At 59.9% G+C, this 57,671-nt stretch carries 43 protein-coding genes, 3 pseudogenes and 1 riboswitch (2 of these 47 cut by a window edge); of the genes and pseudogenes, 31 read left to right on the top strand and 15 right to left on the bottom strand.

What is annotated here, in order from left to right; translation table 11 throughout:
* The 8 genes from glnE to D3M70_RS22405 form a co-directional block, all read left to right on the top strand.
* Positions 1–2,092 carry the 3' portion of a bifunctional [glutamate--ammonia ligase]-adenylyl-L-tyrosine phosphorylase/[glutamate--ammonia-ligase] adenylyltransferase gene (gene glnE, locus D3M70_RS22440; protein ID WP_120127826.1) on the top strand. It extends 860 nt beyond the left edge of the window, so 2,092 of the gene's 2,952 nt are visible here — the last part of the coding sequence; the start codon falls outside the window, past its left edge; its stop codon occupies positions 2,090–2,092.
* A gap of 246 nt (positions 2,093–2,338) precedes the next feature.
* Positions 2,339–3,373, top strand: a complete 1,035-nt coding sequence (gene waaF, locus D3M70_RS22435) for a lipopolysaccharide heptosyltransferase II (protein ID WP_120127825.1) — start codon at positions 2,339–2,341, stop codon at positions 3,371–3,373.
* Between the two features lies 1 nt (position 3,374).
* Positions 3,375–4,442: a lipopolysaccharide heptosyltransferase I gene (gene waaC, locus D3M70_RS22430; RefSeq protein WP_120127824.1), complete on the top strand. Its 1,068-nt coding sequence runs from the start codon at positions 3,375–3,377 to the stop codon at positions 4,440–4,442.
* Positions 4,442–5,566, top strand: a complete 1,125-nt coding sequence (locus D3M70_RS22425; RefSeq protein ID WP_120127823.1) for a glycosyltransferase family 4 protein — start codon at positions 4,442–4,444, stop codon at positions 5,564–5,566. The genes waaC and D3M70_RS22425 overlap by 1 nt, the downstream gene beginning before the upstream one ends.
* A complete protein-coding gene (gene rfaP, locus D3M70_RS22420) occupies positions 5,563–6,369 on the top strand; it encodes a lipopolysaccharide core heptose(I) kinase RfaP (RefSeq protein ID WP_120127822.1) in 807 nt (268 codons plus the stop codon). Before D3M70_RS22425 ends, rfaP begins: the two co-directional genes overlap by 4 nt.
* Positions 6,369–7,103, top strand: coding sequence for a lipopolysaccharide kinase InaA family protein (locus tag D3M70_RS22415; protein WP_120127821.1), 735 nt, complete (start codon positions 6,369–6,371; stop codon positions 7,101–7,103). Before rfaP ends, D3M70_RS22415 begins: the two co-directional genes overlap by 1 nt.
* Positions 7,100–7,855, top strand: a complete 756-nt coding sequence (locus D3M70_RS22410) for a lipopolysaccharide kinase InaA family protein (RefSeq protein WP_120127820.1) — start codon at positions 7,100–7,102, stop codon at positions 7,853–7,855. The genes D3M70_RS22415 and D3M70_RS22410 overlap by 4 nt, the downstream gene beginning before the upstream one ends.
* 126 nt (positions 7,856–7,981) lie before the next feature.
* The gene (locus D3M70_RS22405) at positions 7,982–9,421 is read left to right on the top strand and encodes a lipopolysaccharide kinase InaA family protein (RefSeq protein WP_120127819.1); all 1,440 of its coding nucleotides are present in this window, start codon (positions 7,982–7,984) and stop codon (positions 9,419–9,421) included.
* 56 nt (positions 9,422–9,477) lie between these two features.
* Here D3M70_RS22405 and D3M70_RS33575 read toward each other — a convergent pair.
* Both D3M70_RS33575 and D3M70_RS22400 read right to left on the bottom strand, forming a co-directional pair.
* Positions 9,478–10,763: pseudogene (locus D3M70_RS33575) on the bottom strand (membrane-targeted effector domain-containing toxin); the annotation flags it as partial.
* 1 nt (position 10,764) lies between these two features.
* Positions 10,765–15,564 (bottom strand): membrane-targeted effector domain-containing toxin (locus D3M70_RS22400; RefSeq protein WP_256659954.1); only part of this gene is annotated, 4,800 nt, incomplete at its 3' end.
* A 336-nt stretch (positions 15,565–15,900) separates the two neighbouring features.
* On the opposite strand from D3M70_RS22400, the gene D3M70_RS22395 reads away from it, so the two are divergent.
* From D3M70_RS22395 to D3M70_RS22370, 6 genes are all read left to right on the top strand, one after another.
* On the top strand, positions 15,901–17,658 hold the full coding sequence (locus D3M70_RS22395) for a carbamoyltransferase (protein WP_120127817.1): 1,758 nt from the start codon (positions 15,901–15,903) through the stop codon (positions 17,656–17,658).
* On the top strand, positions 17,642–18,772 hold the full coding sequence (locus D3M70_RS22390) for a glycosyltransferase (protein ID WP_120127816.1): 1,131 nt from the start codon (positions 17,642–17,644) through the stop codon (positions 18,770–18,772). The genes D3M70_RS22395 and D3M70_RS22390 overlap by 17 nt, the downstream gene beginning before the upstream one ends.
* Entirely contained in the window at positions 18,772–19,668 is an 897-nt protein-coding gene (locus D3M70_RS22385) for an antimicrobial resistance protein Mig-14 (RefSeq protein ID WP_120127815.1), read from the top strand. Before D3M70_RS22390 ends, D3M70_RS22385 begins: the two co-directional genes overlap by 1 nt.
* Complete coding sequence (locus tag D3M70_RS22380) at positions 19,665–21,074, top strand: PIG-L deacetylase family protein (protein ID WP_165869881.1); 1,410 nt, start codon at positions 19,665–19,667, stop codon at positions 21,072–21,074. Before D3M70_RS22385 ends, D3M70_RS22380 begins: the two co-directional genes overlap by 4 nt.
* A 59-nt stretch (positions 21,075–21,133) precedes the next feature.
* Positions 21,134–22,090: a glycosyltransferase gene (locus D3M70_RS22375; RefSeq protein ID WP_120127813.1), complete on the top strand. Its 957-nt coding sequence runs from the start codon at positions 21,134–21,136 to the stop codon at positions 22,088–22,090.
* 246 nt (positions 22,091–22,336) lie between these two features.
* Entirely contained in the window at positions 22,337–23,434 is a 1,098-nt protein-coding gene (locus tag D3M70_RS22370; RefSeq protein ID WP_120127812.1) for a glycosyltransferase, read from the top strand.
* A 14-nt stretch (positions 23,435–23,448) separates the two neighbouring features.
* On the opposite strand, the gene D3M70_RS22365 is transcribed toward D3M70_RS22370, so the two are convergent.
* Positions 23,449–24,054 (bottom strand): toluene tolerance protein, encoded by a 606-nt coding sequence (locus D3M70_RS22365; protein WP_120127811.1) that lies wholly within the window; start codon positions 24,052–24,054, stop codon positions 23,449–23,451.
* Between the two features lie 111 nt (positions 24,055–24,165).
* Between D3M70_RS22365 and D3M70_RS33990 the strand changes: the two are divergent.
* The 3 genes and pseudogenes from D3M70_RS33990 to hldE form a co-directional block, all read left to right on the top strand.
* Positions 24,166–25,092 (top strand): annotated as a pseudogene (locus tag D3M70_RS33990) (O-antigen ligase family protein); the annotation flags it as partial.
* 264 nt (positions 25,093–25,356) lie between these two features.
* Entirely contained in the window at positions 25,357–27,165 is a 1,809-nt protein-coding gene (msbA, locus tag D3M70_RS33565; protein WP_256659977.1) for a lipid A export permease/ATP-binding protein MsbA, read from the top strand.
* A gap of 226 nt (positions 27,166–27,391) precedes the next feature.
* Positions 27,392–28,813, top strand: a complete 1,422-nt coding sequence (gene hldE, locus D3M70_RS22355; RefSeq protein WP_120127809.1) for a bifunctional D-glycero-beta-D-manno-heptose-7-phosphate kinase/D-glycero-beta-D-manno-heptose 1-phosphate adenylyltransferase HldE — start codon at positions 27,392–27,394, stop codon at positions 28,811–28,813.
* A gap of 82 nt (positions 28,814–28,895) precedes the next feature.
* On the opposite strand, the gene D3M70_RS22350 is transcribed toward hldE, so the two are convergent.
* From D3M70_RS22350 to D3M70_RS22335, 5 genes and pseudogenes are all read right to left on the bottom strand, one after another.
* Entirely contained in the window at positions 28,896–29,867 is a 972-nt protein-coding gene (locus D3M70_RS22350) for a metal ABC transporter ATPase (RefSeq protein WP_120127808.1), read from the bottom strand.
* A gap of 36 nt (positions 29,868–29,903) precedes the next feature.
* A pseudogene (locus D3M70_RS22345) lies at positions 29,904–30,443 on the bottom strand (aldo/keto reductase); the annotation flags it as partial.
* A gap of 1 nt (position 30,444) precedes the next feature.
* On the bottom strand, positions 30,445–30,668 hold a 224-nt coding region (locus tag D3M70_RS33560; protein ID WP_256659976.1), incomplete at its 3' end, for an aldo/keto reductase.
* Positions 30,665–31,840, bottom strand: a complete 1,176-nt coding sequence (locus D3M70_RS22340; RefSeq protein ID WP_120127806.1) for an FAD-binding oxidoreductase — start codon at positions 31,838–31,840, stop codon at positions 30,665–30,667. The genes D3M70_RS22340 and D3M70_RS33560, both read right to left, overlap by 4 nt.
* Positions 31,841–31,892: 52 nt before the next feature.
* The gene (locus D3M70_RS22335; protein WP_081563833.1) at positions 31,893–32,225 is read right to left on the bottom strand and encodes a multidrug efflux SMR transporter; all 333 of its coding nucleotides are present in this window, start codon (positions 32,223–32,225) and stop codon (positions 31,893–31,895) included.
* A gap of 93 nt (positions 32,226–32,318) precedes the next feature.
* Here D3M70_RS22335 and D3M70_RS22330 point away from each other — a divergent pair, with 93 nt between their 5' ends.
* Both D3M70_RS22330 and waaA read left to right on the top strand, forming a co-directional pair.
* The gene (locus tag D3M70_RS22330; RefSeq protein WP_120127805.1) at positions 32,319–33,203 is read left to right on the top strand and encodes a LysR family transcriptional regulator; all 885 of its coding nucleotides are present in this window, start codon (positions 32,319–32,321) and stop codon (positions 33,201–33,203) included.
* A 14-nt stretch (positions 33,204–33,217) separates the two neighbouring features.
* Positions 33,218–34,498 (top strand): lipid IV(A) 3-deoxy-D-manno-octulosonic acid transferase, encoded by a 1,281-nt coding sequence (waaA, locus tag D3M70_RS22325; protein ID WP_120127804.1) that lies wholly within the window; start codon positions 33,218–33,220, stop codon positions 34,496–34,498.
* Positions 34,499–34,710: 212 nt separating this feature from the next.
* Here waaA and D3M70_RS22320 read toward each other — a convergent pair whose 3' ends face one another.
* The gene (locus D3M70_RS22320; protein WP_120127803.1) at positions 34,711–36,150 is read right to left on the bottom strand and encodes a TolC family outer membrane protein; all 1,440 of its coding nucleotides are present in this window, start codon (positions 36,148–36,150) and stop codon (positions 34,711–34,713) included.
* A 179-nt stretch (positions 36,151–36,329) separates the two neighbouring features.
* Positions 36,330–36,434: riboswitch (TPP riboswitch) on the top strand.
* A gap of 168 nt (positions 36,435–36,602) precedes the next feature.
* On the opposite strand from D3M70_RS22320, the gene thiC reads away from it, so the two are divergent.
* Positions 36,603–38,489, top strand: coding sequence for a phosphomethylpyrimidine synthase ThiC (thiC, locus tag D3M70_RS22315; protein ID WP_120127802.1), 1,887 nt, complete (start codon positions 36,603–36,605; stop codon positions 38,487–38,489).
* Positions 38,490–38,662: 173 nt separating this feature from the next.
* Positions 38,663–39,952 (top strand): putative hydroxymethylpyrimidine transporter CytX, encoded by a 1,290-nt coding sequence (gene cytX / locus D3M70_RS22310; RefSeq protein ID WP_120127801.1) that lies wholly within the window; start codon positions 38,663–38,665, stop codon positions 39,950–39,952.
* Here the strand turns inward: cytX and D3M70_RS22305 are convergent.
* Complete coding sequence (locus tag D3M70_RS22305) at positions 39,921–40,667, bottom strand: RsiV family protein (RefSeq protein ID WP_120127800.1); 747 nt, start codon at positions 40,665–40,667, stop codon at positions 39,921–39,923. The genes cytX and D3M70_RS22305 overlap by 32 nt on opposite strands.
* A 222-nt stretch (positions 40,668–40,889) precedes the next feature.
* Between D3M70_RS22305 and D3M70_RS22300 the strand changes: the two genes are divergently transcribed.
* From D3M70_RS22300 to D3M70_RS22260, 9 genes are all read left to right on the top strand, one after another.
* On the top strand, positions 40,890–41,507 hold the full coding sequence (locus D3M70_RS22300) for an NUDIX domain-containing protein (RefSeq protein WP_120127799.1): 618 nt from the start codon (positions 40,890–40,892) through the stop codon (positions 41,505–41,507).
* Positions 41,498–41,950, top strand: coding sequence for a DUF1249 domain-containing protein (locus D3M70_RS22295; RefSeq protein WP_081563841.1), 453 nt, complete (start codon positions 41,498–41,500; stop codon positions 41,948–41,950). The genes D3M70_RS22300 and D3M70_RS22295 overlap by 10 nt, the downstream gene beginning before the upstream one ends.
* A gap of 255 nt (positions 41,951–42,205) precedes the next feature.
* Entirely contained in the window at positions 42,206–43,015 is an 810-nt protein-coding gene (cpdA, locus tag D3M70_RS22290) for a 3',5'-cyclic-AMP phosphodiesterase (protein ID WP_120127798.1), read from the top strand.
* A 192-nt stretch (positions 43,016–43,207) separates the two neighbouring features.
* Entirely contained in the window at positions 43,208–43,774 is a 567-nt protein-coding gene (locus D3M70_RS22285; protein ID WP_256659975.1) for a YqiA/YcfP family alpha/beta fold hydrolase, read from the top strand.
* Positions 43,775–43,863: 89 nt separating this feature from the next.
* Positions 43,864–45,768 carry a DNA topoisomerase IV subunit B gene (parE, locus tag D3M70_RS22280; protein WP_120127796.1) on the top strand — a complete coding sequence of 635 codons (1,905 nt, stop codon included), beginning with the start codon at positions 43,864–43,866 and terminating at the stop codon, positions 45,766–45,768.
* Positions 45,765–46,745 (top strand): esterase-like activity of phytase family protein, encoded by a 981-nt coding sequence (locus D3M70_RS22275; RefSeq protein WP_120127795.1) that lies wholly within the window; start codon positions 45,765–45,767, stop codon positions 46,743–46,745. Before parE ends, D3M70_RS22275 begins: the two co-directional genes overlap by 4 nt.
* Positions 46,746–46,780: 35 nt before the next feature.
* Positions 46,781–47,263 (top strand): TIGR02281 family clan AA aspartic protease, encoded by a 483-nt coding sequence (locus tag D3M70_RS22270; protein WP_177418469.1) that lies wholly within the window; start codon positions 46,781–46,783, stop codon positions 47,261–47,263.
* A gap of 10 nt (positions 47,264–47,273) precedes the next feature.
* The gene (parC, locus tag D3M70_RS22265; protein WP_120127793.1) at positions 47,274–49,532 is read left to right on the top strand and encodes a DNA topoisomerase IV subunit A; all 2,259 of its coding nucleotides are present in this window, start codon (positions 47,274–47,276) and stop codon (positions 49,530–49,532) included.
* 181 nt (positions 49,533–49,713) lie between these two features.
* On the top strand, positions 49,714–50,421 hold the full coding sequence (locus D3M70_RS22260; RefSeq protein ID WP_120127792.1) for a membrane integrity-associated transporter subunit PqiC: 708 nt from the start codon (positions 49,714–49,716) through the stop codon (positions 50,419–50,421).
* Between the two features lie 330 nt (positions 50,422–50,751).
* Here D3M70_RS22260 and D3M70_RS22255 read toward each other — a convergent pair whose 3' ends face one another.
* Positions 50,752–52,278: a HAMP domain-containing protein gene (locus D3M70_RS22255; RefSeq protein ID WP_120127791.1), complete on the bottom strand. Its 1,527-nt coding sequence runs from the start codon at positions 52,276–52,278 to the stop codon at positions 50,752–50,754.
* Positions 52,279–52,408: 130 nt separating this feature from the next.
* Here D3M70_RS22255 and serB point away from each other — a divergent pair, with 130 nt between their 5' ends.
* Complete coding sequence (gene serB / locus D3M70_RS22250; RefSeq protein ID WP_165869865.1) at positions 52,409–53,626, top strand: phosphoserine phosphatase SerB; 1,218 nt, start codon at positions 52,409–52,411, stop codon at positions 53,624–53,626.
* Here serB and D3M70_RS22245 read toward each other — a convergent pair.
* The 4 genes from D3M70_RS22245 to D3M70_RS22230 all read right to left on the bottom strand — a co-directional run.
* Positions 53,623–55,410 carry a molecular chaperone gene (locus tag D3M70_RS22245; protein ID WP_120127789.1) on the bottom strand — a complete coding sequence of 596 codons (1,788 nt, stop codon included), beginning with the start codon at positions 55,408–55,410 and terminating at the stop codon, positions 53,623–53,625. The genes serB and D3M70_RS22245 overlap by 4 nt on opposite strands.
* Before the next feature lie 281 nt (positions 55,411–55,691).
* Positions 55,692–56,561, bottom strand: coding sequence for an archaetidylserine decarboxylase (gene asd / locus D3M70_RS22240; protein WP_165869880.1), 870 nt, complete (start codon positions 56,559–56,561; stop codon positions 55,692–55,694).
* Between the two features lie 64 nt (positions 56,562–56,625).
* Positions 56,626–57,441 (bottom strand): thiosulfate sulfurtransferase, encoded by an 816-nt coding sequence (gene rhdA, locus D3M70_RS22235; protein WP_120127787.1) that lies wholly within the window; start codon positions 57,439–57,441, stop codon positions 56,626–56,628.
* A 46-nt stretch (positions 57,442–57,487) separates the two neighbouring features.
* Positions 57,488–57,671 carry the 3' portion of an HDOD domain-containing protein gene (locus D3M70_RS22230; RefSeq protein WP_120127786.1) on the bottom strand. It continues 1,352 nt past the right edge of the window, so only the last 184 of its 1,536 coding nucleotides appear in the window; its start codon lies off the right edge, out of view — the gene reads right to left on this strand; it ends in the stop codon at positions 57,488–57,490.

Below are 57,671 nucleotides of genomic sequence, written 5' to 3'. Positions count from 1 at the left end.
TGATCAGGTGAAGGGCAACGAGTTGCTGGAAATGCTCCGGCCGTTCGTTTATCGCCGCTATCTGGATTTCTCCGCCATCGAAGCACTGCGAACCATGAAGCAGCTGATTCAGCAGGAGGTCCGGCGTAAGGGGATGGCGGCGAACATCAAGCTGGGCTCGGGGGGGATTCGCGAGGTCGAGTTCATCGCTCAGGCGTTTCAGTTGATTCACGGCGGACGCGACCTGAGCTTGCAGCAGCGCTCCTTGCTCAAGGTACTTCGCACGCTGGAAGGTCAGGGTTATCTGCCAACCGCTGTGATCGATGAGTTGCGCGAAGGGTACGAATTCCTGCGCTACACCGAGCACGCCATTCAAGCCATCGCCGACCGTCAGACCCAAATGCTTCCCGAAGATGAACGCGATCAAGCGCGTATCGCGTTGATCATGGGTTTTGCCGACTGGAGCAGCTTCCACGAGAAGCTGATGTACTGGCGTGGCCGGGTTGAGTGGCACTTCCGTCAGGTGATTGCTGATCCGGATGAAGAGGAAGGATTGCAGGACGGTGGCGAAGAGATCGTCGGCGGAGAATGGCTCCCGCTGTGGGAAGAGTCGCAAAACGAAGAGAGCGCCTGTCTGCAATTGCAGGAAGGTGGCTTCGCCGACGCACAGAAAGCGCTGAAACATCTGAGCAACCTGCGTAACAGCTCGCAGCTGCGCTCAATGCAGCGTCTGGGGCGCGAGCGACTCGATGCGTTCATTCCCCGGCTGTTGGCACAGGCTGTAGAACATGACAATCCGGATCTGGTGCTCGAACGCGTGCTGCCATTGGTTGAAGCCGTGGCCCGGCGCTCGGCTTATCTGGTACTGCTCACGGAAAACCCCGGAGCGTTGCGGCGATTGCTGACCTTGTGTGCGGCCAGTCCGTGGATCGCCGAGCAGATCGCCCGTTTCCCGCTGCTGCTCGATGAGTTGCTCAATGAAGGACGCCTGTTCAATCCGCCGCAGGCGTTGGAATTGGGCGCCGAATTGCGTGAGCGCCTGACACGCATTCCTGAAGATGATCTTGAGCAGCAAATGGAGGCGCTGCGACACTTCAAGCTGGCGCACCGGTTGCGCGTGGCTGCGTCGGAAATCACCGGTAGCTTGCCATTGATGAAAGTCAGCGATTACCTGACCTGGCTGGCCGAGGCGATTCTGGAGCAGGTGCTGGCGCTGGCGTGGCGGCACACGGTCGCCCGTCATGGAGCGCCGCGTCGTCCGGATGGCACCCTGTGCGATCCCGGTTTCGTGATCGTCGGTTACGGAAAAGTCGGTGGCATCGAACTGGGGCACGGTTCGGACCTGGATCTGGTGTTCATTCACGATGGCGATCCGCAAGCAGAAACTGACGGCGCCAAGCCCATCGACGGCGCGCAGTTTTTTACGCGCCTTGGTCAGCGGATCATTCACCTGATCACCACGCAGACCAACTCTGGCCAGTTATATGAAGTGGACATGCGCCTGCGACCGTCCGGCGCGTCGGGTCTGCTGGTCAGTTCGCTGGGGGCATTTTCCCGCTATCAAGAGAATGAAGCCTGGACCTGGGAGCATCAGGCTCTGGTGCGTGCGCGAGTGCTGGTGGGCAGCGCCGATGTCGGTAAGGGATTCGAGGCGGTGCGCGCTTCAGTGCTGGGCCGCGAGCGCGATCTGGACACGCTGCGCCAGGAGGTCAGCGAGATGCGCGCCAAGATGCGTGACAACCTGGGAACCAAGGGTACGGCGGCGGGGAAGGGCGCGAATGCCTTCGAGGCCGCGTCCTCGTTCGACCTCAAGCAGGACGCCGGTGGTATCGTCGATATCGAATTTATGGTGCAATACGCGGCCTTGGCGTGGTCCAGAGAACATCCCGCGCTGCTTCGTTACACCGATAACATCCGTATTCTCGAGGGGCTGGAAGAGGCAGGGCTCCTACCCGCCGCCGACGCCAGTCTGTTGCGTGAGGTGTATAAAGCCTACCGCTCAGCCGCTCACCGACAAGCGTTGCAGAAGGATGCGGGCGTTGTCAGTGGCGATCAGTTCGTCAGTGAGCGGCGCGAAGTGATGCGGATCTGGACGCAGTTGGGGTTGAGTTGAGGCATCTGATTTTTTGTAGATGTCTACGGCCTCTTCGCGGGCAAGCGCGCTCCTACAGTTGAGCGCGAACTCCTGTAGGAGCGCGCTTGCCCGCGAAGGGGTCAGAAAAGCACTACACGTTCTGGACTTCGGTGGATGCCTGGCCGGACCTATATAAAGCTATGACAGGGAGGCGTCAGGCTGTGTGGAAGCGTCACGCAGTCTGATGGGCCTCCCTGCTCGTTTCTGGTCGTTTTTGGATTGAGCATGAGAATTCTGATCGTTGGGCCCAGCTGGGTCGGTGACATGGTGATGGCGCAGACGCTGTTCCAGTGCCTGAAACAGCGCCACCCGCAATGCGAGATCGATGTGCTGGCGCCCGAGTGGAGCCGGCCAATCCTCGAGCGCATGCCAGAGGTGCGCAAGGCCTTGAGCTTTCCGCTGGGCCACGGCGCACTGGAACTGGCGACCCGCCGTCGTATCGGCAAATCCCTGAAAGGACAGTACGACCAGGCGATTCTGCTGCCCAACTCCTTGAAGTCGGCGCTGGTACCCTTTTTCGCCGGCATCCCCAAACGTACAGGCTGGCGTGGCGAGTTTCGCTACGGCCTGCTCAACGACGTACGCACGCTCGACAAACAGCACTATCCGCTGATGATCGAACGTTTCATGGCCCTGGCCTACGACAAAGGCGTTGAAATCCCGCGTCCGTACCCCAAACCCAGCCTTCGGATCGAAACCGCTAGCCGTGACGCCGCGCTCGCCAAGTTCGGCTTGAGCCTGGACCGTCCCGTATTGGCGCTATGTCCGGGTGCCGAGTTCGGCGAGTCCAAACGCTGGCCTTCGGAGCACTACGCCAAGGTTGCAGAGGCGAAGATCCGCGAAGGCTGGCAGGTCTGGCTGTTCGGCTCGAAGAACGATCATCCGGTAGGTGAAAGCATTCGCGAGCGGTTGATTCCGGGCCTGCGCGAAGAGTCCGTAAATCTAAGTGGCGGCACGTCCCTGGCCGAGGCCATCGACTTGTTGTCCTGTGCCGACGCGGTGGTCTCCAATGACTCCGGCCTGATGCACGTTGCCGCAGCGCTCAATCGCCCGCTGGTGGCGGTGTATGGTTCTACCTCGCCGGGCTTTACGCCTCCCCTGGCCGATCATGTCGAAATCGTCCAGCTCGGCATCGAGTGCAGCCCGTGTTTTGATCGCACCTGCCGTTTCGGTCACTACAATTGCCTGCGTCTGCTGGAGCCCGATTCGGTCATTCAGGCCCTGAGCCAGTTGAGCGGCTCCCCGGTAGAGGTTGCCTGACTTGCGGGTGCTGCTGATCAAGACCTCGTCGCTGGGTGACGTCATTCATACCCTGCCTGCACTGACAGACGCGATGCGCGCATTGCCAGGCATCCAGTTCGACTGGGTCGTGGAAGAAGGCTTCGCCGAGATTCCGACTTGGCACCCCGCGGTGGCCGGGGTGATTCCGGTGGCGATTCGTCGCTGGCGCAAGAACCTTTGGCAGACCTTCAAGAATGGCGAATGGCGCCGCTTCAAACAGCGTCTGCGCGACACGCAGTACGATCTGGTGATCGACGCCCAGGGTCTGCTGAAAAGCGCCTGGCTGACGCGCTACGTCAAAGCGCCCATCGTCGGTCTGGACAAGCATTCCGCTCGCGAGCCCCTGGCCGCACGTTTTTATGATCGTGCGTTCCCTGTTGCCCGTGGTCAGCACGCGGTCGAGCGCTTGCGCCAGTTGTTCGCTCAGACGCTGGGCTATGAAGTTCCTGCGGGACTTGGCGACTACGGGCTCGACCGCAGCCGCTTGCTTGATGCAGGCACCCATGAATCCCCCTTCGTGCTGTTTCTGCACGGCACGACCTGGGCCACCAAACACTGGCCGGAGCTGTACTGGCGCCAGTTGGCCGAGCGCATGATCGGGCAGGGGCTGGAGGTGCATCTGCCGTGGGGCAATCCGGCAGAGAAAGCGCGCGCCGAACGCATTGCCGCAGGGCTTGATAAAGTGCTCGTGCTGCCCAAACTCAATCTCAAGGGCGTCGCCAAAGTGTTGGCCAACGCGCAGGGTTGCGTGGCGGTGGATACCGGGCTGGGGCACTTGGCCGCCGCGCTGGACGTCCCGACCCTGTCACTGTTCGGCCCGACCAATCCGGGCCTGACCGGTGCCTATGGCAAGTCGCAGGTTCATCTGGCGGGCGATTACCCGGCCTGTGCGCCGTGCCTGCAAAAGAAATGCACCTATCAACCGACGCCCGAAGACAGGCGTCGGTTCGATATCGAACGCGAGTGGCCACTGTGCTTCACTCGCCTGAATCCCGAGCGAGTAGCGAGCCAGTTGGGTTCGCTGTTGCTGGCAAAGGAACATTCGTGATGCAACTGGCCTTCGTGCTTTATAAATACTTCCCCTTCGGTGGCCTGCAGCGTGACTTCATGCGCATTGCCCTGGAGTGTCAGCAGCGTGGGCATTCGATCCGCGTGTACACCCTTATCTGGGAAGGCGACGTGCCGCCAGGCTTCGAAGTGCTGGTAGCGCCGGTCAAGGCGATCTTCAACCATCGGCGCAACGAGAAACTCACCGACTGGATGAACGCCGACCTGGCCAAGCGCCCTGTGGATCGTCTGATCGGCTTCAACAAGATGCCGGGTCTGGATGTCTACTACGCCGCCGATGGCTGTTACGAAGACAAGGCGCAGAACCTGCGCCACGGGCTGTACAAATACTGGGGCCGCTATCGCCACTTCGCCGACTACGAGCGGGCGGTGTTCGCCAAAGACGCCAAGACTGAAGTGCTGATGATTTCCGAAGTGCAGCAACCGCTGTTCATCAAGCATTACGACACCCCGCTGGAACGTTTTCATCTGCTGCCGCCGGGGATTTCCCAAGACCGTCGCGCGCCGGATAACGCGTCCGAGATTCGCGCTGAATTCCGCCGTGAGTTCAAGTTGAGTGATGACGACCTGTTGCTGGTGCAGATCGGTTCCGGGTTCAAGACCAAGGGCGTCGATCGCAGCCTGAAAGCGCTGGCGGCGTTGCCCTCGGAGCTGAAAAAGCGCACACGGCTGTTTGTCATCGGCCAGGACGACCCCAAGGTTTTCCAGATGCAAAGCACCGCGCTTGGCCTGAGCGACAACGTCACTTTCATGAAAGGGCGCAGCGACATTCCGCGTTTCCTGTTGGGGGCCGATCTATTGATTCATCCGGCCTACAACGAGAACACAGGCACTGTGTTGCTTGAAGCGCTGGTTGCAGGGTTGCCGGTGCTGGTCAGTGCAGTGTGCGGCTATGCGCATTACATCGCCGAGGCCGACAGCGGTCTGGTGCTCGACGAGCCGTTCGAGCAGAACCAGCTCAATCAATACCTGGCCCGCATGCTCAAGGACGATGCCGCGCGCGGTTCCTGGGCTCGCAACGGGCTGGCATTCGCCGACACGGCTGATCTTTACAGCATGCCGCAGCACGCTGCGGATGTGATTCTGGCGGAGCACCACGGATGAAACTGATCCTTGCTGAACCCTTCAAGACCCTGTGGGCCGGACGCGATGCGTTTGAGGCTGTCGAGGCGCTGGACGGGCAGGTCTATCGGGAATTGGAAAACCGTCGCACCTTGCGCACCGAGGTCGACGGGCGCGGTTACTTCGTCAAGATCCACCGTGGCATCGGTTGGGGCGAAGTCGCCAAGAACCTGCTGACGGCCAAACTGCCAGTGCTGGGCGCCAGGCAGGAGTGGGACGCGATCAATCGTCTTCACGAAGTCGGCGTGCCTACCATGACCGCCGTGGCCTATGGCGAGCGAGGAAACAATCCGGCCGCGCAGCATTCGTTCATCATCACCGAAGAGCTGGCGCCGACAGAAAGCCTGGAAGACGTCAGCATCAACTGGGTAAAACAGCCGCCCGAGTCGCGCATGAAACGGGCTTACATCGCCGAAGTGGCGCGTCTCGTGGGGATGATGCACCGCGCTGGCGTCAATCACCGCGACTGCTACATTTGCCATTTTCTGCTGCACACCGACAAGCCGGTGACGCCCGACGATTTCAAGCTCTCGGTCATCGACTTGCACCGCGCACAGACCCGCCCCGCGATTACCATGCGCTGGCGCAACAAGGACCTGGCTGCGCTGTACTTCTCAGCCATGGACATCGGGCTGACGCGTCGCGACAAACTGCGCTTTCTCAAAGGCTATTTTCAGCAGCCGCTGCGCCAGATTCTGGCCGAAGAAGCCGCGCTGCTGAGCTGGCTGGAAGGCAAGGCCGACAAGCTCTATCAGCGCAAACTGCGTTACGGGGATGCGCTCTGATGGCGGGTTGGAAACTTGAGCCTGAGTACGCTGCGCTGGGTGAAGATTTCGGTTCGCTGGATGCGGTTTTCGCTTTGCAGGGCGAGCGCCTGACCCGTGATCCGTTGTCGGAAGTGATCCGGGTCGAGCGTGACGGCGTGAACTACTACGTCAAACGTTACGTGGCGGCGGGTAAGGGGCTGCGGCGCTACCTGGGCCGTCCTCGGGTCAAGTCCGAATGGCAGAACCTCAAGCGTTTCGCCAAATGGGGAATCCCGACCGCCGAGTTGGTGGCCTGGGGGCTGGAACGCAATGGCGCGTCTTATGATCGTGGCGCGCTGATCACCCGGGAGCTGCCCCGCACCGAGGATCTCTCGGAGCTGGCCAGAACCAACGATCCGCGTCTGGGCGATCGTTCCTGGGTCGACCGCATCAGCCAGCAGGTGGCGCGTTACACGCGTACGATGCATGACCACCACTTCACCCATAACGACCTGAAGTGGCGCAACCTGCTGGTAGACGATCAATCGACGGTGTTTCTGATCGACTGTCCCAACGGTGCGTTCTGGGTCAGCTTCATGCTGCGCTATCGCATCACCAAGGACCTGGCGTGTCTGGACAAGGTTGCCAAATATCACCTGTCCGCCACCCAGCGCCTGCGCTTCTATCTGCAATACCGTGGGCGCCAGCGCCTGAATGACTCAGACAAGAAGCGCATTCGACATATCGTCAGCTTTTTCGAGGGACGCGAATGAGTGTTTTCATTGCCGATGCAGACCGCGCCTTGCTCGAGCGCCACGGGCTGGCTGATTTCGATTCATTGTGGGAAGTCGAGCTCGACGCGGTCGACGAGCCCAACACCGGCCGTGGTGGCTGGAGCAGCGTATTTCGTCTGGAGCTCGAAGGCTCGGGTTACTACCTCAAGCGCCAGAGCAACTACCTGACCCGGACCTTGCACCACCCGCTGGGCGAGCCTTCGTTTTCTCGCGAATTTCGCAACATCAGCCTGTATCAGAAGCTCGGCATTCCGGCGCTGCATGCGGTGTTCTATGGCGAAAAGAAAGTCGAAGGCGAGCGTCGTGCGATCCTGATGACCCGCGCGCTCGATGGCTGGACCGATCTGGACACGTTGCTGACCGAGTGGTCGCAGTTGTCCGCGACGGAGCGTCTTGCGATTCTGCAGGCCTGCGGTGAACTGGCGCGCACGCTGCACAAGGCCGGTCAGGTGCACGGTTGCTTTTATCCCAAGCACATTTTTCTCAAGCCTCGAGGTGGCGCCTATCTGGCGCAACTGATCGATCTGGAAAAAACCCGCAAGTCGATCTTCGGTCGGCGTGACCGCGTCAAGGACCTGGAGCCGCTACTGCGCCGGGCGCCGGTCTGGAACGAGGCGGAAATTCGCGAGATGCTCTCGGCCTACGTACAGGCCCCTGGCGACAGCGGGCTGGTGGATGCCTGGTGGCAGCGGCTGGCAAAGCGCGGTAGTCATAAACGTAGTAGCCGGTAAGTTTCCTGCTCGGGCACAGGACGCAGTCGATCTTTTCTGGCCGCAGGCGCGCCCTGCGGGCAGAAGCGAGATCGTATGAGTCCGGGCGATCCGCGTTTAAGTCAAGATTGATAAAAGAGGGCGCCGATGCGTTTGTCTGAACTGAAAAACGCCGGTCGTACACCAGCGCTGCCCATGAGCATTACGCTGGCGGATGCGGCGGGTTCTGCCGAGTTGCAACTGCTCAGCCTATTGCGGGTTTTACCGGGGCAGCGCTATGTGGGCGCCGGGATCTGGCGCGGGCGTCCGGTCCTTGCCAAATTGCTGGTAGGGCACAAGGCCCCTCGCCACTTTCAGCGTGAGCGCGCCGGTGTGCAGCTGCTGGCCGAGCAGGGTCTGACGACCCCACTGTTACTGGCTGAAGGGCTGCAGGATGGCGAGGGCGGCTGGCTGCTGTTCGAGTTCCTGGACCAGGCCCGCAGTCTGGGCGATGAGTGGAAGTCGGTCGAGCACCTGCCACCGCTGGCGGATGAGCAATCCGTTGTTCTGGGCGAAGCGCTTGCCGCTGTGGGTCAGATGCACGCCAAAGGTATCTGGCAGGAAGACCTGCATCTGGACAATCTGCTGCGTCAGGACGGCAAACTGTATTTGATCGACGGCGACGGGATACGCGTCGAGCAGGCGGGCAAGCCGCTGTCTCGCCAGAAGGTCCTGGAAAACCTTGGCGTGTTCTTCGCTCAGTTGCCCAAATCCCTTGAGCCTTTCACGGAAGAGTTGCTGGTCTATTACCTGTTGAGCAACGGCGAGCACGGTCTGCCTGTCGAGGCGCTGCAAAAGCAGATCGACAAGGTGAGCAATTGGCGCCTGAAGGACTACCTGATCAAGGTCGGACGTGATTGCAGCCTGTTCAGCGTATCGGACGGGCCATTCAGCCTGCGTGCGATTCGGCGTGAAGAGGAAGCCGCGATGCTTGCGGTGCTGGCGAACGCCGACTCGTTGATCGACAGCGGCCACCTGTACAAGACTGGCGGAGCGGCGAGCGTGGCGAAAGCAGACGTCGCGGGCCGCGAACTGGTGATCAAACGTTACAACATCAAGAACTTTACCCACTGGCTAAAGCGTTTCTGGCGCCCAAGCCGTGCATGGCATTCATGGCGCGAAGGCAACCGGTTGATGTTCCTCGGCATCGCCACGCCCAGGCCGCTGGCCGTATTGGAACAGCGTTTTTTCTGGCTGCGCCGCAAAGCGTACCTGGTCACTGAGTACCTGCCGGGACCTGACATCATCGAGCGTTTTGCGCCGTACGTAGCGTCCGGGGATGCACCGCAAAGCGAGTTGCAAGCGCTGGATACGCTGTTTGCCCAGTTGCTGCGCGAGCGCATCAGTCATGGCGACCTGAAAGGGCACAACGTGTTCTGGCAGCAGGATCGCTGGGCGCTGATCGATCTCGACGCGATGTGTCAGCACACCTCGCCAGGCGCGTTCGCCACAGCCTTCGCCAAGGATCGCGCGCGCTTCATGCGCAATTGGCCGCAAGACAGTGCGCTGCACCAGTTGCTGGAGCAGCGCTTGCCCAAAGCCCCCTAGGGTTATCCGTTGCAAAGGGCAGCCGGGGTGCGGCTGCTCTTTGCGGGATGTCGCGTTTATGCCACGCGCGTGAGATTGATTTCTTCGAGTGCCTCTACCAGCGCATCGATGTCGTCGAAGAGCTTGAGGTGAATCGTACTCCAGGACGAGCGGTCCACATACACCTTACCGTCGGCACTGAGCTGGACCTGAGTGCGATGGATCGCATTGTCTCGAGATCTGTGGATGATGAAATGCAGATTGTCCGGTTCCTGCTCGGTCAAGAACATGCCAGGTCTCGACAGGCGTGTTTCCAGCGGCAGCGGCTGTGCAGGTCTGATCAGGACAGGTGTTCTCTGAACTTCTAGCTCTACCAGGAAATCGCCCTTGAGCCTCTGGTTTCCACCGCTCAGAGGCAGGCGTACGTCCTCACCTGCATCCACGGTAATACCTCGCGAGGTTCCGGGAGAGACGTCCACTACGCGAAGGCCGATAGCGCCCTCCAGCTCGGAAAGTCCGGGGACCTGATTGGCATAAGTGTTGGAATGACTGTTACCCACAAGAGCCACCCACTTGTGCTCGCCGATCACTGTCTGATGCTTGCGAATGGTGCGTGACGCGAAGTAACTCATGAGCTGTTGCCGAGTCGTAGGTGTCTCCCGGCGAATGCCCTTCAGGTGATAGCTCGCGGCGCAATCGATGCCACGAATTTCAACGCCCTGTTGCTGCGCCTTTATGAGCAGTTTTTCGAAGGTGTACACCTTCGCCGGATCAGTCAGATGCCCGCGATCCAGGACTCTGATGTCATTGAGCAGCTGCGTGCTCATCTGTCCGGTTTCAAAGAAATGATCCAGATGCGTCTGATGAACGTCCGTCAGTAAGTGCTCGATGTAGAGGGTTTTCACCTCCAGTTGCGCCAGTTTCGGCAGGTTGTCGATGATGAATTTCTTGCTGGCTATCGAATCATGAAATTCACCGATAACCATGCCGTTGGTTTTTTCATACAGGCGCTCGATAAACTGCGCCGCATCAGGCGGCGGCTCGACAGCGGGCATCGCTGGACGAGGGGGCAGGTCGGCCAATACCACGCTGCGAGCGTCGTTTTGTAACTTCGCGCGGATCTGGAAGAAACGCTCTCGAACCGATATCAGGTCGGGTTCGAAGAAAAAGTACTCCTCGTCCAGGCCCTTCCGATGGGCGTAGATCAGCTCGTGCAAAGTGTCTCGGTATTTGAGCGGCATTTCATAGGATGCGTCGGAAAGCGATTGCTGGAGTGCCGTCGGCGAGCTATCGGCAAGCCACTCTTGAGGAGCAACATTCTGCCAGCCGGAGGTGTCGTCCCAGCGCATGCCCGTGTCATTCANTTCTGCTTGTTTCAGGGAGCCATCCGCTCCTCCCGTTGTCTTTGGCACAGTCACCGTTTTGTCCGAGGTGGCCGTTGCGAATTCAATCCTGAAGTCGCATGGTTCGGTACTGCTCGTCACACTGCCGGGGTCGCGGCTGATACGTGTCGTCTGGTCGGCAGCGACGTCTTCGATGTGCACACTGATCGCCCCCTCGAGTTCGGCGATTCCTGGAACCAGGTCTGAAGTGGTTGCGGTTTTCTGATCGAGCAGTGCTACCCATCGTTTCGAGGGGTCGGCCGCGACGTCGGCGGCGATAAGCTTGTGGCCGATGAAATTGCTCATTTTCTGAGGGGCCGCGGCATCTGCGGCTGCGCTCGCCACAGGATGGGCGTCAACCGGGTAGCTTACCGACGAGTTCAATGGTCGAACTTCGATACCATGTCGGTGGGCTTCCTTGATCAGGTGGTAGTAGTCGAACGTCTTGCTCGCATTGTCCAGCGTGCCTCCGTTAAGCGACTTCAGATGTTTCTTGAGCTCGTGAGAGCCGGCGCGAATGGATTTCCCTTTTGCCCGGTATTTGGCGAGCTTTCCGATATGCTTGTCAGTGAAGAGATGCGGAAGGTAAATCACCTCCACGCGCTGTTTTGCCAGTGATGGCATGTGGGTGATGAGCAAGCGTTTGCTGGCGATGGATCTGGCTGACTCGCTGAACACCAGGCCATTACTGTTGGCGAACACGCCTTCAAGAAATCCTTCGACCTCTGTCGTCGCATCCACTGCCGGGAGGGCCGGACGAACTGGCAGCGCTATAGGCTGGGCAAAAAACGCCGCGGCATCTCGATAGAGTTTCTGCCTCAGGTCGGTATATAGCTTACGCAAGGGCGCGTAGAGCGCTTCAAAATAGGCCTCCATGCCCATGTCTATCGGGTCCAGGATCTTGTCGCTCATCACGACGTAAACGTACGGCTGGGTGTGCTCAGGCAGTTCGTAGTCTTTCAGGCTATCGCTCGATGCGCGGCTTGCCGACGCTTCATCCTGCAGAGGCTTGAAGGTCCCCGGCGTATCCTTGCCACCTCCGCGCAAGCGTTCCCGACCCAGCAATTTCCATTGTTCATGTTCATCAAGCCAGACCGGTTGGCGACCGAAAAAGGCAAACGGGTTTTCCGGGTCAACGATGTACCAGTAGCGCATATTCATATCGTAATGCACCTGATAAGTCAGGTTGTTCATCTCGATGTAGCACTTTCCGTTGCTCACACTGATGCCTTTGACGTGCCCCACGGTCATGCGCGGCAGATCCTTCAGGGATAGGTTCACTACACGATCAGCGCTGACGGTGTTCGCAGTGGCTGCCAAGGTCGAGGAGGATCGGTCGCTCAACGGTTGCAGGGTGCCGTCGATATGTTTGATCGCGTACTGACCGGTGGCGTGGACTTCGCCGGAATGGGTGTTGGCGGTGCGAAATACCTGCGCGTGGCCATTGGCGTCAGGCTTTGCAATGAGCAACGGCTCACCCCGAAGCGAGACCGGGAACAGCTCACTGTGTGCCGCCAGGTCCTCTGTTGTCCGGAGCGCGGGCGGCAGGGCGCCGTTCCTTGATTCTTTGGCGAGCTTGCGTGCCAGGCCCCCGAATCCTTTCAGACCTGTAGCGAGATCACCTGCCGCACCCGCGACATTCAGCAGCGAGGCCAGAATGAGTGCACTGGCTTGATCCGGCGTGTCACCGGTGAGCGCCTGAATGGCCTTCAGTTCGTAGTGCAAAGACAATGCGACGCCTACCGCGAAGCTGGCAGGCGGAAATGGCAATGTCAGCACCGTAGCAATCAGTTCGACACTGTTCCAGACCAGACGGCTGAGCATGTCATGGCGGCTTTCTGTGGTCTCCTTGACGTCTCGCAGTTTGCGTTCGATCGGGCGGTTGAAGCAGATCTGCGCGAAGTCGGTGAATGCCTGCCTGGGGAGGAACGGCGCCTTGTTGGCGTTGCCCTCTTTCATGTCCCTGAGAAAGAACGACAAGACCCTGCGTGCCTTGATCCTGCAGCGATCCTTGTAGTAGTCGATCATGCCCGGTTCGCGGAGCGAGTCGACAAATGAGCTGAACAGCCGAAACTCGATGTGATCCGGGGCATTGGGCGTGTAGAGCAGCGCCGAGTGCTGCGTGTCGGTGGGAAGCAGCGCGTAACAGCCCTGAACGGTTTCTACGTGGATCAAGTCGGTGTTGGCAAAAACCAGTTGATCGATTCCCCCCATGTGCGAAGCGATGAAGGGCTTGTCGACATGAATCTGCAGCGGATAGATCGGGTGGCGCTTACGCAGCTCGGGTTCCAGACGGTGCGCGTTCTCACACGCCAGCTCCAGCCAGCGGTACTGCAGTGCATCGATATGTCCCTTCAACAGGCTGCGCAACGCGGCGGCCTGCATGTGCAGGCGCGTGATCAACGTGCTCGTCTGGCGGCGATAGGCATAGCCTGTGGAGTCAGTATCCAGCAACGTACGGCGAACCTGTTCCGTATAGGCATCGGCCAGCCATCTGCCACGCACTGACCCAGCGACGGCGGCTGGAGTCAGCATGCTCAGGTCGACGCCTTCCGGCCCGCTGAAGGTCGCCATCGTGTCGGCGGTCGGGTTGAGAAGGCCGATGCTGTCGTCATACCCGTTACGCATCATCCGGGTATAGGTGAGCGTCTCGCGCTCGGACCTGATGACAATATCGTCCGGGTCCACGGTGCCTGCGGGAACGTTCAATAGCTGGCATATCTTTTCGCTCGCACGGCCATGCACGTAGGCTTCGAAGTCTTGAACGCCGGTATGGGGCTGGGCCTGGTAATTGCTGATCGCGCCTTGTGCGGCATCTTCCAGCGCCACCAGTTTTTGCCTCTGCTCCTGACTGCCGCTCAAATACCATCGTGGGGTATGGGTTTCGTTCTGCGAACGGGTCACGCTGATGACCCTGTCCACCATCGAGTGCAAGCTGTTGTCGAAGCTTTGCAGCGTTGTCAGCGCGAGGAAGTCGGGAGCGGGAAACGGCTTCAGTTGAAGAGCCTGGAGCGTGGCGTCAAGGCCAGCGCGGCGGGGGACTGCCACCTGATCAAGCAAGTAAGCACTCATGTCGGGGATGGCCGTCCAGCCGACCAATTCATGGAGCAGTTGCGTTTCGCTGTTGAAACTATGGAAAAGCTGATCGCGAGGCGCATCAGCGGTAAACATGATCAAACGTTCGAGCCTGCCCAGCGGGCCTTCCTTCCTGAAAATCAGAATGCGTCCAAGAATGTCGCTGTTGTTGAGCCGGATCTGCTGGACGCTCAGGACCTCCCCGCTCGTGGCAGGTCTGGCAGCGATCAGCTTCTCGATGATGCCGAAATCATCGACGCTGACATGGTTCTGCATTCTCGCGGCGTACGCCTGCTCTTCGATCTGGATCTGCAACACCTCGCGCATGAGTTTGCGAGTGTCGGTTTTGGCGTAGGTCTTGCGCTGGTAGTCGTCGAACCGGGTTCGCAGGCTCAATGTGCCGATCAGCTCGCCCACGTAAGCTGGGGTGAGGAGGGGGTACGTGTTCGTCGCCGGCGTCCCGTCGATATCGATAATGGTGTTGCTCAGAAATTGCGAGCCTGCTTTCAGGTCGTCCGGGTGCAATCCGTAGAGGGCCAGCTGCGGTAGGCTGCGTGTGGTGGTGTAGACCTCGTCGGTTACGGGCAACGTGCGTTGAGTGCTGACCGTGATTGTCTCGGGTCGCAGGTCATAACCCAGATCATTGGCCAGACTGGCTCTGATGCAGACCTGCGCGTAATGATCGGCCGAGGTCGCACCGTTCAACACGCTGTCGAGTGCGTCGCGTGCCAGGTCGTAACGCGTCAGGCGCTGCATGTATGCCTTCAGGTCGTCCGGCGAAGCGTTTCTCATCCAGTCAGGCAGCTTCGTGCGCAACTGACGTTCGATCAGGATCTGCTCGCGCAGCGCCAGCATGCCCGAGGGGCCGAACAGCGCAGCGAGGCGAATGGCACTCTCGATCTGCCCGGCGTGAGTGTTCGGGTCTGCGCTCAATCCGGCGGCGCAGACGTAGCGCAGGTCCTCCCGTTGTTTATCGACCTGTTGCTTGAAGGCGTATTCGTACGGGTCGCCGGCAATCGGCTCCAGATGTACGTCGCTGAATTCGAACGCATCAATGAACAGGTCCGTATCGTCAGCCACCGCAAAGACGGCATCCTGGTGACGTTGATCGGCATTGATCAGCAGTGCCCGGCGAAGCTCTCCATCGTTGAGCCACTGGGCCAGGGTTTCGCACAGCGCCTTGTGTGTCGAGTACTCCGTCATGCCGCAGCCGGGTAGAGCCAACAGCGTGCGGCCTGTTCCCTCACTCATGACCAGGGCGCCCTTGATGTCCACCCAAATCTGGTCATCGAACTTCACTTGCAGTGAAAACGCTTTCGCCTGCGGTTGTGTGGTCTCGTTGTCCGCGGCTGATGAAGGAAGGCATTGCCAGGGGTTCAATCCCAATTTGCCTTCATGGGATTTGAGCACCGCTTCGTCCAACAAGGATGCTTTCAGGCTGGCCACGAACAGCGCATGACGGGTCAGTCCGCCGGCGCTGGGCGCAAGCCAGTAGTCGTCGATTGCCTTCATCAGTTTTGTGAATTCGGGTGTGATTTGCTCCTGGTTCCCGACCTTCAAGGCGTCAAGCAGGGGCTGTTGAGGTTTTGGGAGTTGCGAGGTTTCGACAGACAGGCTGGTATGCGTCTGGGCCAGGCGCCCCAGGGCGGCCGATGCGGCAAGGTGGGTAGTCGAAGGCGTTAGGCGAGTCGGGGTATAGGTCTGCATCTGGGTCCTTTCCTGATTGGCCCTTCAAACGAGGGCGTCCAAGACACGGGTGAATCCACGTGCTTCATGGTTTCAATCAATCACGGTCCCGATGGCGCGAGGGGGTAGATATGTATCGCAGGTGCCCGAACTGGAAACGAACAGGCACCGATGGCGTGCGGGCGCCTCTGGGCTGCAGGTTGGGGTGGGCGCTGAGTGACGGTTTTGTTCGCCGCGCCATATCCTCCTTCATTACGCTATAATCCCGCCCTTTAGCTGCCTGCCGCACTTGCGCCGGGCGCACCTTATTTATCAGGCGCACGACGCCTGCCTGCAGACTTAAGAGGCTAGACCCTAGTGGCATTGACGATCCTTGGCCTGTCCGGCGCCCTTAGCCATGATCCTTCCGCGGCCCTGTACATCGACGGCAAGCTGATTGCAGCGGCCGAAGAAGAGCGCTTCGTTCGTGACAAGCACGCAAAGAACCGCATGCCCTACGAGTCGGCGAAATTCTGCCTCGAACAAGCTGGCATCAAACCGTCCGATGTCGATGTGGTGGCCATCCCGTTCGCTCCGATCAGCTTGTTCGGTGAAGCTCGCTGGCACTACGCCAAGCGTTACTGGTACGCCCCGGATCGTGCGCTCGACGCCATCCTGATGGGCAACCGTCGCTACAAGCGCTATCGCAACAAGATCGTCTGGTGCCTTGAGCAACTGGGCTTCGATCCTAAAAAGATCAAGATCGAACCGGTCGAGCACCACCTGGCACACGCGTCCAGCGCCTACCACTGCTCCGGTTTCAAAGAGAAGACCGCGATCCTCGGTATCGACGGCAAGGGTGAGTACGCCACCACGTTTTTCGGCTACGGCGAAAACGGCAAGATCCACAAGATCAAGGAATTCTTCGACCCGGACTCCCTGGGCGGTCTGTACGGCGCCATTACTGAATTCCTCGGCTTCGAAATGCTCGACGGCGAATTCAAGGTCATGGGCATGGCGCCGTATGGCGACGCCAGCAAATACGACTTCTCGCGTCTGGCCAGCTTTGAAAACGGCGAACTGGTGATCAACACCGAATACGCCAACGTCATCGGCCTGCGTCGCTATAAAGAGAAGGGCAAAGGCTTCTACTTTTCTCCGAAGCTGATCGAGTGGCTGGGTCCCAAGCGCGAAGGCGACATCGCCGACGAGCCGTACATCCATTATGCGGCCAGCATGCAGGCGCTGTTCGAGAAGCTGGCGTTGCAGATGATGGATCACTATCTGGGCGACATCCTCAAGGAAACCGGCAAGATCGCCTTCGCCGGCGGCTGCGCGCTGAACGTCAAGCTGAACCAGAAGATCATCGCCCGCCCGGAAGTCAAAGAGCTGTTCGTGCAGCCCGCCTCCGGCGACGCGGGTACGGCGGTCGGTGCCGCAGCCTACGTGTCCCACGCCCGTGGGGTGCCGGTCGAGAAGATGGAACACGTCTACCTCGGCCCGTCGTACAGCAACGAAGACGTGATCGCAGCCTGTGCCCGCCACCCGAGCCAGCCAACCTGGCGCAAGCTCGAAAACATGCCGGAGCAGATCGCGAAGATCATGGTCGACGGCAACCCGGTGGCCTGGTTCCAGGGTCGCATGGAATTCGGCCCGCGCGCGCTGGGCGGTCGTTCGATCATCGGCTGCCCGAGCGTGGCTGGCGTCGCCGACCGTATCAACCACCAGATCAAGTTCCGCGAGCGCTGGAGGCCTTTCTGCCCGTCGATGCTCGACACCGTTGCACCGCAGATGATCAAGATCGATCACCCGGCGCCGTTCATGACCTTCACCTTCGAAGTCGCCGAAGAATGGAAAACCCGCGTGCCGGAAGTCGTCCATGAGGACGGCACGTCCCGTGCCCAGGTCCTCAAGCGCGAGTACAACCCGCGTTACTACGACATGATGAAGGCGCTGGAAAACCTCACCGGCAACGGCGTTTCGTTGAATACATCGCTCAACCGTCGTGGTGAGCCGATGATCTGCTCGCCGACAGACGCCCTGAACATGTTCTTCGGCTCGGACCTGCAGTACCTGATCATGGAAGACATCCTGGTGGTCAAAGACGGCGCGGACACCTATGACACGCTCGGCTGAGCGGCATGTGTTGCAGTTCTGCCACGGCTATGACGGGCCGTTTCTGGACTGCGCCCGTCAATACGCCAGCCTCTTCGCAGGCAAGGGGTACCGGGTTACCACGGTATTCCTGACCGGCGCGGCTGACCCGGACGTGGCCAACGGCTGCGCTTCGGACGAAGTGCTGTTCATGGAGTACAGCTCGAAGGCCATTCGTGGCCTGAAGCTGGGGGCGATCCGCGATCTGCGTAAGATCGCTGCTTCTCGCAACTTCGCATTCTGCATCGCGCATCGATTCAAACCGATCTACATCGCTTTGTTAGCGACTCGCTTGCCGGTCATCGGCGTACATCACGCCTTCGGCGACTATGAGCGCCGCAGCCGCAAACTCTTCGCTCACGTGTTCCGCATGCGTCTGAGCTTGCTGGGTGTGTCGGATGCGGTGCGCGACGATATGCGTAAATGCCTGCCGAAATGGCCGACCGGGCGGATCCAGACTCTCTATAACCGCATTGATGTCGATCAGCTGGCGTCGACGTTGCTATCGCGTGAGCAGGCGCGTGAAGAACTGGGTTTGTCGCAGCAGGCCTGGATCGTGGGTAACGTCGGGCGTCTGCATCCTGACAAGGATCAGGCCACGCTTCTGCGCGGCTTTGCCGAAGCTCTGCCCCGGCTGCCTGCCGACAGCCAACTGGTCGTCATAGGCAAGGGCCGTCTGGAGCAAGACCTCAAAGAGCTCGCCATGGAGCTGGGCATCGCTCCTCAGGTACTGCTGTTGGGACAGGTGCCTCAAGCGAATCGCTACTTCAAGGCGTTCGATGCGTTTGCCTTGAGCTCCGATCATGAACCGTTCGGCATGGTCCTTCTCGAAGCCATGGTGGCGGGCGTGCCGTTGATCGCTACCGCCTGTGGCGGCGCAAAGGAAGTGGTGGAGGGTGTCGGGATTCTGTTCCCCCTTGGCGACAGCGAGCATCTGGCCCAAGGACTTGTCCACTTGTCGCGACTGGACGCCGAGCAGCGTCAGTCCTGCGTCGACATGATGCAGGTACGCCTGCGCGAGCGGTTCTCCGATGATGCGGTTCGCAACGTGTTCTGGCGTTTGCCGCAAGTCACCGACCTGACTGCGGAGTCCTGATGCTCAATCGTTTTCAAGCCTGGCGTGAACGTGGCTGGACGCAGATCGACGCGGCTGCTTACCAGCAAGCCTGGCATCGCTTTGGCGGCAGCGTTGCGACTCATCCTCTGGTGATCGAGCGTCTGGCGAGCCTTGCGGATATTCCAGTGCGTTATCTGGGCTGGGAGCACAACGGCGAGCTGACCGCGGCAATCCCCACGTGGGGTCGTTCGCTGGCCTTGTCCAAGGACGTACTCAAGCGTCACGGCAAGAAAGGCCTGTTCGACCTCGGCAATGCCGAGCTGATTCTGCCGATTGCCGCCGACGCCCAAGTGCCACTGCGTCACAGTGGCCGTTACCTGTCGGAGCTGAGCCAGGGCCGAATAGCGACGCTCAAGCCGCAGGCCGAATCCCTGGCAATGGCACGCGCCCCCGAAGACCTGTCCAAGAAATTCCGCTACAACCAGCGCCGTGAGTTGCGCCTGCTCGAAGAGGCTGGCGGCGTCGTGCGTCCGATCACCGATTTCAGCAGCGCGGACATCGCGCGCATTTATTGTGATCTGTTCCAGCGCCGCTGGAGCTTCGCCGCCACTGGCGCCGAGCGTATGGCCGATGTCGTCGAGTTGTTGCGCGAGCTGTTGATCGGCTCGGTGATCCTCCTCAACGATGCGCCGATCGCCATTCAACTGGTGTATCGCGTACAAGCCCCCGAGTGGATCAGCGTCGAGTACATCAACGGAGGCGTTGATCCCGAAACCCGCGACTTCAGCCCAGGCAGCGTGTTGAGTTTTCTCAATACTCAAAGCGCCTGGGAGGACGCGCGAGCGTTGGGCAAGCCGCTGCGCTTCTCCTTTGGTCGCGCTGATCGTGAGTACAAGGATCGCTGGTGCAACCCCGTTCCGGTGTTTCAGGCTTGAGCCGCAAGCAGGAGTTGCTCAAACGCCACCGCCGCAACAAGCGCGTGGCGTTGCTGGTGGCATTGGTCGTTCTGGTGCTGCTGGGGGGCATCGTCGCCTGGTGGCTGCCGCTGTTGCTGGCCGTTCTTGGTTGGGTCGCCCACGAAGCGTGGTTCTCGGATCACTTGTTCTATTCGCCGAGCGACGACTATCAATACCAGCTACCCGCGCAAAACGAAGTGCAGGGCGTGAGGCTGCAAGGCGATCTGCTGCATCTCGATGAGCCGCTGTCGCTCGACGGCTCGGAGACGCTGGTCCTGGCGCTGGCGATCAACAGCTCGTGGCTGGGGCGTTTCTTCGATCCTTCCATCGAACTGGATGGCGAGGGCATCAGCGACAGCCAGGCTTTCGAGCGTGGCGTCAAAGGTCTGCGCTACCTCAATCTCACCGGTCTGGGAGGCGCGCTGAGTTCGGGTACGTTACGGATTCGCGGGCGTCGATGCGGTATTCAGGGACAGCCACGTCTTTGGTCGTTCCGCCATGCCGATGCCCGGCGTCAGCGTGTGATGGTCATTGCCCCTCATGCCGACGACGCCGAGCTCGCAGCATTCGGCCTGTACAGTCAGGCCGATGAAAGCTGGATCGTCACCCTGACCGCCGGCGAGATCGAAGCCGAGCACTATCAGCAGATGGGCATGGGTGGCGTCGATGCCGCGCGCATAAAAGGCCGCCTCCGTGCCTGGGACAGCATCACCGTACCGCGTTGGGCAGGGGTGCCGGAGTCTCGTTGCGTTCAGCTGGGCTATTTCTGTCTACAACTGCCCGCCATGCAGGCTGCGCCCGACCAGCCAGTTACCTCCCGCGAAGCCGACCTGGCCGATACGCGGCTTTTCCGTCAATTCAACACGATCCCGTTACCGGGAGACGTCGATGGCGCGCCTACGTGGAACAACCTGATAGCCGATCTGCGTGCTCTATTGCTGCACGCGCGACCGCAGGTATTGGTGATGCCTCACGCAACTATTGATCCACACCCGGATCACATCTGTTCGCAGGCAGCGGTCCTGGAGGCGTTGCAGGGGCTGGAGTGGCAGCCGCAAGTCGTCCTCGGCTACGCCAATCATCTGCACGACAATGATCGCTGGCCGATGGGGAACGCTTACAGCGGTGTGGCGCTGCCGCCGGTATTCGATGCGTCGCAAGCGTTGGAACCCTACAGTATCGAGCTCAATACAGAACAACAGCGAGACAAGGCCATGGCCTTGGGTATGATGCATGACTTGCAGCCACCGGCTCCGCTAAAGCGTCGAGTCAGACGATGGCTGCAGAAGGTATTGGCGGGGCGTCGCTGGCCCGCGGAAGGTGAAAACGAATTTTTCAGAAAGGCCGTGCGCCGTCACGAGCTGTTCTGGCGCAAGGAGCTCTGATTGCCCCCGACCCATGTCGGGAGGCCGGGCTGACAGTGATCTGGTTTAAAAGGAAGCCCATGAAGGTTCTATTTCTGGTCCAGAAAGAGCAGCGCGCCATTCTGGACCGTCTGTATGAAGGCGTTGCCGAGAACTGCGAGTGTGACCTGCGCTGGCTCAGCTCGGACGAGCAACGCAACCTGCGTCGGTATTTCCGTCAGCATGTCGACGTGACGCAATACGACCGAATTTTGTTCTTCCTGCGTTTCAAGCAAGAAATCCGTCAGGCAGGCTTCATCCGCACCGTCCCCAATCTGGTGATTCTCGAACACGACGCCTACCAGAATTACATTCCCTGCAAATACACCGGCAAGTTCAGCGCCCACTATCGCAAGCTGCCGTGGGTTCGCGTGATCAGCTCTGGATTCGTGGTCAGCGAGCGGCTGCGCGAGGAGGGCTTCGATGCGGTCTTCGTGCCCAAGGGGTATGACCAGACGTTGCTGAGCGATCAGGGCCGCGAGCGGGATATCGAGCTGGCTTTCGTCGGCAGCACCAACAGCGTGGCCTACAGCGGTCGCAAGGCGTTGCTCGATGAGCTGGCGCAGGTAGAGCCCCTGATCGTGACCCGGACCAAGTCTGGAGACGAGTATTGCGCCACCCTGAACCGTATTCGTTTTTTCGTCAGCGCCGATGTCGGCATGGGCGAATTCATGATCAAGAATTTTGAAGCCATGGCATGCGGATGTGCACTGTTTGCCTATGATCAAGGTGAGGCGGAAAATCGCGCCTTGGGCCTGCAGGACATGCACAACGTGGTCTTTTACAGCGATATTGCGCAGTTACGGAAAAAACTCGCAATCTTGCGTAACGATCCCGAATGGGCAGCGCGTATTGCAGTCAATGGGCGCGATCTGGCAGTGTCGCAGTTCGGCTTCGGTGCTATCGGCGCAAGGATCGTGCGCGAGCTGGAGCCGACGTTGCGTCAGCAGGCGCCGTTGGGCTGGATCGAAAAAGTGCGGGCGGCCTTGGGGATTTGACTGGCTTGATCCAAAAGGCAAAAAAGGTCTTTTCTTTTGTCACACAACAATGAATGGCTGCATTGGCGTCGTGCTGATGTCGTGCTGAATGAAAGCTTCAGATTCGCTGCTTTCTGCTGATGGAGTCTCGCGCATGAGAGTTGTGGATCTGGATTACGCTGCTCTCCCGGGGGGCGCATTGGTTTTACGATTGATTGATTGTTTCTGCAGGGATGCGGTGATCTTCCCGTCAATGCGTGGCGCAAAATGAGCCTCGTAAACGTGATGTGGTCCAGTGGCGCGCCGTTTTCTTCGGTGCACAAGGTACACAACCAGATCGTCTCGCAAGTCGACTCCGACGTGGAAATCAAAACCTGGTTTCTCAAGGGGAAACAGGACGGCGTTGCCGCAGATTTTGGCACTATTCGCGAATGGGGATTCTCGTCCCATCAATTGAAGGCCAGACATCTGTGGCGGCTGCTCATGCCTGTGCTGCGTACACGGCTCAGGAAGGCATTGATCGAAAGCGGTGCTCAAGTAGTGCTGCTCGACGGTCTGGGAGCTTCCAGAGTGTTACTGCCTGTCCTGAGAAGCTTGCCGCATATCCGGGTCGTCGTCATTTTTCATGGCGCGACACGCATGAGCCTTCAACAGAAAGCCTTGTTCAGGGACTTTCCGAAGCAGCGGCTGACGTTGGCCGCAGTTTCAATGACCCTCGCTTCGTCACTCAACCAATCTCTCGGTCTGCCGGTTCAGGCTCTGCGCAGCGCTCTGGATCCGGCCCTGTTCTGCCTGGAATTGCGAGAGCGTGATCAGGCCCGGCGTTTGATGGATCTCCCCGACAATAGTGCTCGAGTCCTGGGGGCTGTTGGGCGCCTGGTCGCCGACAAGGGGTTTGATTATCTGCTCGACGCCTTCTCTCAGGCGCTTGCCCGGTATCCGGACGTCAAACTGGTGATCGTCGGTGAAGGACCTGATCGTCAATCCCTGGAGCGCAAGATCGAGCAATTGAATTTGAAGGGCAAAGTCTTTCTTCCCGGCCACAAACCGGGTCTGGCGAAGTTGTATCGAGGGTTTGACTGGATTGCCATTCCTTCGCGTGAGGAGGGGCTGGGCCTTGTCCTGCAGGAGGCGGTAATCGCTGGCGTCCCGGTGTTGGCAAGCGACATAGAAGTGTTCCGCGAGCAACTTGGCGAGGCAGGACACTACGTGCCGGTGGCTGATGTTTCAGCCTGGGCCGCCGCTATTGAGCACTTTGCGGGGCAGGACGGCGCGAGCATTTCGGCTTCTCAATACCGTGCATTGGCTCCAGAACAAGTGTGGCAGCGATTCTGTAGCGATTCGCGAGCGTTGCTCAAGCCTTAGCGTGCAAGCGCGGCTCAGTTGTTCACTAGCGCCTTTTCCAGATCCCCCAACGGAAATTCGTCATTGAGGTTTTCCCGCTGGATGTAGCGTGCGAAGTGTTGGATATTGCGTTTTTTCAGATTCTCCGAAAGCGGAGCCTTGAAGAAGCGCATGTCGGCAACATCGATCAGGCCCAGGGTGTTTTCGGGAGTGACCACGATATTGCCAAGATGCAAAGAACGGAAATAGACCCCTGAACGATGCAGCTCGCGGATCAATCCGATCAGTGCGGGCAGAGACTGTGTCCAGCTGAAACCCGGCTTTTGCGCCAGCTGGCGCAGGGTCTGACCAGGAAGCGGTTGGTATAGCACGGCTGTCATGCCGGGCTGTTCAAGTGTGTAGAAATTCACGACCTTCAGGGTGGGCACGCCCAGTTGCTGGAGGCGATTGGCGTTGTCGATGAAGCGTTTTGAGTAGGGACGCAACAGTGCCGACGAAAACCAGCGTTTGCGTCTGAAGAGTTTAAGGATATTGCCGTCCTGCAACCTGTACACTTTCGCGCCATAGCTGTCGGCCTCCAATACGTTGGCATCGACAATCATTTGTTTTAAAGCGGCTTCAGAAAGCCTAAAGCATTGCATCAGTGGAAAGCCTTGTGGGTGAGTTGCGGGCCGTTTGAAGGGTAATGATGCCCAAAAGCGCACGCTTTAACCATTACCGGGCGGCCTGGTCGAATATTTTAAGGAGAAACGATGCATTCAAATCGCTGGTGTCAAGCCTTGCTGTCCTGTGGTTTTCTCTGGTTTGTACTGGCTGTCGCATTCGCTCCTGCCAATAAAGTCTACCAGCAGGGGCTGGTCGCTCTGCTCTGGTTGCCTGCCATCGCAATGGGGTGGTCAGCGCGCAGTTATGTAAGAGAGTTCTGGCGAACCCAGCGGTTGTTGTGCGTGCTGCTATTGCTTCTCGCAGGCTGGGCGACGATCAGTTTGTCCTGGAGTCATGCCGAAGATCTGGACCGCGAATTCAAGCGATTGCTCTATATAGCCGTGTTCATTCTTTTTTTTCCGATTCTGGGAGGGGCTCGCCCTGAGTTGGTCCTGAGGCTACTGAAGTGGTCTGGCGCCGGAATGGCAATCGCTGCCGGCGTTTCCATCGTCAAGTTCTACGGTCTGGAACACCACCCGTTGCTGACAAGGGCCGAAGGCATCGGTGAACTGAGCCATCCCATCCTTGGCGCTTACGTCATAGGGGTGGCCGCCATCTGGACATTGATGTTACCGCCTCAACGGCGAGAGATGCGGATCCTGTGGGGGATCGGGCTGCTTTGGTCTGCAGCGTTTGTCGTGATGTCACAGAGTCGTGGCGCCGTCCTGGCTCTGGTGCTGAGCTTGACCGTGCTGCCGTTGTGGTGGCGAGACCGCCGCGCCTGGTGGGTGTCGGGCGCGACCATCGTGGGGGCCATGATCGGGTTCTGGCTGATGGAATCGTTGATGTTGGCGCGGGGCTCCTCCTATCGCCCTGAGATCTTCGCCGCGGTGGTGAAGATGATCAGCCAGCATCCGTGGGCAGGTCTGGGCCTGGGAAGCGACTACAAGGTGGTGATTGCCGACGGGATGCGATTCGATCACTCGCACAATCTCTTCACCCACGTGGCCATCGAACTCGGTTTGCCAGGGATGCTTTTGTGGGCAGCTATCTGGCTTACAGTGTTATGGGAATCCTGGCGTGCCCGGGAGACGGCGCTGGGCCGCTGCATGATGGGCATATGGGTGTTTTCAACGTTCGCAATGCAGTTCGACGCCGCCAGCCTGACGGGGTCGCCGAGGGCCGAATGGTTCATCAGTTGGTTGCCCATCGGATTGACCAGCGTCCTGGTATGGGCGCGGGGCATGGGCCACGGCTGTGATAAAATCCCGCGTTCAATTCAACCAGCGAGCTTTACGATGAGTAACGCGCCGTCCGATAACGGACAAAGCTCCAGCATGAAAATCTACTTCCGACTGCTGAATTACGTAAAACCTTACGTAGGCATCTTTTTGCTCAGCATCATCGGTTTCGTGATCTTCGCCTCGACCCAGCCGATGCTGGCAGGCATTCTCAAATATTTCGTCGATGGACTGACCAACCCTGAAGCGGCGCTGTTTCCTGACGTGCCCTACCTCAAGGATCTGCAACTGTTGCAGGCCGTACCCTTGCTGATCGTGCTGATTGCGGCATGGCAGGGGCTGGGGTCTTATCTGGGTAACTATTTCCTGGCCAAGGTCTCGCTGGGCCTGGTGCATGACTTGCGTGTCGAGCTTTTCAACAAGTTGCTGGTCCTGCCAAACCGTTATTTCGATACACACAACTCCGGGCATCTGATTTCGCGTATCACCTTCAACGTGACCATGGTCACCGGTGCGGCGACCGATGCGATCAAGGTGGTGATTCGTGAAGGCCTGACCATCGTTTTCCTGTTCTTCTATCTGGTATGGATGAACTGGAAACTGACCATCGTGATGCTCGCCATCCTGCCGCTGATCGCTTTCATGGTGGGAAGCTCGAGCAAGAAATTCCGTAAACAGAGCAAGAAAATCCAGGTGGCGATGGGCGATGTAACGCACGTCGCCTCGGAAACCATTCAGGGCTATCGCGTCGTGCGCAGCTTCGGCGGCGAAAAGTACGAAGAAGAGCGTTTCGCCAAGGCCAGTACCAGCAACACCGACAAACAGCTGCGCATGACCAAGACCGGCGCCATCTATACGCCGATGCTGCAACTGGTGATCTACACCGCCATGGCCGTGCTGATGTTTCTTGTGCTGTGGCTCCGGGGAGATGCTACGGCGGGCGATCTGGTGGCGTACATCACTGCCGCCGGTTTGCTGCCCAAGCCCATTCGTCAATTGTCGGAAGTCAGCTCGACCATCCAGAAAGGTGTGGCGGGTGCTGAAAGTATCTTCGAACAGTTGGATGTCGAGCCCGAAGTCGACACCGGTACCGTCGAGCTGGAGCGGGTCAACGGGCATCTTGAAGTCCGCAACCTGAGCTTCACGTACCCGGAAACCGAGCGTCAGGTGCTGCACGACATCAATTTCTCGGCAGCTCCGGGGCAGATGATCGCACTGGTGGGGCGTTCCGGTAGCGGCAAGTCGACGCTGGCCAACCTGATTCCCCGTTTCTATCACCACACCTCCGGGCAGATCCTGCTCGATGGCGTGGAGATCGAAGACTATCGCCTGCGCAACCTGCGCAGACACGTCGCTCAGGTGAACCAGAACGTGACCCTGTTCAACGACAGCGTTGCCAACAACATTGCTTACGGCGATCTGGCCGGTGCGCCACGGGCGGATATCGAAGCAGCGGCAGCCGACGCTTACGCCAAGGAATTCATCGATCAGTTGCCTGAGGGTTTCGATACTCAGGTGGGTGAAAACGGTGTCCTGTTGTCCGGTGGTCAGCGCCAGCGTCTGGCGATAGCCCGGGCGTTGCTGAAGAACGCGCCGTTGCTGATTCTCGATGAAGCGACGTCGGCACTGGATACCGAGTCCGAGCGGCACATTCAGGCAGCGCTGGATCACGTCATGAAAGGGCGTACCACACTGGTGATTGCGCACCGTCTGTCGACCATCGAGCGCGCAGACCTGATTCTTGTCATGGATCAGGGACGTATCGTTGAGCGCGGCACGCATGCCGAGTTGTTGGCTCTGAACGGCTATTACGCCCGCCTCCACGCGATGGGGCTGGATGAGCCTGCGCCGGTCGGAGCTGTTTAACGCGGCGCCCCAGCATCTGGTGCTGCGGTGGTGGAAGCCGGCTTGCTGGCGAATGCAGTTTGTTCAGTCGACAGTGTTATCGCTGACAAACCACTTTCGCCAGCAAGCCAGCTCCCGCAGGCTTTGATATTGCTGCCGCCACAGCGACTTTTCCCCAAGGCCTCAAGCCTTCGCAAACCCTGTGCTAAGATTCCGCCCCTGTTCATTCTTAGTTACGGGTTGTTCGATGAAGTTGTCCATGCCGCGTTTCGATCAGGCACCAGTTCTGGTAGTGGGCGATGTCATGCTCGACCGCTACTGGCATGGCGGTACCTCCAGGATTTCGCCCGAGGCTCCGGTGCCGGTGGTCAAGGTCGATCAGATCGAAGATCGTCCGGGCGGCGCTGCCAACGTGGCCCTGAACATCGCCGCGCTGGGCGCCAAGGCTTCGCTGGTCGGTGTGACCGGAGAAGACGAGGCCGCCGACAGTCTGAGTAACAGCCTCAAGGCCGCCAAAGTGACGGCACGCTTTCAGCGTATTGCGCATCAGCCCACCATCGTCAAGCTGCGCGTCATGAGTCGTCATCAGCAATTGCTGCGCATCGATTTCGAAGAGCCCTTCGCCACCGATGCGCAGGCTTTGAGCGAAGAAGTCGAGTCGCTGCTCGATGGTGTCAAGGTATTGGTTCTGTCCGATTACGGCAAAGGCGCCCTGAAGAACCATCAGGTGCTGATCAAGGCTGCGCGTGATCGCGGCATTCCGGTTCTGGCGGACCCTAAGGGCAAAGACTTCGCGATCTATCGCGGCGCTACTGTCATTACGCCGAACCTCAGCGAATTTGAAGCCATCGTTGGCCATTGTGCCGATGAGGCCGAACTCGTTGCCAAAGGCGCGAAGCTGATGGCTGACCTCGAACTGGGCGCTTTGCTGGTCACTCGTGGGGAGCACGGCATGACCTTGCTGCGCCCCGATCAGCATGCGCTGCATCTGCCGGCCCGGGCCCGTGAGGTGTTCGACGTGACCGGCGCTGGCGATACCGTCATTTCTACACTGGCCGCCGCCATTGCGGCAGGCGAAGAGTTGCCGCACGCGGTGGCGCTGGCAAACCTGGCAGCGGGTATCGTCGTGGGTAAACTGGGTACTGCGGCGATCAGCGCCCCGGAACTGCGCCGAGCCATCCAGCGAGCCGAAGGCTCCGAGCGCGGCGTCTTGACCCTCGATCAACTGCTGCTGGCAATCGATGACGCCCGGGCGCACAACGAGAAGATCGTATTCACCAACGGCTGCTTCGACATTCTGCATGCTGGCCATGTCACCTACCTCGAACAGGCTCGTGCGCAGGGCGATCGTCTAATCGTTGCTGTGAACGACGACGCTTCGGTCAGCCGACTCAAAGGGCCGGGCCGCCCGATCAACAGCGTTGATCGACGCATGGCCGTTCTCGCGGGTCTGGGCGCCGTGGACTGGGTGATCAGCTTCCCGGAAGGCACGCCGGAAAATCTGCTGACTCACGTCAAGCCGGATGTGCTGGTAAAGGGCGGTGACTACAGCGTCGATCAAGTGGTCGGTGCACCCATCGTCCAGGCGTATGGTGGTGAAGTGCGGGTGCTGGGGCTGGTGGAAAACAGCTCGACCACCGCCATTGTCGAGAAGATTCGCGGGCAGTGATAGTCTTTCACTCGTTTGATCGGCAGTGAACACTCTGTAGCAGCCCGGCCGGACTGCTATAGGGACGCCATGTCCCTGTAAGTCAGGTCTTGTGCAAGGTCTTGCGCGCCATGCGCAGCAGTTGCTTGGCGCCCACTTTCAACCGTCGTTTGATTCCGGTTTTCGGCGCCTTCGGCGGTGTCATCCCCTGCTGCAGCAGCCAGTCCTTCCAGCGAATTCGTTCATCGCGCACGACCCAGCCTTCCTGCGCCGCAAAACTTTCTGCCAGATAAAGCCCTCGCGTACTCGCAGGCGACAGCTTGTCGTTCTTGAGGGTGTACAGCTCTGGTAGCGGCGAGCCGTTTTCCAACGGCATCAGGTACAGATCCGGTTTACTGCGGTTGAGGCGGGCGACCAATTGATCGTTCTCAAGACTTTCGTCGACGTGAAACAGGCTCAGTGGGCGCGCTTCCTTGGGCACGTCCAGACGCATGTCGTAGATCAGTTGCAGCGACGCAGTCGGAAGATGGACATAAGCACGCGGGCGCTCGATCAGGGTCATGCTGCCGCAGCGCACGGGACGGGCCGCGCCGGAGAGCGGACTCAGGCGGAACGGCATGGCCTCGCGGTAGTGCAGGGCCGCAGCGTAGGGTGCCGGGAGCCAAGTGTCGTTGAAACGCCCGCCGAGCCAGCCCTGTGGTGTTTCGATCAGGCATTCCTCGGCCACTTCCTGAATCGCCGTGTGCAGAGGCAGGTTCAGTTCATGGGCCGGGACGTAGCCGGATATCAGTTTCAGCACAACGTCGCCACGATCCTGCCGACGCTGGCGCACCAGCACCCAATAATCGCGGTTCTGCCAGTTGAGTGTCAGCCGTACTGACACCCCGAGGTTGGCAAGCTCCGTGGAAAAACGCTCACTGTTCTCCACTTCGATCTTGCGACGACGGGACAGGGTCTGGGAAAAATTCAGCGGCATCCCGACGCTCTGGTAACTCAGGCTTTCGGGAGTGGCTTCGACGAACAGCGGCAGGGTTTTGAAGTTGCTGGGGTTTTTCCGAATCAGGGTTCGCGGCATATCGGCTCCTTCTTGCGTTGGGGTCGGCCGCCCACATCAGGTGTGATGGCGGATCACTTTGGCGGCAGTCGCCACGTTATGGGCCAGATGTAACGGATTGATGGTGCCGACGATAGCACCGGTGACACCGGGATGTGCAAACAGCAGCTCGAAACTGGCCTGCACTGGATCGACACCGGGACTGCGGCATACGTGCCCGCTGGCCAAGGCTTTTTTGATCAGAATCCCTTTGCCGTGAGCAGCAGCGTAGTCGAGGACCGGTTTTTCGCCTTGTTCGTTCAGGTTGTACGTCACCATGGCGCAGTCACCTTCCTGCAGCGCCAGCAGCCCACCCTCGACGGTTTTGCCCGAGAAGCCGAAGCCACGAATCTTGCCTTCGCGCTTAAGGTCAGCCAGCGCCTGGTACACACCGCATTCATTGAGCACATGCAGGTCATTGCCGTCGGAATGCACCAGCACCAGATCGATGAAGTCCGTTTCCAGACGTTTCAGGCTGCGCTCCACTGACATCCGGGTGTGCGTGGCGCTGAAGTCGTGGCTCGACTGTCCTGATTCGAATTCTTCGCCAACCTTGCTNCGCTCTTCACTGCGACCGTAGGCAGGGGCCGTGTCGATCAGATTGATGCCCAGGTCCCGGGCCTGTTTCAACAACATTTGGGCTTCGTTATCGTCCGGGATGGTGAAGCCGTTGGGGTACTTCACGCCTTGGTCGCGACCCAGCTTGACCGTCCCCAATCCGATGGGAGAAACCTCGATGCCGAGGTTGCCCAGCGGCCGATGCAAATCGTGCAGGGTTTTCATGGCAGCAGTACGTCCCACACGGGTTTGGCCAGCGGAGGCTTGGGCAGGTCTTTGTAGGGCAGTTGCGGGATCGGATGGATGTCATCCCGTGACAGCGAGGCCAATACGCGATCAGCGAAATCCGGCGCCAGCGCCAGCTTGGTCGGCCAGCCCACCATCAGGCGACCCTGAACGTCGAGAAAGGCGTTGTCCGGACGAACGAGCCCGGTCTGCTGAGGTTCTGCGCGGTCGACTCGCAAGGTGGCGAACTGAGCCTGGCTGAGGTCGACCCAAGGCAGCAGATGAGAGAGCTCTTTTTTCGCCGCATCGATTTGCTCAGCCGGGTTGCGAGCGACGCCTTCGGCTTCTGAAATATCGCCGCCCAGATACCAGACCCACTCGCCATTGGCCGCCGGATGCGTGGTGACCGTAATGCGCGGCTTTGGCCCGCCGCCCAAGCAATGCGCATAAAGCGGTTTGAGTGTCGGGCCTTTGACCATGACCATGTGCAGCGGGCGGCGCTGCATGGCCGGCTGGCTGACGTTCAGCGTCTTGAGCAGATCGGCAGTCCCGCCGCCCGCGCTCAGAACCACGCGCTGTGCATGAATGTCGCGGCCGTCGACCCGCAGGCCGACCAGTTCGCCCTCATGCAGCAGCGGCTCGATCGTGTCCCCCGCCAGCAGACTGTCCCCCGCAAGTTCGGCGAGTTTTTCTATGAGGCTGGGAACGTCGATCACCAGTTCGGCCAAGCGATAGACCTTGCCCTTGAAGCGCGGGTCTTGCAATGCGGGTGGCAGGTCGGAGCCCTTGACCTGGTCGACACGACCGCGCACGGCCTTGCTGGCGAAGAAGCTGGTGAGATTGCCGGCGATGGTGCCGGGCGACCAGAGATAGTGGGCTTCGGAAAGCAGGCGCACACCGGACAGGTTCAGTTCGCCCTTGCCAGCCAGTGCCTCGCGCCAGCGACGAGGCATGTCGGCGATGGCCTCCGACGCGCCGGACAGCGCACCATGTAGCGCGTATTTGGCGCCGCCGTGAATGATGCCTTGCGATTTGACCGTCTGCCCGCCGCCGAGACTGGCGCTTTCTACCACGACTGTCGAAAAACCCTGCCGACGCAGGCGCGCGTTGAGCCAAAGACCGGCAACGCCTGCGCCGACAATCAGAACGTCAGTGGATATGGCAGATGGCATGAGCACCTCAAATGGCGAAACGAATGCGGCCATTATAGGGGAACACGGTTTATTAATGCCCCGCGGTTTTCGAGAACAGCTGAATCACCACGACCCCCGCGACGATCAGCCCCATGCCGGCGATGGCGGGCATGTCCAGTTTTTGACCGTAGATGAACAACGCGGCCACGCTGACCATGACGATTCCCATTCCCGCCCAGACCGCGTAGGCCACGCCCACTGGAATGGTGCGCACTACCAGGGTCAGCATCCAGAACGCCACTGCATAACCGACGATTACCAGCAATAGGGGCAGGGGCGTGCTCAGTCCTTTGACGGCTTTCATGGAAACGGTGCCGATGACCTCAGCGCAGATCGCAATCGCGAGCAGGTAGTAGGCAGACATGGCGTAACTCCTTTCTTCAATGCTCGCCATTCTAGTGATGAGTCAGATGGGGTAAAGTCATTACCCATCTATTTGATAGATAGGTTGGGCACCATGCAGTGGAATCTGGAGCAGATTCGCCTGTTCGTCAGCATTGCTGAGCAGCGCTCGTTCTCTGCGGTTGCGCGGGATCTGAAGCGGGCGCAATCGGCAGTTAGCAGTGCGATCGCGATGCTGGAAGCCGATCTGGGGGTCAGCCTGTTCGATCGCAGCAGCGGTCGTCAGCCACGTCTGACTGAAGCGGGGAGCGCGTTGCTGGAAGAGGCGCGGGAACTGCTTCGGCAATGCGATCGACTCGACGGTCGAGCACTGGCCTTGATGCGCGGCCAGGAAGCGCGCTTGCGTCTGGCTCATGACGAAGCCATGCCGTATCAACCGGTACTCGACAGTCTGGAGGCGCTGGATGAGCGTTTTCCCGGTGTCGAAGTGCAACTGGCAAGCGGCGCTCAAGGAGACGTGGCGCGCAAGCTATTGGAGCGACGCGCCGACCTCGGCTTACTCTTTCATCACGAACAGATGCCTGAGGCGCTTGAGCGTCGAGTGCTCGGCAGTGTGGAAATGGTCACGGTCTGCGCGGTCAACCATCCGCTGGCGAACGAGCCCTTGATCAGCCGTCAGCAGTTGGCGCGGCATCGACAATTGCTCATCGCGCCCCAGCAAAGCGGCTATCCCGGCGGTGAGCAGTTGAGCCCTCAGGTCTGGCGCGCCGACAGTTTCTACGTGATGGCCGAACTGCTGATGCGTGGTCTTGGCTGGGCGTGGTTGCCGCGCCATGTGGTGCAGTATCCCGCCTATCAAAACCAGATGATCGAACTGAGCAGCGAATGGACGCCGCCGGCATTGGTGGTCGAAATGGTCTGGCGTCGCGACGAACCGCTCGGGCCTGCCGCCCGCTGGCTCGCTGAATGTTTCACCCATCATTTGAAGGCCATTGGCTGATAAACTCCGCGCCCATGAATAGAACCCTCTACAGCTTCCTGTTTCACCTTGGTTTACCCCTGATCGCGCTGCGCCTGTGGCTTCGCGCCCGCAAGGCGCCTGCGTATGCGCAACGTATCGGCGAGCGCTTCGCCCGCGACCTGCCACCGATGCAACGCGGGGGCATCTGGGTTCATGCGGTCTCTGTCGGCGAAAGCATCGCTGCCGCCCCAATGATTCGTGCCTTGCTGACGCGTTACCCTCAGTTGCCGATCACTATCACCTGCATGACGCCAACAGGCTCCGAGCGCATTCAGTCGATGTTCGCCAACGAGCCTCGCGTCCAGCATTGCTACCTGCCCTACGACTTTGGCTGGGCGGCCGGGCGTTTTCTCGATCACATTCAGCCGAAAATCGGCGTGATCATGGAAACCGAGTTGTGGCCCAATCACATCCACCAGTGCGCCAAACGTGGCATCCCGACGGTGCTTGCTAACGCGCGTCTGTCGGAGCGTTCAGCGCGAGGGTACGCACGATTCGCCAAACTGACGCGGCCGATGCTGGCCGAGATGAGCCTGATTGCCGTACAGACTGAAACCGAAGCCCAGCGCTTTCGGGATTTGGGCGCACGACCGGAGTGCGTGACGGTAACTGGCTCGATCAAATTCGACCTGACCATTGACCCGCAACTGCTTGAGCGTGCCGCCGCGCAACGCGAAGAGTGGCAAGCCGTGCAGCGTCCTGTCTGGATCGCCGCCAGTACTCATGCCGGTGAAGACGACGTGGTGTTGTCGGCGCATCGCTCGTTGCTGGCGAACCATCCTGACGCGCTGCTGATTCTCGTGCCGCGCCATCCAGAGCGCTTCAACAGCGTCTTCGAGTTGAGCCAGCAGCAGGGATTCAACAGCGTCCGTCGTTCCACAGCCCAACCCGTCACTGGACAGACTTCGGTACTGGTCGGTGACACCATGGGCGAACTGTTGTTTCTCTACGCCTTGGCCGACATCGCATTCGTCGGCGGCAGCCTGGTCCCCAACGGCGGACACAATCTTCTGGAGCCTGCGGCGCTGGACAAGCCAGTACTGAGTGGCCCACATCTGTTCAACTTTCTCGAAATCGCCGCGATGCTGCGCAATGCCGGGGCGCTGGAAGAGGTGAGCGATGCGGCGGAATTGGCGGCTGCTGTTCAGCGATTGATCGAACAGCCTGGCACTGCGAAGACGATGGCAGACGCGGGATTGGCGGTGATGCTGGCCAATCAGGGCGCATTGCAGAAATTGCTGGATGGGATCGGGCGGTTGTTGTCCATCCGCTGAGCAGCTTTGGATTCTGGCCGAAGGCCGTGGGAGCTTGGCTTGCCAGCGATCTGCTGCGCAGCGGCAGCAAACCTTGTGTTTATGCTGCACCTGGAACAATCAAGGTGGTCTGGTTTTGCTGCCGGTCCCCGGCAGATCGCGAGCAAGCTGCGCTCCTACGCCCTTCGGGCAGAAGCGAGATTGCGTCGCTTTTCTTAAGCTGGCGGGAGGTTTTACCGCTCCGAGGGCCGCTCGAAATTCTTCGCCGCTTCCTTCGCCAGGTCCGGCGGGAGGAAGTCTTTATCCGGGTTGTAGTCGGCTTTCAGATAACGCGACAGGTCCTGCAAATCCCCCGGACTCAAAGTGCCTGCAGCCTGTTTGAGGCGCAGGTTATCGAGGATGTAGTCGTAGCGAGTGTTGTTGTAATCACGCACCGACGCAAACAGTTGGCGCTGCGCGTCGAGCACGTCGACGATGTTGCGCGTCCCCACCTGATAACCGATTTCCGTGGCTTCCAGTGCGCTCTGGTTCGAGATGATCGACTGTTTGCGCGCCTGGACCTGTTCAACGTCGGTATTGACTGCGCGATGCAGGTTTCGGGTGTTTTCCACGACCTGACGACGCAAGCCCTCGCGCTGCTGCTCGTTCTGATTGAGGCGGGCGTAGGCTTCGCGCACTTGCGAGCTGGTCAACCCGCCGCTGTAGATCGGAATGTTGACCTGCAGACCGATGGTGCGTTGCTCGACGCTGCCGTGGAAGCTCTGGCCGGTGTAATTGGGGTTCGTGAAACCCAGAGGATCGTTGTCGCCTTTCTCGTACTGAGCGATAGCGTCGACGGTCGGAGCATGCCCGGCCTTGCGCTGGCGCAGGGTTTCTTCTGCGGCGCTGACGGCGTAGTTGCTGGCCAGTAGATTCAGGTTTTGCTGCGACGCTGTGTCCACCCAGGACTTGGCGTCATTCGGCGACGGCGCAAGCACTGGCAGCGTGTGTACGATGCCCTCGATGGAGTTGTATTCACGGTTGGTCAGGGTCATCAGCGCCTGAAACGCGTCGTCCACCTGACGCTTGGCAACGATCCGCGCCGCGCGAGCCGTGTCGTAGCTGGCCTGCGCCTGCAGCACGTCGGTCTTGTCCGAAAGCCCTACGTCGAAACGCTCATTGGCCTGATCCAGCTGGCGCTTGAAGGCGGCTTCTTCAGCCTTGGTGGAGGCCAGATTGTCCTGAGCGCGGAGTACCGAAAAATAGTCCTCGGCACTTTGCAGAATCAGGTTTTGCTCGGTGGCCGAAAGTTGCAGGATGGCCTGCTCGTTGACGTCCTTGGCCGCCTTGAGCTGGAACCAGCGGTCGGCTCGAAAGATAGGCTGACTCAAGGTAGCGCGATATACGGTCCCGCTGCGATTGAGCACTGCCGAAGGCTCATCGATCTTGGTCCGCGTGCTGTTCACATCGGCGCCGCCGGAGATATTGGGCAGCAAGCCGGCGCGGGCCTGAGGCACGATTTCTTTCTGCGCGTCATAACTGGCCCGAGCGGCGGCCAGATCGGCGTTATTGTTCACCGCTTCCTGGTATACGCTCACCAGACCGGTCTTGGTCGGCATAGGCAAGTCCGCTGCCCCGGCCATTGCATTTGAAGCACACGACACGGCAATGGCCAGTGAAAGTTTGCGCAGCATAGACATTCCCTAGTAATTGAAACTGTGAAATCGGAGGCGCCGATTCTTGTTGAGACCATAAGGCGCCACGTAGCGAGTGTAGTTCCAGAAGATTGTCGCAACAATCAGGTGAATCAGCCATTTAACGAGCGTTTGAATTCCGCGCTTGGCGTTTGGCCTGCCCGGCGACTAGACTGGCGTCGTTCTTGTCGGGGTGCCTTGATATGAGGCTGAGATCGGATAATCCGGATCCCGTTGAACCTGATCAGGTTAACGCCTGCGTAGGGAACAAGATTTCTCGTCTCCCGGCGAGTCCTCTTGAGTGTCGTCCGGGGTCGTCTTCGTTCAAATTCTGAACAGTCCTCGCCTTTCGATTCTCAGCATCCGTGTCAATCAGGGTGCATCCGTCCGTTCGAATCAGGCTCACGCTCCGACAATTCATTCGCCGCTGGATGATGTCTGGAGAGCCCGTGATGAGTACAAATCTAAAAAACGCCAATCTGAGTGAGTCAGCCCAGGTCGATTCGGGGTCGGTTCAGCCGTTCACCCGCTCGCAAAAAATCTACGTTCAGGGCTCGCGTCCGGACATCCGTGTGCCGATGCGCGAAATCAGCCTGGACGTCACTCCCACGGACTTCGGAGGCGAGATCAATGCACCGGTTTGCGTGTACGACACCTCGGGTCCCTACACCGACCCCAACGTCATTATCGACGTGCGCAAAGGCCTGGGCGATGTGCGTTCGGCGTGGATCGAATCCCGTGGCGACACCGAACGACTGGATGGCCTGAGCTCCGATTTTGGCCAGCAGCGCCTGGCCGATGCCGAGCTGACCAAACTGCGTTTCGCCCATGTGCGCAATCCGCGTCGGGCGAAGGCTAGTGCCAACGTCAGCCAGATGCACTATGCGCGTCAGGGCATCATCACCGCCGAGATGGAATACGTCGCCATCCGAGAAAACATGAAACTGCAAGAGGCTCGCGCCGCGGGCCTGTTGAAGCAGCAACACGCCGGTCACAGCTTCGGCGCGAGCATCCCCAAGGAAATCACCCCCGAGTTCGTGCGCGAAGAAATCGCCCGTGGCCGAGCGATCATTCCGGCCAACATCAACCACGTCGAGCTGGAGCCGATGATCATCGGCCGCAACTTTCTGGTGAAGATCAACGGCAATATCGGTAACAGCGCGCTGGGCTCGTCCATCGAAGAAGAAGTGGCGAAACTGACCTGGGGTATTCGCTGGGGGTCGGACACCGTGATGGATCTGTCCACCGGCAAACACATTCATGAAACCCGCGAGTGGATCATTCGCAACTCCCCAGTACCGATTGGCACGGTGCCGATTTATCAGGCGCTGGAAAAAGTCGGCGGTGTGGCCGAAGACCTGACCTGGGAGTTGTTCCGCGACACGCTCATCGAGCAGGCGGAGCAGGGTGTCGACTACTTCACCATCCACGCCGGGGTGCTGCTGCGCTATGTGCCGCTGACCGCCAAACGCGTCACCGGGATCGTCAGCCGTGGCGGTTCGATCATGGCCAAGTGGTGCCTGGCGCATCACAAGGAAAACTTCCTCTACACCCACTTCGACGAAATCTGCGAAATCATGAAGGCCTACGACGTCAGCTTCTCGCTGGGCGATGGCTTGCGTCCGGGCTCGATTGCCGACGCCAACGACGAAGCGCAGTTTGGCGAACTGGAAACCCTCGGTGAGCTGACCAAGATCGCTTGGAAACACGACGTGCAGTGCATGATCGAAGGCCCCGGCCACGTGCCGATGCAACTGATCAAAGAGAACATGGACAAGCAGTTGGAGTGCTGCGACGAGGCGCCGTTCTACACCCTGGGCCCGCTGACCACCGACATCGCACCGGGCTACGACCACATCACCTCGGGCATTGGCGCCGCCATGATCGGTTGGTTCGGTTGCGCCATGCTTTGCTACGTGACGCCAAAGGAACACTTGGGCCTGCCGAACAAGGATGACGTGAAGACCGGGATCATTACTTACAAGATCGCCGCTCACGCAGCTGACTTGGCGAAAGGGCATCCGGGCGCGCAGATTCGCGATAACGCCTTGAGCAAAGCGCGGTTCGAGTTCCGTTGGGAAGACCAGTTCAACCTCGGCCTGGACCCGGACACCGCGCGTTCCTATCACGATGAAACCCTGCCGAAAGACTCGGCCAAGGTCGCGCATTTTTGCTCCATGTGCGGGCCGAAATTCTGCTCGATGAAGATCACCCAGGAAGTGCGTGAGTACGCGGCGAATCAGAAGATCGAGGCGGTGGATTTATCGGTGGGCGAAGGCATGCGCGAGCAGGCTGAGCGGTTCAAGCAGGAAGGCAGTCAGCTGTACAAAAAGGTTTGATCCGTATGGCCTGACATGATCGTTTCCACGCTCCGCGTGGTAACGCCTTGGGTGACGCTCCGCGTCACAAGCGACGCGGAGCGTCCGGGCACGCATTCCCACGCAGAGCGTGGGAACGATCATCTAGGGCATGGCGTGCAAACAACTAACAAACGTTCCTCTGAGATCACCCTGTGAACACACCCGGCACCTACTCACCCGATCTCCCCGTCCCCGCCGCCAAGCGGGTATTCGGTGGACGCGATCTGTTTTCCCTTTGGTTCTCCCTCGGCATCGGCCTGATGGTCTTGCAAACCGGCGCTCTGCTGGCGCCCGGTCTTGGCATGTCTGGCTCGATGCTCGCCATCTTTCTCGGCACACTGGTGGGCGTTCTGCTGCTCGCGGCCGTCGGCGTGATCGGCAGCGACACCGGCCTGTCATCCATGGCCGCGCTTAAACTCAGTCTGGGCAGCAATGGCGCTGCCGTGCCCGCGATCCTCAACTTGCTGCAACTGGTTGGCTGGGGCTCGTTTGAAATCATCGTCATGCGCGATGCCGCCAGTCTGCTTGGCGCAGGTGCTTTCTCCGAATCCAGCCTATGGGCCAACCCGCTGCTCTGGACGCTGATTTTCGGCGCACTCGCCACATTGCTTGCCGTCAGCGGCCCGCTCACATTCGTAAGGCAGATTCTGCGCAAGTGGGGCATCTGGCTGTTGCTGGCAGCGTGCGTCTGGTTGACCTGGAACCTGTTCGCCAAAGCCGATCTGTCTGCCTTATGGGCCCGGGCCGGAGATGGCTCGCTGCCGTTCGCCGTCGGTTTCGACATCGCGATTGCCATGCCGCTGTCGTGGTTGCCACTGATCGCCGACTACTCGCGCTTCGGCAAGCGTGCGACCGGCGTCTTCGGGGGCACCGTGGTGGGCTTCTTCATCGGTAACTTCTGGCTGATGACCCTGGGCGTTGCCTACACCCTGGCGTTCGCGCCGAGTGGCGAAGCGAACGCATTGCTGCTGGCGCTGGCCGGTGCCGGAATAGGAATTCCGCTGTTGTTGATTCTGCTCGACGAGTCGGAAAACGCCTTCGCCGACATTCACTCGGCAGCGGTCTCGAGCGGCATTCTGCTGAAGGCCAAAGTTGAGCATCTGGCGCTGGTGATCGGCATCATCTGTACCTTGATCGCCTGCTTCGCGCCACTGGCCCAATACCAGAATTTTCTGCTGTTGATCGGCTCGGTATTCGCGCCGCTGTTCGGCGTGGTGCTGGTGGATCACTTCATCTTGCGTCGACGCAGTCATGGCCCGGCGATGGTAGGCCTGCGCTGGATGACATTACTCGCCTGGCTCGGCGGGATTTCCACGTACCACCTGCTGGCCAATCTGTACCCGAACGTCGGTGCAACACTGCCAGCGCTGATCGTGGCTGGCGTGTTGCAGATGCTGTTGAGTAAGGCGATCAGCTCCGGCCGGGGAACAGTTCCGGTTTGATGATGCCGTTGAGCTGCGGGTAAGGAATCTTCAGCTCGATGTGGCCCATGGCGTACGGCGCGATGGTAGTGACCGGGTATTTGAGGATCACCGCACCGTACGTCAGGGCGATGTTTGAAGTTCGCTTGAATGGCCACATCTTCTGGAACTCGGTGTCCTTGTCCAGTTTGGCGCTGATCTGCCAGGCCTGATGCGCGAGTTCGGCCTTGTCCCAGAACGCCGCTTCCTGGCCAGGCACCAGCATGTCGCTGAGCGTCAGCACGCGCTGCTGTTGACGGGAATAATTGATGAAGGCGCGGCCGGGGTTGCCGTGGGCGCCACCGGTGTCCAGGTAGCTCGACAGCTCGACAACCACGATACCGTCATGCTGCTCGCGTACCTTGGCCTGCAAATAGCTGCTGTTGCGATCCTGGGCACGGCTCAGGAATTGCTCCTGGTAATCCTTGAGCGTGGGCGGAACCGGCCCGTCGGTGTCGCTGCGGGTCAGCTGCAGGAGAGTGCGCTGAGTGATGGCGTCCAGCTTCGGCTCATCTGGAAAATGCACGGTGTCGATGTTCACCAGTGGGCAATCGTCCGAGGTGCAGCCGGGTTTGATCAGCTCGGAGGCGTCGCGCTGAACGGTCAGCGGACTGCGGTAATTGGGCTGAAAAAGGCTCTGGCAGGCGCCCAGTATCAGGGCCAGGCAGGCCATTGAAATGATCTTCAGAAACGACATGTTGATCCTTGGCGTTGGCATAAAGGGCCATCACAGGGAGGTAACGGCAACAGGCTTCGACTGCGTCAGGCGCAATCAGTTCGCCACTGGGCGGATTAGAGTGCCTTTCGCCTGCGTCGTCTACCCTGACTGCCGGATTTGCCAGTTCAAAGGGGGCTGCATCCCGCGCCACAGCACGTTAGGATGGCGCGAAGACTCAAGTGCTCTGCAGTGAGAAATTTTATGACCGATAGCTCGAAGTCGACACCCACGAAGCACGAGATTACCCAACGCGAAACCTGCTTCAAGGGTTTCTATCAACTGGACCGCCTGCACCTGCGCCATGAACTGTTCGATGGCGGCATGGGTCCGGAGATCAAGCGCGAGCTGTTCGTGCGTCACGACGCTGTGTGCGTTCTTCCCTACGACGCCAAACGCGACGAGGTGGTGCTGCTCGAGCAGTTTCGTGTCGGCGTCGTCGGCAAGCATCCCAACCCATGGCTGATCGAAATGGTCGCCGGCCTGATCGATAAAAAAGAGGAGCCTGAAGAGGTTGCTCACCGCGAAGGACAAGAGGAAGCTGGGCTTGTCTTCAGCGCCTTGTGGCCGATCACCAAATACTTTCCTTCGCCCGGTGGCAGTAACGAGTTCGTTCACTTGTACCTGGGTAAATGCGAGAGTGAAGGGGCAGGTGGGGTCCATGGTCTGGAGGAAGAGGCCGAGGACATCCGTGTGTCGGTCTGGTCGTTCGATAACGCGATGCAAGCTGTGAAAGACGGACGCATCGTCAATGCGGCAACTATCATCGCAATACAGTGGCTGGCGCTTAATCGCGCCGAAATCAGGGGGCTGTGGTCGTGAATCTTCTGCGCGAGCGCTATCGTGTTGATCTTGCCGGGCTGCAAGCAGCCTGCGAGGCCAACTACGCGCGCTTGATGCGTCTGTTACCTGACATGCGCAACGAACAACGTTCCCGGAGAGTGGCGGTCACCCAGGGCGATCAAATGCTTGGCGTGCTGGCCGTCGAGGTCGTCCAGAACTGCCCGTATACCTCTACTCTGCTAGTCCGTCAGGAACACAGCCTGCCTTGGCTGCCGGTTCCGGTGCTGGAAGTGCAGGTGTACCACGACGCACGCATGGCTGAGGTCATCGGTGCGGAACACGCTCGACGCTTCCGCGGCATCTATCCGTACCCCAACGCTGACATGCATCAGCCGGACGAAAAGGCCCAACTCAATCTGTTCCTCGGCGAATGGCTGAGCCACTGCCTTGCGTGCGGGCATGAGTTCGAGGCGGTTCGCTGACCCCGTACCTATCGCCAGGTCGATCCTGTAGCCGTCCGGCTTGCTGGCGGTGGCGCCCGTAAAATCGCTACCGCCGGCAAGCCGTGCTGCTACAAAAGCGGCCTTGAGATTTCTGCCGCCGGCAAAGCTTGACGCTACGGCGTTGCGTCTACCGGCAGGTCTTTGCACAAATGAGAACTGCAGCCCTGTTTCCGGGTTTGCCGACTCGCTTCGTAGACACCATAATCCGGCCATATCTGCTCAAGGAGATGGCCATTGCCGAGCGCATCCTTAAACTCGTCCTCCGTATTGTTGGTGCAATTGTCTGACAGTCATCTGTTCGCCGAAGCGGACGGCAAACTGTTGGGCATGACGACGCGCGACAGCCTGAATGCGGTGGTCGATCTGGTGCTGGCGGAGCAGTCGGATATCGATCTGATTCTGGCGACGGGAGATCTGTCTCAGGACGGGTCGGTGGAGTCCTATCAGGCGTTCCGCGAGTCGAGCGAACGACTCAATGCCCCCAAGCGCTGGCTGCCGGGCAATCACGACGAGTTGCACGAAATGGCGATTGCCGCCCAGCAGAGCGACTTCCTCGAGCCCGTTGTGGACGTCGGCAACTGGCGCATTACAATGCTCGACTCCGCTGTACCGGGCTCGGTCCCGGGCTATCTGGAAGACAAGCAGCTGCAACTGCTCGCTCAGGCCTTGAGCGAAGCCCCACAACGCCACCATTTGATCTGTCTGCACCACCATCCCGTTGCTATCGGCGCGGCGTGGATGGAGCCGATAGGACTGCGCAATCCCGAGGCGCTGTTTTCAGTGCTGGAGCGCTTTCCGCAGGCCAGGGCGCTGCTCTGGGGGCATGTGCACCAGGAATTCGACCAGTCCCGCCAGGGTTTGCGGTTGATGGCGTCTCCCTCGACCTGCATTCAGTTCGCGCCCGACAGCGAAGATTTCGCGCTGGACTCGCTGGCGCCCGGTTATCGCTGGCTGCGCCTGTACGACGACGGTCAGCTTGAAACCGGCGTGTCGCGCGTTGCGGCCCATCTGTTCGAGGTCGACCTCAGCGGCGCCGGGTATTGAAGGAAATGTCCTGATTTCGCAGCAAATCATCATCAAACGAGTCTTCGCGCAGTTGTCCCTGTAAACTGCGCGGCTTTGCCGCTGCGCAGGTGTTCTTGCGCAGGGGGATAACCAATCGCTGCTTCTGGAGGCCACATCGTGAACCCGGATCACTCGACCCTTCTTTATATACATGGCCTGAATAGCTCGGCGATGTCGAAGAAAGCCACGCAACTGGCTGAGCTGATGAAAGCCCTGGGGTTGAGCGAACAACTGCGCGTGCCGGAGCTGCACCATCACCCGCGTCAGGCGCTGCTCCAGCTTGAGGCTGCGATCGAGGAACTGGGCGGGCGGCCATTACTGGTCGGCAGCTCACTCGGCGGCTACTATGCGACTCACCTGGCTGAGCGTCATGGCCTCAAGGCCGTGCTGATCAACCCGGCGGTCAACCCGCACCAGCTATTCGACGGTTTTCTTGGCACTCAAGAGAATCTCTACACCGGGGAACGCTGGGAACTGACCCACGATCATGTGGCTGCGCTGGCTGAGCTCGAAGTGCCCGCGCCGCAGGATCCGCAGCGTATTCAAGTGTGGCTGCAAACCGGGGACGAGACGCTGGATTACCGGCGCGCCCAGACGTTCTACCGGGCCTGTGCCTTGCGCATCGAGGCCGGTGGCGATCACGGTTTTCAGGGCTTTGCCTCCCGACTGCCAGCTTTGCTGAGCTTTGCCGGTTTCGCGCCGGAGCTGCTCCAGGCGATCGACCTGTCGGCGCTCTGAACCAGGCGCCCGGCCGAAGCTTTTGTTGAAACAAACATGTAGAACAGTGTCACTCCGAAATTTCATGAACGACTTGATGACGAGACCCCATGGCCAATCCCAGCGCTAGCTCTTATAACGCAGACGCCATCGAAGTCCTCTCGGGCCTCGACCCGGTCCGCAAGCGGCCGGGCATGTACACCGACACCACTCGGCCGAACCACCTCGCCCAGGAAGTCATCGACAACAGCGTCGACGAAGCTCTGGCCGGTCACGCCAAGTCGGTACAGGTAATCCTTCACGCCGACAATTCCCTGGAAGTGGCCGACGACGGTCGCGGCATGCCGGTGGACATTCACCCCGAAGAGGGCGTGTCGGGCGTCGAGTTGATCCTCACCAAGCTGCATGCGGGCGGCAAGTTCTCCAACAAGAACTACCAGTTCTCCGGTGGTCTGCACGGTGTGGGGATTTCCGTGGTCAACGCGCTCTCGACCCAGGTGCGGGTGCGGGTCAAGCGCGATGGCAACGAGTACGAAATGACCTTCGCCGACGGCTTCAAGGCCACGGAACTGGCCGTTGTCGGCACCGTTGGCAAGCGAAACACCGGCACCAGCGTGTACTTTGCGCCGGACCCCAAATACTTCGACAGCCCCAAGTTTTCTGTCAGCCGCCTCAAGCATGTGCTCAAGGCCAAGGCTGTTCTGTGCCCGGGGCTGTTGGTGAGCTTCGAAGACAAGAGCACCGGCGAGAAAGTCGAGTGGCATTACGAAGACGGGCTGCGCTCGTATCTGCAGGATTCAGTCACCGACTCCCTGCGCTTGCCCGACGAGCCGTTCTGCGGTGCGTTCGCAGGTAATAAAGAGGCGGTCGACTGGGCGCTGCTGTGGCTGCCGGAAGGGGGCGACAGCGTTCAGGAAAGCTACGTCAACCTGATTCCGACAGCCCAGGGCGGCACCCATGTCAACGGTCTGCGTCAGGGCCTGCTCGATGCGATGCGCGAGTTCTGCGAGTTCCGCAACTTGCTACCGCGCGGTGTGAAGCTGGCGCCGGAAGACGTCTGGGAGCGGATCGCGTTTGTCCTGTCGATGAAGATGCAGGAGCCGCAGTTCTCCGGTCAGACCAAGGAACGACTGTCTTCTCGTGAGGCTGCGGCGTTCGTCTCCGGCGTGGTCAAGGACGCCTTCAGCCTTTGGTTGAACGCGCACCCGGAAATGGGCATGCAGTTGGCGGAACTGGCGATCAACAATGCGGGCCGTCGCCTCAAGGCAAGCAAGAAAGTCGAGCGCAAACGCATCACTCAGGGCCCGGCGCTGCCCGGCAAACTGGCGGATTGCGCGGGGCAGGATCCGATGCGCGCCGAGCTGTTCCTCGTCGAGGGCGATTCTGCCGGCGGTTCTGCCAAGCAGGCGCGGGACAAGGAGTTTCAGGCCATTCTGCCGTTGCGCGGCAAGATCCTGAACACCTGGGAAGTCGATGGCGGCGAAGTGCTCGCCAGTCAGGAGGTTCACAATATCGCGGTTGCCATCGGTGTCGATCCGGGCGCAGCCGACATGAGCCAACTGCGCTACGGCAAGATCTGCATCCTTGCCGACGCCGACTCCGACGGCCTGCACATTGCGACCTTGCTCTGCGCCTTGTTCGTCCAGCATTTCCGTCCGCTGGTCGATGCCGGTCACGTGTATGTTGCGATGCCGCCCCTGTATCGGATTGACCTGGGCAAGGAGATCTACTACGCCCTCGACGAAGCCGAGCGGGACGGGATTCTCGATCGGCTGGTGGCTGAAAAGAAGCGCGGCAAACCACAGGTCACCCGATTCAAGGGTCTGGGTGAAATGAACCCGCCGCAACTGCGCGAAACGACGATGGACCCGAACACCCGGCGTCTGGTGCAACTGACGCTCGACGATTTCGAGGCTACCTCCGAAATCATGGACATGCTGCTGGCCAAGAAACGCGCGGGCGACCGCAAGATCTGGCTGGAATCCAAGGGCAACCTGGCTGAGGTGCTGGTTTGAGGCGAGGTTGGCTGGCAGCGTTGTTGCTGACCGCCACTCCACTGTTCGCCGCGCCACTGCCGGAACTCAAGCTGCTGTCCGAACATCCGGTCGACGACATGATCGGCGGCAACCTGTCGGGCCTGGCCTGGTGCAACGGCGTACTGTGGACGGTTTCCGACCGCGACGACACGCTGCTGTACAGCCTCGATACCTCAGCGACAGTATGGAAAGCGCGGGCGCAGGTTCTGGAGATTCCACCGATTCCCGATGGCGGGCTGTCTGCGACCTTGCGTGGCATGGCCAAGGCTGCGGCGCTGATTCGTGGTGGTGATCTCGACTTCGAGGGCGTGAGCTGTGACACGGCCGGCAATCGGTATCTCGTCAGTGAGGCCTACGCCACGGTGCTTAAGGTGCCCGTCGATGGCGCGCCGGTCTGGCTCGACCTGCCGAAAAAGCTGGTGCAGGAGGCTCAGGCTGCCGGAATGCTTCAGCACTTCAATGCGATCTTTGAAGGCATCGCCGTGAGTCCTGCAGGTGACCGGCTATGGCTGGCTGCCGAACGGGAGAAGCGTGGCTTGTTGACCGCGCATCTGGGCAAGGACGGTTGGGCGTGTAATGCCAGTTGTATCCTGCGAATGGAGTCGGGCAATGATGTCTTGCCTCCGCAAGTGGGCGGCAAATCAGTTGCCAAGGACTTTTCCGATATCTCGCTTTACAAAGGCAAGCTGTTCACCCTGGAGCGCTCCGCGTACCGAATCTGCCGACGCACGCTGGAAACCGGTCAGCTCGAGACCTGCTGGTCGTTCGCCAGGGAAGCGTTGCAACCGAACCGGCTCTACGATCAGCCATATGGCCTGACCGAAGCGCTGATCGTAGACGACAAAGGTGCGTGGGTGGGAATCGACAATAACTTCGGTGCCCGCGCAGACGGCGAAAAACGGCCCGTCGTTTGGCGCTTCGCCGCGCCTGAGGGTGGCTGGAGCGCCAAGCCTTGACGCAGGCGCCCCCCGGCAAGCGCGCTGGGCGTCTGATGATGATCATTGCCTGGGCCGCGGCGCTGTTTCTGGCGACGCGGTTTTTCGGTGAATGGGAGCAGCGTCAGGAAAATCCGAACACCAGCGTCACCTCGCAGCACGGTGACGGCTACGTCGAAGTTCAACTGGTGAGCAATCGCCAGGGGCACTTCGTCATGACCGGGGAGATCGACGCTCACCCGGTGCAGTTCATGCTTGATACGGGGGCGACCAATGTCGCGATTCCCGACCAGGTGGCAAAAAAACTGCGGCTCGAGCGCGGCGCCAGGGTCGAGGTGAGCACGGCCAATGGCCGCACCGAAGCTTTCAGGACCACGCTGGGCCGGCTGCAAATTGGCGATATCGTCCTGAACAACGTGCGTGCCCTGGTGGTGCCCGGGCTGGACGGCGATCAGGTGCTGCTGGGTATGAGCGCCATCAAACAACTCGAATTCACCCAGCGCGGTGGCACATTGCTGCTGCGTCAGACGACAAAATGATGAGGCCCGCATGAGCGACTCCCTTGACCTCAGCCTGGATGGCGTAGAACGCCGATCACTGGCTGACTTCACCGAACAGGCCTATCTCAACTACTCCATGTACGTGATCATGGACCGTGCTTTGCCGCATATCGGCGACGGCCTGAAGCCCGTGCAGCGGCGCATTGTCTACGCCATGAGCGAGTTGGGGCTGGACGCGGACGCCAAGCACAAGAAATCGGCGCGTACCGTCGGCGACGTGCTCGGTAAGTTTCACCCCCACGGTGATTCGGCCTGTTATGAAGCCATGGTGCTGATGGCGCAGTCCTTCAGCTACCGCTACACCCTGGTGGACGGCCAGGGTAACTGGGGTGCGCCGGACGATCCCAAGTCCTTCGCGGCCATGCGTTACACCGAAGCTCGCTTGTCGCGTTATTCCGAAGTGCTGCTCACCGAACTGGGCCAGGGCACTGCGGACTGGGTGCCGAACTTCGACGGTACTCTCGATGAGCCGGCCGTTTTGCCGGCTCGGTTGCCGAATATCCTGCTCAACGGCACCACCGGTATCGCCGTGGGCATGGCCACCGACGTTCCGCCACACAACCTGCGGGAAGTCGCTTCGGCGTGCGTGCGTCTGCTGGACGAGCCGAAAGCGACAATCGAGCAGTTGTGCGAGCACGTTCAAGGGCCGGATTATCCAACCGAAGCGGAAATCATCACCCCCCGCGCCGACCTGCTGAAAATCTACGAGACTGGTCGTGGCTCGGTGCGCATGCGCGCCGTGTATCGCGTTGAGGATGGCGACATCGTCGTGACCGCGCTGCCGCACCAAGTGTCCGGCGCCAAGGTGCTGGAGCAGATCGCAGGGCAGATGCAGGCCAAGAAGTTGCCGATGGTCGCCGACTTGCGGGACGAGTCTGACCACGAACACCCGTGCCGCATCGTGATCATTCCGCGTTCCAACCGCGTCGATCCCGAGGAGTTGATGCAACATTTGTTCGCCACCACGGAGCTGGAGTCCAGCTATCGGGTGAACATCAACATCATCGGCCTGGACGGCAAGCCGCAACTCAAGAACCTGAAGGCGCTGCTGTCCGAATGGCTGCAGTTCCGTATCACCACGGTGCGTCGGCGTCTGCAGTTCCGTCTGGACAAAGTGGAGCGTCGCCTGCACCTGTTGGACGGCTTGCTCACTGCCTACCTGAACCTGGATGAAGTTATCCACATCATCCGTACCGCCGAACACCCGAAAGCCGAGCTGATTGCACGTTTCGAGCTCTCCGAGATTCAAGCCGACTACATCCTCGACACCCGTCTGCGTCAATTGGCGCGTCTGGAAGAAATGAAGCTGCGCGGTGAACAGGACGAATTGCTCAAGGAACAGGCCAAATTGCAAGCCCTGCTGGGCAGCGAGACCAAGCTGCGCAAACTGGTGCGCTCCGAGCTGATCGCTGATGCCCAAACCTATGGCGATGATCGACGTTCGCCAATCGTCGAGCGCGCTGAAGCCAAGGCACTGTCCGAAAACGAACTGATGCCGACTGAGCCGGTGACAGTCGTTCTTTCGGAAAAGGGTTGGGTGCGTTGCGCCAAAGGACATGACATTGACGCGACGGGGCTTTCCTACAAAGCGGGGGATGGCTTCAAGGCTGCTGCTGCGGGGCGTTCCAATCAGTTCGCGGTGTTCATCGACTCAACCGGGCGCAGCTATTCGCTGGCAGCGCACACTCTGCCGTCGGCGCGGGGGCAGGGCGATCCGTTGACCGGCCGTCTCACGCCACCGCCGGCAGCGACGTTCGAGTGCGTATTGCTGCCAGACGACGAAGCGCTGTACGTCATTGCCTCGGATGCCGGATACGGCTTTGTGGTGAAGGGCGAAGATCTGCAAGCCAAGAACAAGGCCGGCAAGGCGTTGTTGAGTCTTCCGGCTGGCGCGAAGGTCATCCTGCCGCGTCCGGTGCCTGATCGTGAGCACAACTGGCTGGCGGCGGTGACTACCGAAGGCCGTCTGCTGGTGTTCAAGATCAGTGATCTGCCGCAACTGGGCAAAGGCAAGGGCAACAAGATCATCGGGATACCGGGCGAGCGCGTCGCCAGTCGTGAGGAATATGTGACCGACTTGGCAGTGATTCCCGAGGGTGCCACCTTGGTGCTCCAGGCGGGCAAGCGTACGCTGTCCCTCAAGCCAGATGATCTGGAGCACTACAAAGGCGAGCGTGGGAGACGTGGCAATAAGCTACCGCGGGGCTTCCAGCGCGTTGATGGGTTGTTGGTGGAAAGCGCTACTTAATCTGGAGATTTCAGTGCTCGATCTTCGTTTCGTCACGAAGATCGACGCAGAATCGCTGGAGTCGTCGAGCATATTCACGGATGATATGTCGTCTTGAGGTGCGGGCGTGGCTGTGTGCCTTCATGTTTTCTTGAGTATTTGACAGTGTGGCGCGCCGTGCGGCGGCCACTTGGATGGAATGATGAACTTTCTACGCGTTCCTTTTGTTCTGTTGTTGACCGGCGTTCTGGGTTTGGCCGGGTGCAGCGTTCATCAGCCCCAATCGCTCTATCAACTGGACAGTGGCGATCCTGGGCAACCTAAACAAAGTGCCGGCGTGGCTGTCGTCCTGGGTCCGGTTTCCGTTGCAGACTACTTGCAACGAGAGACATTACTGCAGCGTCAGCCTGATGGCAGCCTGACGGCGTCGACCGACGGTCGCTGGGCGGGCAGTCTGTCTTCCGATATCGATCAACTGCTGTTGCGCCAACTGGCGTGGAAGCTCGACAGTCAGCGCGTGGTGATGGCGCCCGCAGCGGCCAATTTCACGCCTGACGTTCAGGTGGTCCTGTCGATCACTCGACTGGATTCCGGCGAGAATCAACCCGCTGTACTCGACGCACAGTGGCGTCTGCTGGACCGCCGCGGCACCGTACGGGACAGCAAGCTGATTCACCTGGAAGAGCCGCATGCAGGCACTTCCGCCGCTCAGGTCAAGGCTCAGGGCGTGTTGTTGCAGCGTCTGGCCGATCAGTTGAGCGTTGCGGTCAAGCCGATTGCCAGTCAGCCATTGGTCGCTGACGAGCCGAGGAAAGCCGCTCAGCCCGCCAAGACCCGCACCGATCAGGACAAGCCCAAGATCCCGATGGCGTCCCCGATCCGTACCGACCTGGAAGTGTTCCGCTTCTAAGTTGACGTAAGACAAAAAGCCCGCAGCGATGCGGGCTTTTTTGTGGGTGTTGGGCTTGGGATGTATCTGCGCGGGTGTAGGTTAGGCATTCTTATTTTGATGCCCTGCGGGCGTGATCGCGGGCAAGCGCGCTCCTACATTTGCTTAAACGTACCATCGCCTGAGGGACCGCGTGCTCAGCCTTCAAAGCAGATCGCAGATTTTGCCTCTAGCCCGAAGGCCATCAACTCGGTCTATCAGGCCATCGCGCGTTGCATAAGATGTAGGAGCGCGCTTTGCCCGCGATAAGGCCCACAGGGCATCAGGGTAAGAAATTCTACCTGTGCCCAATCAGACCTTACGCGCCTCATGCATGCGCGCCAGTTGGCGCTCCAGCATTGACGGATACGGCTCCATCAGGCGCTCCACGCAGCTTGCGCCTTCAGGGCTTGCAATCGGGCGTATGCGTGCGCGCTGACGGATGGTGGGGTCTTCGCTGATCTTGCGCTCCACCAGCAACAGGTTGCGGCTGTGTTGCGACAGGGCCAGGGCGTCCTGAGCGGTTTCGGTCAGCAGCAGGTCGATCTGGTTCATGCCGTGCAGGCCTTCACCCAGCGTCAGGCCCAACTGCAGTTGCAGGGTGATGCCGCTGTCGGCGACTTCGATCTGCAATGCATGACTCAGGGCGCGCAGCAGCTCACCACAGCAGATGGCGTTGGTCAGATAATCATCACCGCTGTCCTGGGTGCTGAACACCATCAGCGAACTGCCATCGTTCAGGGTGTGCAGTTCGCTGTCGTACAGCGATGCAGCCTGGTCGATGCAGTCACGATAACGCTCCAGCAGCTCGGTCAGGCGAGTGCGAGGCAAGCGTCGCAGTTGTTCCTGCGAACCAAGCTGCACGGCCAGCACGGCGCTGTATTGAGGTTGCGACGGCACGACCGGCAACACCGGACGCGGGGCTGGCTTCTGCGCTACAGGCGAATCGTCACGCAGGTCCGAGAACGGGTCTTCTTCGTCTTCTTCATCTTCCTCGGCGACGATGCGTCGAGCCGGAATCGCAGTGGCGCGAGGCTTGGGTGCGTCGTCGAACTCCGGATCGCTTAGGTCACTGGTGTCGAATTCGGGCGAAGTGTCGTCTTCGTCGATGTGTTCAGGCTCTGGAGCAGGTTCCGGCTCAGGCTCCGGCGGCGCGTAGGAAGCCTTGAGCTGGCGGGCCAGATCGCCGATTTCATCCTGACGGTCAGTGGCAGGTGTGTAGGGGTCGATATAACGCAGCCACATGCGCAGTTGCAGCATCGGCGTCGAGATGTGCCGCCCCAGACGCAGGCTCAAGGCCAGGGCCAGTGCCAGCAGGATACCCGCCAGAATGCCCATGCTTTGCAGGCTGATGGTCAGCGGTTGTTGGAACTGGGACATGTCCAGGCTGATGCGCAGCGTACCTGCGACGGTGTCCTGAAAGGTGACCTTGATCTCGTAGAGGCCTTCGGCTTCTCCCAGCAGGCCGTTTTTCGGACGCTGGCCGGCTTCGGCGAGAATCCGGTTGTCAGGACTGTAGATAGCGGCGTGAGCGACCAGCGGGTTCTTCACCAGATTGCCCAGCAACACGTTGAGGCTGAGGATGTCGTTGGACACCAGCAGCTCCGTGGCGGAGGTCGCGGTTTGCGTGGTCAGGGCTTGCCCCAATGCGTCCGCCTGCTCGTGCATGGCTTGCTTGAATTGCAACCCCATCACGCAGGCGTAGATCACCAGAGCCAGCGCGACGAGGATCACGTTGTGGCTGGCGATGCGCAAAGCAATCGGTACACGTCGATGACGCAATGCCCGGAAGATCAGCAAGAAGAAATTATCGGTTTTTACTGGCGTGGGCCGGTTCACTGAGCACGGCTCTCTTGGAGAAGTTGGGGCGCAGTATAGCGAGCGGTCCAGTAGCGGCAAAGCGCTCGCTGTGCCCGGCGGTCACTGAAAGTGAGTAGAATGCGGTTTTTTTCCACTGCGGGGGTGCGCCTTGCGCGAAATTGTCCTGATAAACATCACCGGCGAAGATCGTCCGGGTCTCACTGCGGCCATTACCGGCGTACTGGCCCAAGGCGGCGTCGATGTTCTGGATATCGGTCAGGCCGTGATCCACGACACGCTGTCGTTCGGCATTCTGGTAGAAATTCCGGACACGCAAAGCGGTTCGACGGTGCTGGATCGCGTTCAGCTGAAAACCGATGAACTCGGGCAGCAGGTGCTGTTTACCCATGTCAGTGAAGACGATTACCAGCACTGGGTCGACGATCAGGGCAAGGATCGGCACATCGTGACGCTGCTGACTCGCAAGGTCACCGCCGAACAGCTGCAGACGGTCAGTTCGATCACCGCCAAATACGGTTTGAACATTGATCGTATCGATCGCTTGTCCGGGCGCATGCCGCTGGACATGCCAAGCGGCAAAGGCAAGGGCTGCATCGAGTTCTCCGTGCGCGGCGAGCCAGCGGACGCTCAGCAGATGCGCGCCGAGTTCCTGCATGTCGCGCAGGAGCTGAACGTCGATATCGCGTTCCAGCAAGACTCACTGTTTCGCCGTAACCGCCGCCTGGCCGTATTCGACATGGATTCGACGCTGATCGAAGCCGAAGTCATCGACGAACTGGCCAAGGCTCACGGCGTCGGCGAGCGGGTTTCCGAGATTACCGAGCGCGCGATGCGTGGTGAACTGGACTTCCGCGCCAGCTTCAAGGAGCGCCTGGCGTTGCTCAAGGGCCTGGACATCAAAGTGCTGGACGAAATCGGTGCTTCGCTGCGTTTGACTGAGGGCGCGGAAACGCTGTTCGCCGAGCTCAAACGACTGGGTTACAAGACGGCGATTCTTTCGGGCGGCTTTACCTACTTTGCCCGCCAGTTGCAGGCCAAGCTGGGCATCGACTACATCTTTGCCAACGAGCTGGAAGTGGTCGACGGCAAATGCACGGGCGTTGCCGTCGAGCCGATCGTCGATGCCCAGCGCAAGGCCGATCTGCTGCGCGAACTGGCGAGCAAAGAAGGTCTGAGTCTTGAGCAGACGATTGCCGTGGGCGACGGCGCGAACGACCTGCCGATGCTGGCGATTGCAGGCCTGGGTGTCGCTTTCCGCGCCAAGCCGCTGGTCAAGCAGTCAGCGAAACAGGCGATCTCGACCCTGGGTCTGGATGGCGTGCTGTATCTGCTGGGGTTCCGGGATCGGGAAGGGCGCGGCGCCTAAAGCTCCTTCCACAGGGAATCGAATTCCTGCTCCGGGCCTGAGTCCGGAGCTTTCTTCTTCGCCCCCTCAAGAATCTCGTACTCGAACTGGTTATAGCTGCCAGTCGTTGCCCGACGATTGTGCAGGGTCGCTCGCCGCTCATCACCGTTGCTGTTGATCATGACCTTGCTGCCGTCTTCAAACGGCAAGCGAGGTGCGACGACGGTTGCCGGAACATCGATGGCGCGGACTTCGGGCAATAACAGCGCTCGAAGATACTGACTGCTTTGCTCGGCGCGCAACAGCTGCATGCCACAAGGCTGGGCGAAAGGCGCAATCAGCTCGACGCCCATCTGGGTGCCGCCGCTGCGCACCTGGCGTACCCAGCGCACCACTGCAATGCTCCAGCCATGACCGTGGTCCTGAATGCCGATCATTTCCCCGGCCTGCAACTGGTCCGGCACGTCTTTCGGCCAGGCCAGGCAGTAGCCGCCGGGGCTGTGGTTGACGATATGCAGGCCGTAAGTCGGAAAACTCTTCTGGCCGTCGGACGCAGAGGCGCCGCCGTCGGATTCGTCACGCTGATACTCGATTTCCTCAAACGGCAGCATGTTGCTCGAGGTGCCGCTGCGCTGCACATCCATGGCTTGCCCCCAAGGATCATGCTTGGCCGAATCGAGCGGTTGCAGCGAGTATTCGGCGATCTTGCTAACCACGACAGCCGGGACCTGGAGCAACTCGCTGAACGACTTTCGACCGCCGACAAAATAGTGCAAGGCGCTCATGCCCACGCAGACGGTCAGAGTTCCCTGGCCCGGTGTGCGTTGAAAGGCGCGCTCTGACACATCACCCCAGGCAGCCGCCAGATGCTGAAGTACATCGATCGACAGGCCCGGTGGCACGTGCAGGTAAGACTGCGAGCGTTGCTCTGGCGGCAGCTCGATATAGCGTTGCAGCGCCGCCGACAGGGCACGCGGATTGATGCCCAGCAGCAGAGCGCGCTGATCTTCGGTGTACAGCGAGGTGTACCGAGGCGCGGAGTCGGTGTTGGGCGCCACAGCGTACAGGCTAGTGTCATCCAGTGGCAGCTGCAGCGTGACCATCGCGCTCCAGGCGTCCAGCGCATCGGCGAGTTTGCCGATGTTGTGCTGGCGCATCTGGTTGCAGCGCGAGCAGCCCATCAACAGCGCCACCAGATAGGTCTGTTCCACCGTGAGTGTTCGGGTGTGATGCGCCTGACTGTCGGCGACCGGAATGTGATGCAGTTGAAGCTGGCGGGCGATCTGATAGATCTGATGCAATTCCAGCCACAGGCCGTCCTGCACGGGGCAATAAAGCTGATTGGCGCGAATCAGCGGGCCATTAAGGCAGTGAACCGCACGCTGCAGCGCGGTGGTCAGCAGCGTGACGCGGTCTTTGCTCAGTCTGGGCGCCACCCGGGCGATGATCTGCTTGTAGCCGATCGCCAGATGGTTTTGCAGGGCCTGACACAGATTCGCGACCTTGCGCGGGCGCTCTTCCAGTACCACCGATTGATTGAGGAAATGCCGCTCCAGGTGCTTGCACACGAATGACACTTCCGGGCGCAGCAGCTCAAGGAGTTGCAGGCGGTTCTCGCTAGGCGTCAGTAGTTGGTTGAGTTCGCCAAGTCCCTGATACAGCTGACGGGCCATTTCGCCAAGATTGGCTTTCGGGAGGGTGGAGATCCAGCGCTTGAGGTCCTTGGGTGTCGCGTCACAGAACGACAGGCTCGACTGCGTCGGCACGGGCGCGCGCAACAACAGAGGGAGGCTTAAATTACTCATGTGACAGGCAAACTCCAACAACTACTGGCTCGGATGACCCTATGAAACTGCGTTGCAGTGACACACCGCCAAGCGAAACGAGCAAGTTTACGTCAATTGAAAGCGAAGTTTCCTACAACACCGATGAGCGACTTTAGCAGCATCAGTTGTCTGTCGCAGCCCTTCATATCAAAGTGACGCCGAGCAAATTTGATACATCGGGAATATGACGGCTCGTGGCGGGCTGCATTCGCGACCGCAGGCCCGCCAAAAAAAACGCTTCGGAGTGTCTTAGGCAAGAATCACGCCTGAGCAGATGTTGCCAGCATCTGACCCATTCGAACCGGCGATCCGGCAGCCAGTTGCTCGGCCCATTTCACTTGATTCGGGCCAAACAACACGATGGCGGTTGAGCCCAGCTTGAAGCGGCCAAGCTCGGCACCTTTCTCCAGATGGATCGGCGCACGCGCAGCTTCGTCGTAGCTGAAGGTTTTCAGCTCGCGTTTTGGCGGCGTCACCAGCCCGGCCCAGACGGTTTCGATGGAGGCGACGATCATCGCGCCCACCAGCACCACGGCCATGGGGCCGCGCTCGGTGTCGAACAGGCAGACCACGCGTTCGTTGCGGGCGAACAACTCAGGAACGTTTTCGGCGGTGGTCTGGTTGACCGAGAACAGGCGGCCCGGCACGTAGACCATCTCGCGCAGCGTGCCCGCCAGTGGCATGTGGACGCGGTGGTAGTCCCTTGGCGACAGGTAAACCGTGGCGAACTCACCGCCCATGAACGGTGCGGACAGTCGTGCGTCGCCGCCCAGCAGTTCAAGTGCGCTGTAGCTGTGGCCTTTGGCCTGGAAGATACGGCCGTGCTCGATCGGGCCCAGTTGACTGACTGCACCATCGGCAGGGCAGAGAATCGAACCTGGCGTTTCATCCAGCGGACGCGCGCCCGGCTTGAGCGCTCGGGTAAAGAAGTCGTTGAAGTGCGGATAGGCCGTCGCGTCTTCAACCAGAGCCTGGGACATATCGACCTGATAGCGGCGCACGAACCACTGGGTGAACGCGTTCTTGAACCATCGCACCCGGCACTCGGCAACGCAGCCAGCCAGACGCGACAGCAGATGATGGGGAAGCAGGTATTGAAAAAGAATAAACAGACGCTGTTTCATCAAGATTCCTAAAACGTATCAAAAGGGCTTTGAACAGGTGAAGCCAGGTTTGCGTTGCAAGCGCTTCCCGTTATTTCTCGACCGGCGTATCCGGGTGGTTGCCCCATTCGCCCCATGAGCCGGCGTAGCCCTTGATTCGCGGGTAACCCAGCGCTTTGGCGACCAGGTAGGTGAAGCCGGAGCGGTGGTGTGTCTGGCAATGGGTTACGACTTCTTTATCCGGGGTGATGCCCAGGCTTTCAAGAATCTGCGGCATGTCTTTGCGGATGCGCAGGTTACGCGCCTGATCCATGCCAGCGGTCCATTCGAAGTTCACGGCGCCAGGGATATGACCACCTTTGGCTGACACGACCTTTTCGCCAGAGTATTCGGTCGGCCCGCGCGCGTCCCAGATCGCCAGATCGGCGGCGCCCAGCCGGCTTTGCAGGTATTCGCGCGTGGCAGTCGGTTCGTCATGCAACGTCAGCGGCACGGGCCCACCGACAGTCGCAGGCACTTCGATCGACAGCGGCAGGCCGTCGGCTTGCCAGGACAGCAGGCCGCCATCGAGATAGTGGTAGTTCGAATGCCCGATGACGTCCAGCAGCCAGATGAAGCGACCGGCCCAGCCGCCGCCTTCATCGTCGTAAACCACGTACACCGCGCTGGGGTTGTGACCCAGTTCGCCGAATAATACTTCCAGCTGCGCTTGGCTCGGCAGCAGCCCAGGGGCTGGCGGTCGGCCAAGTTGCGTGCGTTTCGGGTCGACGAAACGTGCACCGGGAATATGGCCCGCCTCGTAGCGGGCGGTACTGGTCAGGTCGACCAGGATCAGTTCTGAAGCGCCGAGACGGGCCTGCAGGTCTGCGGGCTCGATCACCAACGGCAAGCTTGAGAAAGCAGACATGTAAGGTCTCCTGATCAACAAAAAGAGGCGAATTGTAGCTCAGCCGTCAGCCATTGCGATGGCTAAAGGTGGTCAGTGCCTTCTCGATGCATTGGCCGGTCTTCCCGAATGCCTGAACCGTGACTTCCGACAATGGGCCTCCCCCTTGGTCGGCAACGATCAGCATGACGACGCGACCGTTGCTGGCAAGTGAGCGAATGAGCAGGTTCTCTCCCGGGAACAGGGCTCTG

This window comes from Pseudomonas sp. LS-2, assembly GCF_003605735.1.
Lineage (GTDB): Bacteria > Pseudomonadota > Gammaproteobacteria > Pseudomonadales > Pseudomonadaceae > Aquipseudomonas.
The sequence above is the reverse complement of the archived record's forward strand: the minus strand, read 5'-3'. Positions and strand labels throughout refer to the sequence as shown.

What these genes read in the sequence shown, in the direction of transcription:
- D3M70_RS22300 (WP_120127799.1), top strand. Translation starts at nt 40,890, where the DNA reads ATGACCGATAGCTCGAAGTCGACACCCACGAAGCACGAGATTACCCAA.
- D3M70_RS22365 (WP_120127811.1), bottom strand. Translation starts at nt 24,054, where the DNA reads ATGCAATGCTTTAGGCTTTCTGAAGCCGCTTTAAAACAAATGATTGTC.
- rhdA (WP_120127787.1), bottom strand. Translation starts at nt 57,441, where the DNA reads ATGTCTGCTTTCTCAAGCTTGCCGTTGGTGATCGAGCCCGCAGACCTG.
- D3M70_RS22415 (WP_120127821.1), top strand. Translation starts at nt 6,369, where the DNA reads ATGGCGGGTTGGAAACTTGAGCCTGAGTACGCTGCGCTGGGTGAAGAT.
- parC (WP_120127793.1), top strand. Translation starts at nt 47,274, where the DNA reads ATGAGCGACTCCCTTGACCTCAGCCTGGATGGCGTAGAACGCCGATCA.
- D3M70_RS22410 (WP_120127820.1), top strand. Translation starts at nt 7,100, where the DNA reads ATGAGTGTTTTCATTGCCGATGCAGACCGCGCCTTGCTCGAGCGCCAC.
- D3M70_RS22320 (WP_120127803.1), bottom strand. Translation starts at nt 36,150, where the DNA reads ATGCTGCGCAAACTTTCACTGGCCATTGCCGTGTCGTGTGCTTCAAAT.
- hldE (WP_120127809.1), top strand. Translation starts at nt 27,392, where the DNA reads ATGAAGTTGTCCATGCCGCGTTTCGATCAGGCACCAGTTCTGGTAGTG.
- D3M70_RS22405 (WP_120127819.1), top strand. Translation starts at nt 7,982, where the DNA reads ATGCGTTTGTCTGAACTGAAAAACGCCGGTCGTACACCAGCGCTGCCC.
- D3M70_RS22260 (WP_120127792.1), top strand. Translation starts at nt 49,714, where the DNA reads ATGAACTTTCTACGCGTTCCTTTTGTTCTGTTGTTGACCGGCGTTCTG.
- waaF (WP_120127825.1), top strand. Translation starts at nt 2,339, where the DNA reads ATGAGAATTCTGATCGTTGGGCCCAGCTGGGTCGGTGACATGGTGATG.
- D3M70_RS22425 (WP_120127823.1), top strand. Translation starts at nt 4,442, where the DNA reads ATGCAACTGGCCTTCGTGCTTTATAAATACTTCCCCTTCGGTGGCCTG.
- waaA (WP_120127804.1), top strand. Translation starts at nt 33,218, where the DNA reads ATGAATAGAACCCTCTACAGCTTCCTGTTTCACCTTGGTTTACCCCTG.
- rfaP (WP_120127822.1), top strand. Translation starts at nt 5,563, where the DNA reads ATGAAACTGATCCTTGCTGAACCCTTCAAGACCCTGTGGGCCGGACGC.
- D3M70_RS22330 (WP_120127805.1), top strand. Translation starts at nt 32,319, where the DNA reads ATGCAGTGGAATCTGGAGCAGATTCGCCTGTTCGTCAGCATTGCTGAG.
- D3M70_RS22370 (WP_120127812.1), top strand. Translation starts at nt 22,337, where the DNA reads ATGAGCCTCGTAAACGTGATGTGGTCCAGTGGCGCGCCGTTTTCTTCG.
- msbA (WP_256659977.1), top strand. Translation starts at nt 25,357, where the DNA reads ATGAGTAACGCGCCGTCCGATAACGGACAAAGCTCCAGCATGAAAATC.
- D3M70_RS22270 (WP_177418469.1), top strand. Translation starts at nt 46,781, where the DNA reads ATGATGATCATTGCCTGGGCCGCGGCGCTGTTTCTGGCGACGCGGTTT.
- D3M70_RS22285 (WP_256659975.1), top strand. Translation starts at nt 43,208, where the DNA reads ATGTCGAAGAAAGCCACGCAACTGGCTGAGCTGATGAAAGCCCTGGGG.
- parE (WP_120127796.1), top strand. Translation starts at nt 43,864, where the DNA reads ATGGCCAATCCCAGCGCTAGCTCTTATAACGCAGACGCCATCGAAGTC.
- D3M70_RS22340 (WP_120127806.1), bottom strand. Translation starts at nt 31,840, where the DNA reads ATGCCATCTGCCATATCCACTGACGTTCTGATTGTCGGCGCAGGCGTT.
- thiC (WP_120127802.1), top strand. Translation starts at nt 36,603, where the DNA reads ATGAGTACAAATCTAAAAAACGCCAATCTGAGTGAGTCAGCCCAGGTC.
- D3M70_RS22335 (WP_081563833.1), bottom strand. Translation starts at nt 32,225, where the DNA reads ATGTCTGCCTACTACCTGCTCGCGATTGCGATCTGCGCTGAGGTCATC.
- D3M70_RS22305 (WP_120127800.1), bottom strand. Translation starts at nt 40,667, where the DNA reads ATGTCGTTTCTGAAGATCATTTCAATGGCCTGCCTGGCCCTGATACTG.
- D3M70_RS22385 (WP_120127815.1), top strand. Translation starts at nt 18,772, where the DNA reads ATGCTCAATCGTTTTCAAGCCTGGCGTGAACGTGGCTGGACGCAGATC.
- D3M70_RS22350 (WP_120127808.1), bottom strand. Translation starts at nt 29,867, where the DNA reads ATGCCGCGAACCCTGATTCGGAAAAACCCCAGCAACTTCAAAACCCTG.
- D3M70_RS22245 (WP_120127789.1), bottom strand. Translation starts at nt 55,410, where the DNA reads ATGAGTAATTTAAGCCTCCCTCTGTTGTTGCGCGCGCCCGTGCCGACG.
- D3M70_RS22390 (WP_120127816.1), top strand. Translation starts at nt 17,642, where the DNA reads ATGACACGCTCGGCTGAGCGGCATGTGTTGCAGTTCTGCCACGGCTAT.
- D3M70_RS22375 (WP_120127813.1), top strand. Translation starts at nt 21,134, where the DNA reads ATGAAGGTTCTATTTCTGGTCCAGAAAGAGCAGCGCGCCATTCTGGAC.